General features: G+C 61.0%; 51 protein-coding genes (1 of these 51 cut by a window edge). 40 read left to right on the forward strand and 11 right to left on the reverse strand.

The features are described 5' to 3' along the window. The 4 genes from CF70_RS26765 to CF70_RS26780 all read left to right on the forward strand — a co-directional run. Positions 1-1,803: acyclic terpene utilization AtuA family protein (locus tag CF70_RS26765; protein WP_414629479.1), on the forward strand; the 1,803-nt coding region annotated here is incomplete at its 5' end. Continuing rightward, positions 1,800-2,627 carry a GntR family transcriptional regulator gene (locus CF70_RS26770; protein ID WP_035872097.1) on the forward strand — a complete coding sequence of 276 codons (828 nt, stop codon included), beginning with the start codon at positions 1,800-1,802 and terminating at the stop codon, positions 2,625-2,627. The genes CF70_RS26765 and CF70_RS26770, both read left to right, overlap by 4 nt. Positions 2,628-2,736: 109 nt before the next feature. Beyond that, positions 2,737-3,729 carry a Bug family tripartite tricarboxylate transporter substrate binding protein gene (locus CF70_RS26775; RefSeq protein WP_035872098.1) on the forward strand — a complete coding sequence of 331 codons (993 nt, stop codon included), beginning with the start codon at positions 2,737-2,739 and terminating at the stop codon, positions 3,727-3,729. Positions 3,730-3,967: 238 nt separating this feature from the next. Continuing rightward, positions 3,968-4,654, forward strand: a complete 687-nt coding sequence (locus CF70_RS26780) for a hydrolase (RefSeq protein WP_035872100.1) — start codon at positions 3,968-3,970, stop codon at positions 4,652-4,654. Between the two features lie 251 nt (positions 4,655-4,905). Here the strand turns inward: CF70_RS26780 and CF70_RS26785 are convergent, their stop codons facing one another. From CF70_RS26785 to CF70_RS26795, 3 genes are all read right to left on the reverse strand, one after another. Continuing rightward, on the reverse strand, positions 4,906-5,196 hold the full coding sequence (locus tag CF70_RS26785; protein ID WP_035872102.1) for a hypothetical protein: 291 nt from the start codon (positions 5,194-5,196) through the stop codon (positions 4,906-4,908). Between the two features lie 238 nt (positions 5,197-5,434). After that, positions 5,435-5,896 carry a GNAT family N-acetyltransferase gene (locus CF70_RS26790; RefSeq protein ID WP_035872106.1) on the reverse strand — a complete coding sequence of 154 codons (462 nt, stop codon included), beginning with the start codon at positions 5,894-5,896 and terminating at the stop codon, positions 5,435-5,437. A 168-nt stretch (positions 5,897-6,064) separates the two neighbouring features. Further along, a complete protein-coding gene (locus CF70_RS26795; protein WP_035872110.1) occupies positions 6,065-8,047 on the reverse strand; it encodes a sensor domain-containing diguanylate cyclase in 1,983 nt (660 codons plus the stop codon). Positions 8,048-8,311: 264 nt separating this feature from the next. Here CF70_RS26795 and CF70_RS26800 point away from each other — a divergent pair, with 264 nt between their 5' ends. Further along, a complete protein-coding gene (locus CF70_RS26800) occupies positions 8,312-8,773 on the forward strand; it encodes a CopD family protein (RefSeq protein ID WP_035872121.1) in 462 nt (153 codons plus the stop codon). Positions 8,774-8,813: 40 nt separating this feature from the next. Here the strand turns inward: CF70_RS26800 and CF70_RS26805 are convergent, their stop codons facing one another. The 5 genes from CF70_RS26805 to CF70_RS26825 all read right to left on the reverse strand — a co-directional run bounded on the left by CF70_RS26805 (position 8,814) and on the right by CF70_RS26825 (position 13,295). Further along, the gene (locus CF70_RS26805) at positions 8,814-9,974 is read right to left on the reverse strand and encodes a GGDEF domain-containing protein (RefSeq protein WP_035872126.1); all 1,161 of its coding nucleotides are present in this window, start codon (positions 9,972-9,974) and stop codon (positions 8,814-8,816) included. Between the two features lie 128 nt (positions 9,975-10,102). Further along, positions 10,103-10,585, reverse strand: a complete 483-nt coding sequence (locus tag CF70_RS26810) for a DUF2269 family protein (RefSeq protein ID WP_035872129.1) — start codon at positions 10,583-10,585, stop codon at positions 10,103-10,105. Continuing rightward, entirely contained in the window at positions 10,582-11,856 is a 1,275-nt protein-coding gene (locus CF70_RS26815; protein WP_035872132.1) for an SDR family oxidoreductase, read from the reverse strand. The genes CF70_RS26810 and CF70_RS26815 overlap by 4 nt, the downstream gene beginning before the upstream one ends. 201 nt (positions 11,857-12,057) lie before the next feature. Next, complete coding sequence (locus CF70_RS26820) at positions 12,058-12,528, reverse strand: hypothetical protein (protein ID WP_035872135.1); 471 nt, start codon at positions 12,526-12,528, stop codon at positions 12,058-12,060. A 425-nt stretch (positions 12,529-12,953) separates the two neighbouring features. Next, the gene (locus CF70_RS26825) at positions 12,954-13,295 is read right to left on the reverse strand and encodes a hypothetical protein (protein ID WP_051649067.1); all 342 of its coding nucleotides are present in this window, start codon (positions 13,293-13,295) and stop codon (positions 12,954-12,956) included. 1,015 nt (positions 13,296-14,310) lie between these two features. On the opposite strand from CF70_RS26825, the gene CF70_RS26830 reads away from it, so the two are divergent. The 20 genes from CF70_RS26830 (at position 14,311) to CF70_RS26905 (ending at position 37,025) form a co-directional block, all read left to right on the forward strand. After that, on the forward strand, positions 14,311-15,450 hold the full coding sequence (locus CF70_RS26830; RefSeq protein WP_035872143.1) for a polysaccharide biosynthesis/export family protein: 1,140 nt from the start codon (positions 14,311-14,313) through the stop codon (positions 15,448-15,450). After that, positions 15,447-15,884, forward strand: a complete 438-nt coding sequence (locus CF70_RS26835; RefSeq protein ID WP_035872148.1) for a low molecular weight protein-tyrosine-phosphatase — start codon at positions 15,447-15,449, stop codon at positions 15,882-15,884. Before CF70_RS26830 ends, CF70_RS26835 begins: the two co-directional genes overlap by 4 nt. A 20-nt stretch (positions 15,885-15,904) precedes the next feature. Continuing rightward, positions 15,905-18,148 carry a polysaccharide biosynthesis tyrosine autokinase gene (locus CF70_RS26840; RefSeq protein WP_035872150.1) on the forward strand — a complete coding sequence of 748 codons (2,244 nt, stop codon included), beginning with the start codon at positions 15,905-15,907 and terminating at the stop codon, positions 18,146-18,148. Between the two features lie 458 nt (positions 18,149-18,606). Beyond that, positions 18,607-19,884 carry a Vi polysaccharide biosynthesis UDP-N-acetylglucosamine C-6 dehydrogenase TviB gene (gene tviB / locus CF70_RS26845; RefSeq protein WP_035872152.1) on the forward strand — a complete coding sequence of 426 codons (1,278 nt, stop codon included), beginning with the start codon at positions 18,607-18,609 and terminating at the stop codon, positions 19,882-19,884. A gap of 27 nt (positions 19,885-19,911) precedes the next feature. Then, positions 19,912-20,961: an NAD-dependent epimerase/dehydratase family protein gene (locus CF70_RS26850; protein ID WP_035872154.1), complete on the forward strand. Its 1,050-nt coding sequence runs from the start codon at positions 19,912-19,914 to the stop codon at positions 20,959-20,961. 19 nt (positions 20,962-20,980) lie between these two features. Continuing rightward, positions 20,981-22,327: an oligosaccharide flippase family protein gene (locus CF70_RS35340; protein WP_152561928.1), complete on the forward strand. Its 1,347-nt coding sequence runs from the start codon at positions 20,981-20,983 to the stop codon at positions 22,325-22,327. After that, positions 22,324-23,493 carry a glycosyltransferase gene (locus CF70_RS35345; RefSeq protein ID WP_152561929.1) on the forward strand — a complete coding sequence of 390 codons (1,170 nt, stop codon included), beginning with the start codon at positions 22,324-22,326 and terminating at the stop codon, positions 23,491-23,493. Before CF70_RS35340 ends, CF70_RS35345 begins: the two co-directional genes overlap by 4 nt. A 31-nt stretch (positions 23,494-23,524) precedes the next feature. After that, on the forward strand, positions 23,525-24,808 hold the full coding sequence (locus CF70_RS34060; RefSeq protein WP_152561930.1) for a hypothetical protein: 1,284 nt from the start codon (positions 23,525-23,527) through the stop codon (positions 24,806-24,808). Continuing rightward, on the forward strand, positions 24,805-25,890 hold the full coding sequence (locus CF70_RS26855) for a glycosyltransferase family 4 protein (RefSeq protein ID WP_051649071.1): 1,086 nt from the start codon (positions 24,805-24,807) through the stop codon (positions 25,888-25,890). The genes CF70_RS34060 and CF70_RS26855 overlap by 4 nt, the downstream gene beginning before the upstream one ends. A 112-nt stretch (positions 25,891-26,002) precedes the next feature. Continuing rightward, the gene (locus CF70_RS35350) at positions 26,003-27,094 is read left to right on the forward strand and encodes a glycosyltransferase (protein WP_160172302.1); all 1,092 of its coding nucleotides are present in this window, start codon (positions 26,003-26,005) and stop codon (positions 27,092-27,094) included. 23 nt (positions 27,095-27,117) lie between these two features. Next, a complete protein-coding gene (locus CF70_RS26860) occupies positions 27,118-28,161 on the forward strand; it encodes a polysaccharide biosynthesis protein (protein WP_035872160.1) in 1,044 nt (347 codons plus the stop codon). Between the two features lie 4 nt (positions 28,162-28,165). After that, the gene (gene wbjC / locus CF70_RS26865; RefSeq protein ID WP_035872162.1) at positions 28,166-29,293 is read left to right on the forward strand and encodes a UDP-2-acetamido-2,6-beta-L-arabino-hexul-4-ose reductase; all 1,128 of its coding nucleotides are present in this window, start codon (positions 28,166-28,168) and stop codon (positions 29,291-29,293) included. Positions 29,294-29,302: 9 nt separating this feature from the next. Beyond that, positions 29,303-30,433, forward strand: a complete 1,131-nt coding sequence (gene wecB, locus CF70_RS26870; RefSeq protein WP_035872164.1) for a non-hydrolyzing UDP-N-acetylglucosamine 2-epimerase — start codon at positions 29,303-29,305, stop codon at positions 30,431-30,433. Positions 30,434-30,436: 3 nt separating this feature from the next. Continuing rightward, positions 30,437-31,669: a glycosyltransferase family 4 protein gene (locus tag CF70_RS26875; RefSeq protein WP_035872169.1), complete on the forward strand. Its 1,233-nt coding sequence runs from the start codon at positions 30,437-30,439 to the stop codon at positions 31,667-31,669. 2 nt (positions 31,670-31,671) lie between these two features. Then, positions 31,672-32,280, forward strand: a complete 609-nt coding sequence (locus CF70_RS26880; RefSeq protein ID WP_035872171.1) for a sugar transferase — start codon at positions 31,672-31,674, stop codon at positions 32,278-32,280. 3 nt (positions 32,281-32,283) lie between these two features. Continuing rightward, entirely contained in the window at positions 32,284-32,934 is a 651-nt protein-coding gene (locus tag CF70_RS26885) for an acetyltransferase (RefSeq protein WP_035872174.1), read from the forward strand. 13 nt (positions 32,935-32,947) lie between these two features. Next, positions 32,948-34,126: a DegT/DnrJ/EryC1/StrS family aminotransferase gene (locus CF70_RS26890; protein WP_035872176.1), complete on the forward strand. Its 1,179-nt coding sequence runs from the start codon at positions 32,948-32,950 to the stop codon at positions 34,124-34,126. Between the two features lie 81 nt (positions 34,127-34,207). Beyond that, entirely contained in the window at positions 34,208-34,864 is a 657-nt protein-coding gene (locus CF70_RS26895) for a phosphatase PAP2 family protein (RefSeq protein ID WP_035872178.1), read from the forward strand. A gap of 516 nt (positions 34,865-35,380) precedes the next feature. After that, the gene (locus tag CF70_RS26900; protein WP_045240704.1) at positions 35,381-35,668 is read left to right on the forward strand and encodes a hypothetical protein; all 288 of its coding nucleotides are present in this window, start codon (positions 35,381-35,383) and stop codon (positions 35,666-35,668) included. Between the two features lie 463 nt (positions 35,669-36,131). Further along, a complete protein-coding gene (locus CF70_RS26905; RefSeq protein ID WP_063830506.1) occupies positions 36,132-37,025 on the forward strand; it encodes a hypothetical protein in 894 nt (297 codons plus the stop codon). On the opposite strand, the gene CF70_RS26910 is transcribed toward CF70_RS26905, so the two are convergent. Both CF70_RS26910 and CF70_RS26915 read right to left on the reverse strand, forming a co-directional pair. After that, positions 36,963-38,099 carry a helix-turn-helix domain-containing protein gene (locus CF70_RS26910; protein WP_235185227.1) on the reverse strand — a complete coding sequence of 379 codons (1,137 nt, stop codon included), beginning with the start codon at positions 38,097-38,099 and terminating at the stop codon, positions 36,963-36,965. The genes CF70_RS26905 and CF70_RS26910 overlap by 63 nt on opposite strands. Positions 38,100-38,189: 90 nt before the next feature. Continuing rightward, positions 38,190-40,193, reverse strand: a complete 2,004-nt coding sequence (locus tag CF70_RS26915) for a polysaccharide biosynthesis protein (protein WP_081862379.1) — start codon at positions 40,191-40,193, stop codon at positions 38,190-38,192. A 1,168-nt stretch (positions 40,194-41,361) separates the two neighbouring features. Here CF70_RS26915 and CF70_RS26920 point away from each other — a divergent pair. From CF70_RS26920 to CF70_RS26945, 6 genes are all read left to right on the forward strand, one after another. Further along, positions 41,362-41,931, forward strand: coding sequence for an XpsR family transcriptional regulator (locus tag CF70_RS26920; protein ID WP_414629480.1), 570 nt, complete (start codon positions 41,362-41,364; stop codon positions 41,929-41,931). A gap of 385 nt (positions 41,932-42,316) precedes the next feature. Continuing rightward, positions 42,317-44,026 (forward strand): hypothetical protein, encoded by a 1,710-nt coding sequence (locus tag CF70_RS26925; protein ID WP_035872183.1) that lies wholly within the window; start codon positions 42,317-42,319, stop codon positions 44,024-44,026. 181 nt (positions 44,027-44,207) lie between these two features. Then, a complete protein-coding gene (locus CF70_RS26930) occupies positions 44,208-45,320 on the forward strand; it encodes a hypothetical protein (RefSeq protein WP_035872185.1) in 1,113 nt (370 codons plus the stop codon). Positions 45,321-45,821: 501 nt separating this feature from the next. Beyond that, positions 45,822-46,745 (forward strand): EAL domain-containing protein, encoded by a 924-nt coding sequence (locus CF70_RS26935; RefSeq protein ID WP_235185228.1) that lies wholly within the window; start codon positions 45,822-45,824, stop codon positions 46,743-46,745. Between the two features lie 193 nt (positions 46,746-46,938). Beyond that, the gene (locus CF70_RS26940) at positions 46,939-47,511 is read left to right on the forward strand and encodes a nitrogen fixation protein NifQ (RefSeq protein ID WP_035872187.1); all 573 of its coding nucleotides are present in this window, start codon (positions 46,939-46,941) and stop codon (positions 47,509-47,511) included. Between the two features lie 254 nt (positions 47,512-47,765). Then, a complete protein-coding gene (locus tag CF70_RS26945) occupies positions 47,766-48,599 on the forward strand; it encodes an AraC family transcriptional regulator (protein ID WP_035872189.1) in 834 nt (277 codons plus the stop codon). 101 nt (positions 48,600-48,700) lie between these two features. On the opposite strand, the gene CF70_RS26950 is transcribed toward CF70_RS26945, so the two are convergent. Then, positions 48,701-50,092: a PLP-dependent aminotransferase family protein gene (locus CF70_RS26950; RefSeq protein WP_035872255.1), complete on the reverse strand. Its 1,392-nt coding sequence runs from the start codon at positions 50,090-50,092 to the stop codon at positions 48,701-48,703. A gap of 422 nt (positions 50,093-50,514) precedes the next feature. On the opposite strand from CF70_RS26950, the gene CF70_RS26955 reads away from it, so the two are divergent. The 9 genes in view from CF70_RS26955 to scpA are tightly spaced (at most 54 nt apart) and all read left to right on the forward strand, a layout consistent with a single transcriptional unit that may run on beyond the window. Then, positions 50,515-50,997, forward strand: a complete 483-nt coding sequence (locus CF70_RS26955; protein WP_035811662.1) for an MSMEG_0572/Sll0783 family nitrogen starvation response protein — start codon at positions 50,515-50,517, stop codon at positions 50,995-50,997. 54 nt (positions 50,998-51,051) lie between these two features. After that, entirely contained in the window at positions 51,052-52,068 is a 1,017-nt protein-coding gene (locus CF70_RS26960; RefSeq protein ID WP_035872195.1) for a Nit6803 family nitrilase, read from the forward strand. Next, entirely contained in the window at positions 52,019-53,152 is a 1,134-nt protein-coding gene (locus CF70_RS26965) for an MSMEG_0568 family radical SAM protein (RefSeq protein WP_035872197.1), read from the forward strand. Before CF70_RS26960 ends, CF70_RS26965 begins: the two co-directional genes overlap by 50 nt. Beyond that, positions 53,149-53,712 (forward strand): MSMEG_0567/Sll0786 family nitrogen starvation N-acetyltransferase, encoded by a 564-nt coding sequence (locus CF70_RS26970; RefSeq protein ID WP_051649074.1) that lies wholly within the window; start codon positions 53,149-53,151, stop codon positions 53,710-53,712. Before CF70_RS26965 ends, CF70_RS26970 begins: the two co-directional genes overlap by 4 nt. Further along, positions 53,709-54,719 (forward strand): sll0787 family AIR synthase-like protein, encoded by a 1,011-nt coding sequence (locus CF70_RS26975; RefSeq protein WP_035872199.1) that lies wholly within the window; start codon positions 53,709-53,711, stop codon positions 54,717-54,719. Before CF70_RS26970 ends, CF70_RS26975 begins: the two co-directional genes overlap by 4 nt. A gap of 9 nt (positions 54,720-54,728) precedes the next feature. Then, entirely contained in the window at positions 54,729-55,016 is a 288-nt protein-coding gene (locus tag CF70_RS26980; protein ID WP_035872201.1) for an MSMEG_0570 family nitrogen starvation response protein, read from the forward strand. Positions 55,017-55,068: 52 nt separating this feature from the next. Beyond that, positions 55,069-56,349: an MSMEG_0569 family flavin-dependent oxidoreductase gene (locus tag CF70_RS26985; RefSeq protein WP_035872205.1), complete on the forward strand. Its 1,281-nt coding sequence runs from the start codon at positions 55,069-55,071 to the stop codon at positions 56,347-56,349. A 1-nt stretch (position 56,350) separates the two neighbouring features. After that, positions 56,351-57,190: a Pnap_2097 family protein gene (locus tag CF70_RS26990; RefSeq protein ID WP_035872208.1), complete on the forward strand. Its 840-nt coding sequence runs from the start codon at positions 56,351-56,353 to the stop codon at positions 57,188-57,190. Then, on the forward strand, positions 57,187-57,671 hold the 5' end (the start) of the coding sequence (scpA, locus tag CF70_RS26995; RefSeq protein ID WP_051649075.1) for a methylmalonyl-CoA mutase. The gene runs 1,621 nt beyond the window's last position; only the first 485 of its 2,106 coding nucleotides appear in the window; the start codon lies at positions 57,187-57,189; its stop codon lies off the right edge, out of view. Before CF70_RS26990 ends, scpA begins: the two co-directional genes overlap by 4 nt.

Consider the following 57,671-nt stretch of genomic DNA (forward strand, 5'->3'; position numbering starts at 1 on the left):
AACAGCGCCAGGACTGTGCGCATCGGCGGCGCCTCCGGTTTCTGGGGTGACAGCAGCGTGGGCGCACCGCAACTGGTGCGCCACGGCGAGATCGATTACCTGGTGTTCGACTATCTCGCCGAGCTCACCATGTCGGTCCTCGCGGCAGCGCGCCTGCGCAAGCCGGAACTCGGCTACGCCACCGATTTCGTGACGGTGACGATGAAAAGCCTGCTCAGGGAAATCGTCGAGCGCAATATCCGCGTGGTCAGCAACGCCGGCGGCATCAACCCGCAAGGCTGTGCGCAGGCGCTGGCCGCCATCGCCGCCGAGCAAGGCATCGCCGTGCGCATAGCGGTGGTGGAGGGGGACGATGTCATGCCGCTGCTGCCCGCCTTGCGCGAAGCCGGCGTGAAGAGCATGGATGCGCAACATGGCGGGCCCTTGCCGCAAACACTGCTGAGCGCCAACGCCTATCTCGGCGCGCTGCCGATCCGGCAGGCACTGGATCAGGGCGCGCAGATCGTCATTACCGGCCGCTGCGTCGACAGCGCGGTCACGCTCGGCGTGCTGATGCACGAGTTCGGATGGCGGGCGGACGACTACGGCCATCTCGCGCAGGGCAGCCTGGCCGGCCATATCATCGAATGCGGCTGCCAGGCCACCGGCGGGCTGCATACCGATTGGGAGAGCGTGCCGGACTGGCCCAACATCGGCTATCCGATCGTGGAATGCCGCGCCGACGGCAGTTTCCTCGTTGGCAAGCCGCCCGGCACCGGCGGGCTGGTCAGCACCGCCACGGTCGGTGAGCAGATCCTCTATGAAATCGGCGACCCCGCCGCTTACCTGTTGCCCGACGTGACCTGCGATTTCACGCAGGTCACGCTGGCGCAGGCCGGTCCCGGCCTGGTGGAAGTGCGCGGCGCGCGTGGCCGCGCCCCCACCGGTACCTACAAAGTGTCGGCAACCTATGCCGACGGGTTTCGCTGCAATGCGCAGCTCACCATCGTCGGGTTCGACGCGGTGGCCAAGGCCGAACGTACCGCGCAGGCCATCCTCGCGCGCACGCGCCGGCTGTTTGCCGAACACGGCTGGGCCGACTACACCCGCACGCATATCGACGTGCTGGGCGCGGAGTCCTGTTTCGGCCCGCACGCGCAGACGCGCCACACCCGCGAGGCGATCATGCGGCTGGCGGTCATGCATCCCGAGAAGGCCGCCCTGGAACTGTTCGCCCGCGAGATCTCGGCGGCGGGGACGAGCTGGTCCGCGGGCACCACCGGGTCCGGCAGCGGCCGGCCCAGCCCGTCGCCGTCGGTCCGGCAGTACGCCTTCCTGCTCGACAAGGATGCGCTGGCGCCCAAGGTGCTGATGGACGGGGAGCGCACGCCAGTGGCGATGCCGCCGGCGGGAGCGTGCGCGGCAGGGGACGCCGCGCCGCCACCGCCCTCCACGGCGTCCGGATCCGCGCCCGTTCCTCCCGGCGGCGACCTCGTCGAAGTCCCGCTGATCCGCCTTGCCTATGGGCGCAGCGGCGACAAGGGCGATATCTCCAACATCGGCCTGATCGCCCGCCGGCCGGAGTACCTGCCGCTGCTGCGCGCCGAGGTGACCACGGCGCGCGTGGCGCAGTGGCTCGGCCACCTGGTGAAGGGCCCGGTCACGCGCTACGACCTGCCGGGCATCGACGCGATCAACCTGGTCTGCGAAGCGGCGCTCGACGGCGGTGGCATGGCATCCCTGCGCAACGACCCGCTGGGCAAGGGTATGGCGCAGATCCTGCTCGCAATGCCCGTGCGGGTGCCGAGAGGCCTGCTGCCATGAGCGAGGCGAAGCATACCGCTGCCACTTCGCTCACGGATGCCGGGCCGCAAGCGCTGCCCGAAGACGGCACCGGCGGGGTGGCGCGTTATCGGCAACTGGCCAGCGTGCTGCGCCACCGGATCGCGTCCGGCGAATGGCCGGTCGGGCACCAGTTGCCAACGGTCGAGCGACTGGCGCAGACCTACGGCATCGCCCGCGTCACGGTCAGGCAAGCCTTTGCCGTGCTGGCGGAGGAAGGCCTGGCCAGCAGCCAGCGGGGGCGCGGCACGCATGTGACCGCCTTGCCGCCGGGCCCGAGCGAAGGCATGCGGTCGGTGATCAACGACGAACTCGTCGGCGGCAGCGAGCTGGAAATCCGCATCCTGGACAAGCGCAAGGATGTCAGCCTGCCGCCCGGATTGGCCACGCGCGGCGAACCGCTGGACCGCTATGTTCGCCTGCGCAAGCTGCACCTGCACGATGGCGAGCCGTTCTGCCTGATCGAGCTATACGTGGCGGCATCTGTCTTCAGCCAGTTTCCGCGCGGCAGCGAGAAGCATCGCAAGATCGCCAGCCTGCTGCGCGAGGCGGTGGGAGAGCGGCTGGGCATGATGCACCAGACCATGACGGTGGAGCCCGCCGACTACGCGCTGGCGCGCGACCTTGCGTATGGATTCGCCGCGCCCATCGCCAAGATTGTCCGCACCACGCTCGATGTCGACGGCAAGGTGCTCACGGCGGGATGCTTCTGGTATCGCGGCGATCGCTTTATCCTCGACGTGGAATTGCCGGCCCACCTGACCGCGCGCTACCCGGCGCTGGCGGTGCCGGATAGCCGTAGTTGAAGCGCATTTTGCCGCGGGCCGGCGCCCCATGATTCGTACCGTCCGACAGATGCCGAAGGCACAAGAGACAAGAAGAAACAAGAAGAGACAAGAGACAAGAGGAGACAACATGGTTCACCCTTTCAAACGGCGGGCGATCGCCCGGCTGCTGCCGGTACTGGTGCTGGCAGCCGGTCCGGCAATCCCGGCGCGTGCGGCGGACGCCGGCGATTATCCTGTCAAGCCCGTGCGCGTGGTCGTCCCGTTCCCGGCGGGCAGCGGCACCGACAGCAGCGCGCGCTTCGTGGCCGAAGCCGTTACGGGCCAGACCAGCAAATCTGTCGTGGTGGATAACCGGCCCGGCGCCAACGGCTTTATCGCGGCCCAGGCCGTCGCTACGGCGCCCGCCGATGGCTACACCATGCTCGTGACCACCAACACCACGCACGCCGCGAACGCTTCCCTGTTCAAGAAGCTGCCCTACGATCCGATCAGGGACTTCGCGCCGGTCTCGCTGATCGCCCGCAGCGGACTGGTGCTGGTGGTGCCGCCCGACAGCCCTGTGCACACGGTGGCGGACCTGACCGCGCTGGCCAGGGCAAAGCCGGGCAAGCTCACCTTCGCCAGCGGCAGTTCCTCCACCCGCATCGCCAGCGAGCTATACAAGATGATGGCCGGCGTACAGGCGCTGCACGTGCCGTACAAGGGCGTGCCCGTGGCGCTGACCGACCTGATGGGGCATCAGGTCGATTTCATGATCTCCGACATATCGCCCGCGATGACGCTGATCCAGAGCGGAAAACTGCGTGCCGTCGCCGTGACCACAACGCAGCGCCATCCCGTGCTGAAGGACGTGCCGACCATGGCTGAGAGCGGCTTGCCCGGATATGAAATGGTGGCGTGGTCGGCGGCATTCTTTCCTGCCGCGACCCCGAAACCGGTGGTGGAGCGCATGAATCAGATGGTGCGCAAGGGGCTTACCGATTCCAGGGCCGCCGAGTATTTCGGCCGCACAGGTGGCGAGCCTGCGCCCACCACGCCGGATGAACTTGCAGCCTTCGTCCGCAGTGAGACGCAGAAGTGGGCGAAGGTGATCAAGGCAGCCGGCATTGAGCCGGAGTGAAGCGTGATTTGCAACTGCGCGGCCGCCACTGCGTGGCCGCCACTTCGACTGCAAAGGAACAGCCCGCGCTGGACCGGCGGTGCACGCCGATTATTCATCAATAAAATTGAATAACTTGTCCTGCTAATTCAGCACATCGACCCACTTCGCTCGCTTAAAGTTCAACCCATGGACGGCGCAACTAGCAAACACGACGTTCTAAATAATTCAACCAAATGGACTAGCAAGAGAAGAGATCATGACCAACGCCAAGCTCGAAGTGCTGACCCCCCAAAACAGCCAGCTGATCTTTATCGACCACCAGCCGCAGATGGCCTTCGGCGTGCAGTCGATGGACCGGCAGGCGATGAAGAACAACGTGGTGGGCCTGGCCAAGGCCGCCCGGATCTTCAACATTCCCACGGTGATTACCACGGTGGAGAGCGAGTCCTTCTCCGGCTACACCTACCCTGAACTGCTTGACGTATTCCCCGGCCAGCCGACACTGGAACGCACCTCGATGAACTCGTGGGACGACCAGAAGGTGCGCGACGCACTGGCTGCCAACGGCCGCAAGAAAGTCATTGTGGCGGGCCTGTGGACGGAGGTCTGCAACACCACCTTCGCCTTGTCCGCGATGCACGACAGCGACTACGAGATCTACATGGTGGCCGACGCTTCGGGCGGCACCAGCAAGGAAGCGCACGACTACGCCATGCAGCGCATGGTGCAGGCCGGCGTGGTACCGGTGACCTGGCAGCAGGTGCTGCTCGAATGGCAGCGCGACTGGGCCCACCGCGACAGCTATGACGCCGTGATGGAGCTGGTCAAGGAACACTCGGGCGCCTACGGCATGGGCGTGGACTACGCCTACACCATGGTGCACAAGGCAGCGCAGCGCGCCGCCACGACGCACGAATCCCTCGCGCCGGTGCCGGCGCGCTGACAGGGCGATCTGGACTCGTGTGTGTACTGCATGCGGGTGCGGGTGGCCGCAAGCAAAGCGCTGGTTCGCGCCCCTCTCCCATGAAATGGGAGAGGGGTGGAGAGGGCGGGTGCTCGCGCAAGGCGATGCACCTCGCTCTTGCTGCAGGAGAGGGGTGCTACGGCTGCGCTGAAATCAGCGCAGCGATGAACCGGCCCCGCATGAAAGCCGGCTGAACCAATGTTCTCAACAATGTTCTCAATAATCGCCGGTCAGGTACCACGCCGCCAGCCGCTCTCCGTGCAGGCGCCATCGGTGAATACGTCGCGGCGATCCGTCACCCGGGCACCGTCCCCGTAGGGATCCCGAGGTCCCATGATACTTGCGCCATCGGTGAATACGTCACGGCGATCCATCACCCGGGCACCGTCCCCATAGGGATCCCGTGGTCCCATGATATTTGCGCCATCGGTGTACTTGTCTCGCGGACCCACGCCTCCATAAGCCAGGGTCGCGCCAAAAGCCGCGCTGGTCAGCGCGAGCAGGATGACTGTCTTTAGCATGCTGCACCTCCTATTGGTGGTTGTTCCTGTGCGAGCGAGCCGCCCTCAAAGGATAGTCCCGCATGCGTGGTGCAAGCGGGGTGCAAGCGTGTTGCGGTAGACAGTTTTATTGGCCGGCTTATGACGAACGGCTATATGCGCCGATCATCGCGGGTCTGGGTGCCGCTCGAGACGCAGGTGGCGCTTTGCGTGTGGCGACAACCTGACCCACTGGGGAAATCCGATAACCTTAGCCGGCTCAGGCAGGCTTGCGATACACGACGAACCCGGATTTCTCCGCAACCTTGTCGTAGAGCTTCATCGCCGTCGCATTGGTTTCATGCGTCTGCCAGTAGACTCGCTTGGCGCCGCCGGCCTCCGCGCGCTGGTAGACCGCTTCGATCAGCGCGCGGCCCACGCCAGTGCCGCGCGCGGCCTCGGTGGTGAACAGGTCCTGCAGATAGCAACTCGGACCGATCTGGATGGTGCTGCGATGAAAGAGGTAATGCACCAGCCCGAGCAACTGCCCGGAGCGCTCCGCCACCAGGGCGTGCATGGGCTCGTAGGCGTCGAAGAAACGCGACCAGGTCATGCGGGTGATCTCGGCTGGCAGGGCGGTCTCGTCCTTGCGGCCATAGAAGGCGTTGTAGCCATCCCATAGCACCTTCCATGCTTCGAAATCGTCTGGCTCGGCGGGGCGGATCTGGATCGGGTCGGTCACGGTGTCATCCTCGGGGTCGATGTGCTGGCTTGATATATGGCTGATGTATGGCTGATGTATGGACTTGAAGCACCGGCTTGATCGCAAACAAGTGCGCGCACCGGCACTCCGTATTGTGGCCGGTGATAACTGCCCGGCGCAAGCCAAATCAAGCCATATCAAGCCATATCAAGCGGCACTAAGCCCGCTGCTCGAGGTGGGTGGCGTATACCGCGCCTTGCCGCCACGCTTGGCTTCGTAGAGCGCCATGTCGGCGCGCATGAAGAGCTCGTTCGTGGTCTGGCCGTCATCGGGGTAATGAATGGCAATGCCCACGCTGGCCGTCGCCACGATGGTATGGCCATCGATGAAATGCGCGCGCGTTGCCGCTTGCACGATGGCCTGGGCGATGCGTTCCAGCGTCGCCGTACTGAACGCGTCGTCCAGCACGATGCCGAATTCGTCGCCGCCGATCCGGGCCACCGCATCGCCCGTGCGCACGCACGCGGTCAGGCGCTCGCCGAACGCAGCCAGCAACCGGTCGCCAACGGCATGGCCATAGGTGTCGTTGATGGCCTTGAAATCGTCGACATCCACCAGCAGGAGCGCTGCGTTGACGTGGTTGGCGCTGGCGCGGGTCATGGCCTCGGCCATGCGGCGGTCGAAACCCTTGCGGTTGAGCAGGCCAGTGAGGTGATCCGTCAGCGTCTGCGCTTCCAGGCTGCGCAATTTCTGGCGCTCGATGGTCACGTTCCGCGCGAACATATACAGTCCCTGGACCGTGTCCTGGCCGTCATTCCATGCAGGCTGGTACGTGATTTCCACATACTCGGCGCCGTCCTTGCCTTCCAGGCTGAAGGTGACCGACGTGCCCTGGTAGGCCTGCTCCAGGTAAGGTTTCGATGCCATATAGGCCGGGGTGCCCCACAGTTCGCGCACCGTCAGGCCGACGATCTGCCGCACCGGCAGGCCAAACCGCTGCGCATACGCCTCGTTGACGAAGATGTAGCGCTCGTTCATGTCGATGAACGAGATGAAGTCGGGCACGTGGTTGGCAATGGCCTCGATGCGCTTCTCGCTCTCGGCGGCGCGATCCTTGGCGGCGGAGAGCGCGGCCTCCCGTTCGGATAGCTGCCGCATGACCGCGCCGAACGTGGTGGCCAGTTCGCCGATCTCGTCATTGCGGCCGGTGGGCAGCGAGGCCAGTGCGGCCGGATCCTTGGGCACCTCGCTCACCACGCGGTGCAGCAGCTCCAGGGGCGCCAGCATGCGCCGTATTGCGAGCCACATCATCAGGGCTGCCATCACGAGGGAGAGTCCCGCGGCCATGATCGTCTTGCGGCGGGCGTCGATGATGGGCGCGTAGGCTTCGCTGGCCGGCAGGACGGACACCACCTCCCAGCCATTGGATTCGAGCAGGTAACGCGCCACGACTGGTTGGGTCGGGCTGACGACTTCCCAGTCGGAACGCGGCACTTCAAGGCCGCAGGCCTCGCCGAGCGCCTTGGCCGGGGTCATCACCTTCGACGGGTCCGGGTGCATCGCGTAACGCGGGTTGGCGCCGGAGGAAACCAGGCAGTAGCTCCCGGTCAAGCCAACCCGGCTGTGCGCCAGCTGGCCAAGGAAGTTGCTTTCCGTGAAATTCAACACCCCGCCAACCACCGCGAGCAACTTCCCGTCCGGGCCGTGCAAGGGGACAGCCAGCACCACGCCGGGCGAATCGCTCATCCGCCCGCGCAGCAGGTCGGACACGGCAAACTCCGAGCCACGGATGACTTCCCGGAAATAGTCGCGGTCAGAAAGGTGGATGCGTTGCCCGGCGGGAACGGCGGTGCTGAACGCCATGTTCCCGTCGGGCCACGCCAGGAACACGGCATTGAGGGTTTCCGGGATGGAGACGGCCTGGGCCGCGAAGTGCTTCATCTCCGCGGGCGAGCGCCCCAGCATGGGCGCCAGCTGGCGAGCCAGGCGGCGCAAGGCGTTAGCCCGCGACTCGAACTTTTCATCGAGCTGTTCGGCGACGAGCTTGACCAACGTTTCTTGCTGCGCCTGCCGCAATGCCTTGAGGCTCTGGAACGCGTAATACTGGGCGAACAGCGCGCGCGCCAGGATGATGAACGTCACCACGACTGCGGTAGCCAAGGCCACCCGGTACTTTAGGGAGTGCCGCATGAGTATCTTATTCTTGGAGTTTTCGGATTATCCCGATTGCCGGCTCTTTCCGTTCCGGCTGCCCGTCCTCCACCGCGGGCGACTGACCCGGCTCGTAGGTTAGCAGAAGCGGGGTGTTAATCCCGCGTGGCCGACAGGGATACTCGGACTTGCGTGCCTTATCGGTGGCTTTCGCGAACGTAAGTGGCTTTCGGGAGCTAGAATGCGGCATTCCCCCAACAGTCAGCAGTCAGGCCGCGGCCTGCCAGCAGGAAATCCTCACCCATGACCCTCGATCCCGCACTCCGTTTCCTGCACATCGCCGGCGTCACGCTGTGGGTGGGCGGCATGTTCTTCGCCTATGTCTGCCTGCGCCCGGCCGCGGGCGCCTTGCTTGAGCCGCCGCAGCGGTTGCGCCTGTGGCGTGCGGTATTCGCACGCTTCCTGGCCTGGGTCTGGGTGGCGGTCGCGCTGATCGCCATCAGCGGCATATCCATGCTTGCCGGGGTTGGGTTCGCCGCGGCGCCCAGGCACTGGCATGCCATGTTCGGCATCGGGCTGGTCATGATCGCGATCTTTGCCTATGTGTACTTCGGCCCGTATGGCGCACTGCGCCGCGCCGTCGACGCGCAGGACTGGAAAGCCGGCGGCGCCGCGCTGGGCCGCATCCGGCAGGCCGTGGGCCTGAACCTGCTGCTCGGCGCGCTAACCATCGCGGTGGCAACGCTGGGCCGGCTGCTCGCCTGATTTCGCGCGGGACCGGCGGACCTGCCCCGGAGGCAACGGCTCAAGCGGCTTCCATCACCGCCTCGACCCGGTTCCTGCCCGCGCTCTTGGCGCGGTAGAGTGCGCGGTCGGCACGGCCAATGGCGCCATCGAGGCGCGTTTCCGTCTTGTCCAGGCAGGCCACGCCGATGCTGATGGTGAGTTCCGCAATACGCCTGCCGAAAAACCGGGCGGACACCGACCTCAGGCGCTCGGCCAGGGCCAGCGCGCCGTCCATGCCGGTACGCGGCAGCAACACCAGGAACTCCTCGCCGCCGAAGCGGCCGGGGTAGGCATGGGCCGGCAACTCGCGCTTGAGCATGGCCGAAAACTCCTTCAGCACCCGGTCACCTTCGGCATGCCCCAGGCTGTCGTTGACGCGCTTGAAGTGGTCCAGATCGATCAGCAGCAAGGCCATCTCTTCGCCATCCACCTGCATCCGCTCCAGCTCGCGCTGGCCGGCATCGTACAGCGCGCGGCGATTGAGCAACTGCGTCAGTGGATCGGTCCTGGAGAGGATGTCGAGTTCCACATGCAGGCGCCGCGTGATCACCAGCATGAAGGCGACCGACAACGCCAGGACCATGAATGTGTTGGCGCTGAGATAGAGAGTCTGGATGAGGTCGTCGGGGGCGAAGAGCGTCTGCTCGGCCAGGCCGGCGAACAGGCTGGTCCCGAATCGCGCCATCACCACCAGCGTCTGGGCGGCCATCAGGCCGCCAAAGAAGTAGGTACTGAAATGCCGCTCGCCATGGCGCAGCATCAGGACACACTGCATCGTGTAGAAGATCGACACGAAGAAAGTCGCGATGATCACCCGGGCCACATAATTCGGGGCCGCAAGCGCGAACCAGGCCAGCAGCAGGGTCGCCACCGCCGTGAGCCCGGCGGCGAGGCCGCGCGTTTGCGGCCGGCCGTAGAACGCCTGTATCGCCAGCGTCCACAGGCCAATGGCGCCGAGCAACAGCGCGTTGCCCACCACGATCGAGAGCCAGTCCGGGACGATACCCCGCAACCAGAACAGCACCGGTGTGACGACCAGGATCAGCAAGCCTGTCACCCAGTACCCGATCCCCTTGATGGTCCGCGGAAAACTGTAATAGGCCGACAGCAGGACAACCGACATCAGGGCCGACATGACCGATGAAAGGAAGACCGTCGTTCTCAGATCGATCTGGGGCATTGGCAGCGCGCGTTGTCTATCAGTGACGATCGGTAATCCTACCAAAGACTGACAGCCGGAGGTTGGGGGTCAACCCTGCCCATGTTCATGTTCATGTCCATGCCAAATGCCGCCATGGCCCCCGATGCTCAGGCCGGCTTGCTTACCATCAGCCAGTACACCACCAGCAGGCCGCCGAAGGCCGGAAAACCCAGTGCTACCCAGATCCGCTCATATAACCAGTAGCGCGCCGGAAGCGCGCGGGTGTCCGCCGCGCCGTGCGATGCCAGCGCGGCCTGCCCGGCCATATCGCGCATCCGCCATTGCAGCCACAGCACCGGCAGCCAGCAAGCACCCGCGAGCGCATAGAGCGACAGGGAAATCCACAACCAGGAGGCCGATGGCGCGTATCCCGCCGCGTGCATCATGTAAAGCCCGCTCAACGGCTGGAAGACCACCGCGGGCGCGGTGATCCAGGTGTCGGCGCGCACCACCCAGCGAGTCACCACGGCCATGGCCTGCACATTGCGGCTGCGATTGACAAAAAACATATAGAAGGCGGTGCCAAAGCCCGTGCCAAACATAAAGGTGGCGGACAAGATGTGCAGCCACTTGACGATCAGGTAAGTCATGCTTGCTCCTCGGCCCGCGCATCGGGGTCTATCTGGGGAAAGAAGACGAACCACGCCAGCATCGGCAGGTTCTTCAGGACCGGCCCGAAGGGATGCGCCCACCACGCCGGCACCAGCCAGGTGATCAGCGCGGTATAGCCAAGCACCAACGCCAGTTGCGCCGCCCACACGGCGCGCGTGGGCCGCCACAGCACCAGCAAACCTAGCGCCAGGTCCAGGCTGGCGCCGGACCAGACAAGCGGCAAGCGCCAGCCAGGCGGCAGCCCCGCATCGCGCAGCAAGGCCGCGCCGGCCGCCGGATCCGCGAAGCAGGCACAGGCGGTGCCCAGCCAGACAGCGGCAATGGCGAGCCGGGCGAGGCGCAAGTACCAGTACAGCAACGCGGGCAGCCGCTCGGCGGGTGAGGCAAAGGTGGCCGGCGCGCGCAAGGGCCGCCCGGCCAGCGCGGCGGCAGCGCGCGGGCTGCCGCTGTTGTCGGTGCGCAGCATGAGCAGGCTGTCGCCGTCGACAAGGCCGCCCGGAAGTCTCGCCAGGCCCGCCGCGCACAGGCTGGCGAGCCAGCCCGGCACGCGCAGCCACCGCGCCGGGCGCAGGCCCATGCCGGCCCTGAGGGCGCCAAGCCAGCCGGCAACCCCGAGCCGGACGGGGCCGACCGCTGGCACGGTGCGCCGGCCCGCGCAGTTCCCGCTGAGCGCATTGGCCAGCAGCGCCGCCAGGTCGTCGAGATGGATGGGCTGTACATGCCCGGCGCCTGCCGGCACCGGCAGCACGGGCAGTGCCGCCAGCCGCCGGAACAAAGTGGCGCTGCGGCCCGATGGCGCATACACCAGCGACGGCTGCACGATCAACCAGTCCAGCTTGCTGGCCCGCAAGGCATGGTCGGCCATGCCCTTGCTGCGCCAGTAAGCGGTAGCGGCATCGCGAGCCGCGCCAAGCGCGGAAAGCTGGACCACGCGGCGCACGCCAGCCTGCTCGCAAGCCAGCATCAGGGCGTGCGGCATATCCACGTGCAATGCCTGGAAGCGTTGCCGCCCGGTTTCCCGGAAGATCCCTGCCGCATTGAGGACGGCATCAACGCCGAGCAAGGCAGCGTGCCAGTGCGCCGGCGTGGTCCAGGCAGTCAGGTCGCCCGCGATGCAGTGCAGCTGGGGATGGCGCGCCAGCGCACCGGGCCGCCGCGCCAGCGCCACCACGTGATGCCCTTGGGCCAGCAAACGGATCACCAAAGCCGACCCCACCAGCCCGCTGGCCCCCGCCACCAAAATCCTCATCGCGTCACCTGTTGATTCTGTAATTTCTGTGAAAACAGAAATTACAGAACGAGTGACCGGAAGTCAAGGGATGCCGCGTGGTGGGCAGCATCCAGGCAGTATGAACGGGAGGGGTGACTCGAAGGGCGGGCGGCCTTGCCGCTCCGCGCGCGTAAGGCGAAAGGTGAAAGGCGAAAAGGCGACTCAGCCCGTCCGCGATTCCTAGGTGGGGGCGCGCCGCGCATTGCGGCGCTTGAGCGTATCGCTTGCCACGGACTCCGACAAGAACTGCCACAAAGTGCGAACCCGGATAATCCCGTCCCCCGGGCCATCATGGGTCAGGCGCTTTGCGACTTCCTCCAGCTTGCCAAACATCTCCGGGCGAAGCTGCGTGCGCAGCGCATCGACTTGCGCCGCCGGCACCACCACCTCGTCGCGGTTGCCAAACCAGCGGCGCTCGGCGAGGAACAGCAGCGCGGCCAGTATCGCCGCACCGATCCCCACGTTCTCAAAGCCGGCCAGCTGGAAGCTATTGGCGGCGAAACACAGCACGGCCACGACGGCCATCAGTGCAAAGGCAGTCCGCAGCAGGACGAAGGAGCGAGGGTGCGAAATCATGCGCGCCAGATCGCGCACCGCAGCGATTTCGTCTTGCTCCAGGATGTTGAGGACGTTGGTAGTCGAAACTTTCATTTATCTATTTGCTACTGTCTCATTGCCTTCGGCCGTTCGGGCGCGGGCCTTGGCGGCTTTGCCGAGCCCGCATCCAGCGAAAAAACCGGCAGTGTATACGTATGCCGGTTAAGGCGCTTGAATTGCGGATTTCGGCAGGATCGGGCTGCAGCAAGGAAATTGAGTGGGAATAAGCTCATGTTAGGCGCCGCCCGTGCACCGTCAATGCGCCGTTTGCCCTAGGCCGTCATACTTCCGGGCTAGGCTTGGCGCGCTGTCTTGGGGCCGTCTGCTGTGGAATAGCCGCCAGGCTGCCGTCCCGGCGCTGTGCGGAAAAAGGCGGAAAAAGGGCGGATAGAAGGAAAGATCCGTGTTCGCCGGATGTAGCTCAAGCGGCACTCCAGCCGTGGCCGGTATCTGCGCACGGCGCAGGAGTCAAGATCGTGTCACACCGCAACGTTGGGTACCCTCGGCACCTGCTGCGTCCTGATATTGAAATGCGGCTCACCGAAGGCTTCCAGCAAGCGGATGATTTGACGCGCGGAATCCGCACGCGTTGTGCGGACCTCGCTGAGCCTGCGAGGCGCGGTGGCGCCGCCAACAATATAGTGCCGCCTGACGGTCAGCACCGCCGAGCTGGGCGCCGCGACCAGGACCGGGGGCGCATCCTCGTCCTTATAGCTGCCATATATCCAGCCCGACGGCGTCAGGTGCGCCTCGACCCAGGCCTCCCGCGCCCCGAATGCCGCCGCCTCGGCCTCCACATTCCTCTCGGTTGAATCCAGCATCTGCCTCTGCCCTTCGCGTTTGAGTCAGTCATTTCCAAGGCGCGCCCACGCAACAAGTCATGCCTTGGCCAGCGCGGATGGCACAGATGCCGACCGGTGGTGAATCCCCGGCGAATTCTGATTTCGGCAGCGCAGCAACGGTACCCTGCATTAGTAGGAATCATTCCCAAACAGGGGGTGCATGTCTGCACGCAGCCCCGCCGGATCAGCCGGCGGCGGGAATCCCGGGCGGCCTCTACACGCTCCATTCCCTCCCTAAGCGTGGGGCCTACCTAAGCGGGGTAACAGCGATTGCCGCACGCCTCAATAATCCGCATCAGCAAGCGTGACCCCTTGCTAATTCCCGATAGGGTGTAGGCACTCCCCGCGCCTACACCCTTTTTTTTATCGGTAATTGCCCGCTTTACGCGATCACCTTCACGCACGGAATTAAGTCAGCATGGCAGTCCTCCCGGCTACGCGCTTTCCCTCCCTTGTGGGGGTACCGGAAATTTCGTATCGCCGGGATTTCCGAACATGCAAAGGGAGGGCGGAAGAATTAGCCGCAACGCAAGAAATCACTTCGCGCCCGCAAAGAAGATTCCGGACAACGCAGCGAATATGCAATGAAAAGCCGAAGCAAAGAAAGCGAACAAAAACCCCGGAAAACGGCGGAATTTTTCACTATGAAGACAAGCCGAATTCTTTCGCATTACAGCTTCTGATGGCATCCCTCCCTTTGTCGGGTCCACTCTTAAGTAGGGATAGAAAACACGGCAAAAACGGCCCCGCAGCCTTGAAGACAGACCCCCATGAGCCATACACTTCGCCGGGCTCAACGTAGTGATGCAGTGCAAGGAAAAAAGCGCACGCACCACGAAGTCATCGCCGTGAAGTTCATCTCCGCCCGGCATACCCAAGTAGCGGAAAGGCACCGACGTGTGTCATGTTGGACAAACGGCTTCGTCGCAGCAATCCCCGGCCAGGAGACGGGCGGGAGTGCGGACCTTTCGGGTATCAAGGGAATTATCAAGACGTGTTCAAGCTTTCAAGCATTCTGTCTTTCCGTAAAGCGGTACTGTTGCTGGGGATGGTTCCGTTGCTGGCATCCTGCGCATTGGCGCCGGGGATGCGCTTCGATCCACAGCGCCCGCTCGATCCGGAAGATCCGAATACCGTACCCAAAGTCACCCCCATCACGCCCGCCCTGGTGCGCGCGATGAAGGCCGCCGCCACGCCGGCCAACGCGGCGGTAAGCGAACTGTTTGGCACCCCGGAGCCCTATACGGTAGGCATCGGTGACATCCTCTCCATCGTTGTGTGGGATCACCCCGAACTCGTGTTCCCCACCCAGACCTACTCCATTGGATCCGCGTACGAGATTCCCAACTACAGTGGCGCAGCCAACGTACCGGGATACGTCGTCAGCCCCGCCGGCACCATCCAGTTTCCGTACGCAGGCGTGCTCACCGTTCTCGGCAGAACGCCGGACCAGATCCGTGGCGAGCTCAGCAAGCAATTGAAGGGCGTCGTCAACATGCCCCAGGTGACCGTGCGCGTGCTCGCCTTCCGTAGCAAGCGCGTGTACCTGGATGGCGAAGTGAAGACCCCGGGCCCGCAAAATATCGACGACGTGCCGATGACGCTGGTTGAAGCACTCAATCGCGCCGGCGGCGTCAATGTGACCACTGGCGACAACAGCCGCATTCGCATTGCCCGTAGCGGCAAGAACTACTATGTCGACCTGCCCGCGCTCCTGCAACAGGGCATCGACCCCGCCCGCGTCATGCTGCGCAACGGCGACATCGTGCGAGTGGAACAGCGCGAAGACAGCAAGGTGTTTGTCACCGGCGAAGTGCTGCGGCCATCCACGATTCTGCCGCGCAATGGCCGCCTCACGCTGAATGAAGCGATTGGCGAAGCCGGCGGCGTCAATCCCACCTCCGCCGATGCGAAAGAACTCTACGTGATTCGCAAGAACGTGGACGGCGAAGCTGAAGTCTTCCACCTCGACGGAAAGTCGCCCGTGTCACTGGCGCTGGCCGAATCGTTCGAACTGAAACCCAAGGACGTCGTGTATGTCGACGCAGCCGGTGTAGTCCGCTGGAGCCGCGTGATCAACCAGTTGCTCCCGAGCGGCAACTTCTTCAACTCCACTGCGAACACGATCAAATGATCAAGACCGTGCTCGTAGTGTGCATAGGCAACATTTGCCGCAGCCCGATGGCGGAAGCGCTGCTTAAGCAAGCGCTGCCCGAGGCGAATGTCGTGTCGGCCGGGTTGGGCGCGCTGGTTGGCCAACCAGCCGATCCGCACGCGGTTGCATTGGTGAGTGGCCTGGGCCTGGACATTAGCGGCCACCGCGCGCGCCAGCTCAACCGCGCAATCGCCACGCAAGCCGATTTGATCCTGGTGATGGACAACCCGCAAAAGCAGGAGATCCAGCGACAGTATCCGGCAACGACGGGGCGGGTATTCCGGCTTGGCGAACTCGCCAGGTTCGACGTGCCGGACCCATATCGCGAGGCGCTCCCCGCCTTTGAGAACGCGCTGCAGTTGATCCAGCGCGGCGTGGAAGTTTGGGTGCCCCGCATCCAGGCCCTCCGTTAACAGTATTTGTAGTAGAGCTTATGAATCAGAATCCTCCCCCAGTTGCTGTTGCCGGATCGCAGGACGATGAGTTTGATCTCATTCGTTATCTGGATGTGTTGATAGCCAACCGCTGGCTGATCGCGACGATTGCCGCCGTAGCATTGGCGCTTGGTGTTGCTTACGCCTTCTTGGCGCGGCCGGTTTACCAGGCAGACATCTTGGTGCAGGTGGAAGATAGCCCTAACAGCGCGAAGAGCTTGCTGGGGGATGTCTCCAGTCTGTTCGAGGTAAAGGCTGAGGCGACTGCAGAAATAGAAATCCTTCGATCGCGCATGGTGGTAGGAAAGGCGGTAGATAACCTCCAACTCTATATATATGCCAAGCCAAAGTACGTGCCATTTGTTGGTGCGTGGATTGCCAGTCGCGCGAAAGGCTTATCCGATCCGGGTTTGCTGGGCATTGGTGGCTATGCTTGGGCGAAGGAATCTATCAAGGTCGACCAGTTCGATGTGCCAGAATCGCTGGAAGGCGAGAAGTTCAGTCTGAAGGCACTCGGCGATGGTCGTTACCGGCTGGAACAGGATAGTCTCGACAGACCGCTCGAGGGCCGGGTAGGCGAACTACTGCAAGTGAATCAGAACGCAGGGAGTTTTTCCCTCTTGGTCACCGATCTCAAGGCCAAGCCAGGCATTGTTTTTAATTTGGTGCGGGCGTCGCGTCTGCGAACGCTGGAGAGGCTCCAGAGTCAACTTAAGATCGCCGAGAAAGGTAAACAGAGCGGAATTATCGGCGCCTCGCTAGAGGGCACCGATCCCAAGCTCACTGCGAGAATTCTGAATGATATTGGTGAGGAGTATGTCGCTCAGAACATCAAGCGCAAAGCAGCAGAAGCCGAGAAATCCTTAGTCTTCCTCGGCGACCTGTTGCCCCAGCTTAAGGCCGAGCTTGAGCGTGCTGAGGTGAAGTACAACGAGATGCGCAACAAGCGCAACACCTTTAACCTGAGCGAAGAAGGCAAGGCCTTCCTTCAGGAGAGCGTTACTGCTGAAACCAGCCTGCTCGAACTGAAGCAAAAGCGTACTGAATTGCTGACCCGCTTTACGGTAACGCACCCGGGCGTCCAGGCACTAGATCAACAGATTGCCACGCTAAATGCAAAAGTGGGGTCCATGGCCGCACGGATGAAGACGTTCCCCAACGTGGAACAGGACACACTACGTTTGATGCGCGACGTACAGGTCAACAACGACCTCTACGTAGGCCTACTTAACAATATGCAGCAGCTCAAGCTGGTGAAAGCAGGCAAGGTCGGAACCGTTCGTCTGCTAGACAATGCGCCAGTTCCAGAGGAGCCAATCAAGCCTAAGAAAGGCATCGCGATCATACTGGCTGTTGTCTTTGGGCTCTTTGTAGGAGTGGTCGCGGCGTTTGTACGCGCCTCACTCTATGGCGGCATTACTGACTCACAGGACATTGAGCAGCATACGGGCCTGAACGTGTACGCGACGGTGCCATTATCGGCGGAGCAAGCCGCCCTTACCGAAACCATGCGGCAGCGCAAGCGCGGTAATTTCGTGTTGGCGGATCTTTTTCCCAATGAGCCGTCTATCGAAAGCCTTCGTAGCCTGCGCACCGCTCTGCAGTTCGCCATGCTGGACGCAGACAATAACCGAGTTTTGCTGACGGGCCCCACACCTGGTGTGGGCAAATCATTCATTTCAGCAAACCTTTCGGTGGTCATGGCCTCGGGCGGTAAGCGTGTACTGCTGTTGGACGCGGATATGCGAAAGGGCCACCTAAATCAGTACTTTGGCAAAGATCGAGCTCACGGTCTGTCCGATGTCCTCGTGGGCAAAACCACATTCGATCAAGCAGTGCATCGCAATGTCGTTGAGAATTTGGACTTCCTGAGCACAGGGGGCCTGCCGCCGAATCCTGCGGAATTGTTGCTCAACGAGCGTATGGTCAAGTTGTTGCAAGACGTGGGCGAACAATACGATCTGGTACTGATCGATACACCACCGGTACTCGCAGTATCAGACACGGCGATCCTGGCCGCCCGTTGTGGCACCGTCTTCCTTGTAACGCGTTTCGAGAAAACGACGATCGGCGAGGTAGAGGAGTCGGCCAAACAATTGCGTCAGGCTAATGCCGATGTGAATGGCGTTGTATTTAACGGCTTGGATCCCAATGCATATCGCTACGGGTACGGCTCGAAGTATGGGCGATATCGGTACGCTTACTATGGCTATTCGAACGAGTCGAGCCAAGTGCAAGGTTAGAGCTGCATTTACGTGGCGCCCGCTCGGCGGCGTGCTCCAGTCGGCGAAGGGAGTGGAAATTGGTGCGAAAGCTAGCGAGTGCGGCATAGACCTCCAGGTAAAACGCGATTAGGGCGTAGTGTCAACTCCTTGTTGTGCTCTCTCGAATTCAAATTCGGACGTGTGTACCTGCAATATCGGAACAAGCTGCCACAGTGAAGCCCATTCACTGTGGAGGGAGCCACTTGCACAGGCTGCGGCATGGAAGTGTGGGCCGAGCTAGGGCCGCTCTGATTCACTCAATTTTGGCTTGTCTTGATCTCTGCGGAAGGTCAAGAGCGTATTTGAGCCGCGCTCTATAGCGAAAGCTTGCTGAATACGAGTCTTGGGGTAGCGATTTGAACTTTGTGACTCGAAATGGCGGTTTTTTAAGCCGAAAGACCGCAAAAAAAATGATCTCAAAGAGGAAGTAACTAAAAATGGATCTCAGCCAAAAAAACATCGCCATCATCGGCTTGGGTTACGTCGGCCTGCCATTGGCCATCGAATTTGGCAAGCGACGCTCGGTCACCGGCTTCGACGTCAATCCAACACGTATTGCAGAGTTGCAACACGGGCGGGACAATACCTTGGAATGCAGTGCTGAAGACTTGCGCGCCGCCACGAATTTGAGTTTCAGCAGTCAAGCGAGCGACCTCAAGGCGTGTCAAATCTTCATCGTCACGGTTCCGACGCCGGTGGATCAAGCCAATCGCCCCGACATGACTCCTCTCGTGAAGGCAAGCGAAACCGTTGGCAAGTTTATGCCCCAGGGCGCCATTGTCATTTACGAATCGACGGTCTACCCGGGTGCCACCGAATCAGTGTGCGTGCCTGTGCTCGAAAAATTCAGTGGCAAGAAATTTAATGTGGATTTCTTCTGCGGATACAGCCCCGAGCGCATTAATCCCGGCGATAAGGAGCACCGCTTGCCCTCCATCAAGAAAGTCACCAGCGGTAGCACGCCGGAGGTGGCCGACGCCGTGGACCATCTCTATGGGGAAATCATAGTTGCCGGCACCCACAAGGCAAGTAGCATCAAGGTAGCAGAGGCTGCCAAGGTGATTGAAAACACCCAGCGCGACGTCAACATCGCACTGATGAATGAACTCAGTCTGATCTTTCATAGACTGGAGATCGATACAGTAGAAGTGCTGCAAGCTGCCGGGACCAAGTGGAACTTTCTACCCTTCCGTCCTGGCCTAGTGGGCGGTCACTGTATTGGCGTGGACCCCTATTACCTGACCCATAAAGCCCAGGAGGTGGGGTATCACCCCGAGGTCATCCTGGCTGGCCGGCGCATCAACGACAATATGGCCAGCCACGTGGCAGCCGAAACCATCAAGCTCATGCTACGCAAGGGCTTGCCTGTGCTCGGTAGCAAGGTACTAGTCCTAGGCCTTGCCTTCAAAGAAAACTGCCCGGACGTGCGCAATACCAAGGTGGTAGATATCGTACGGACCCTGCAGGGCTACAACACCCAAGTGGATGTGTACGACCCGTGGATCAACGTAGAAGAAGCCGAACATGAATACGGTTTGAAATGCTTGGTCGACATGCCCACTTTTGGCCAGTACGCCGCCATTGTGCTGGCCGTGGGCCATCAGCAGTTCCTGGCGCTCGGTGAGCAGAGCATCAAGGCCTTCGGTCAGCCCGGCGCCGTGCTGTATGACGTGAAAAGCGTCCTGCCGCTTGGTGCCGCCGATGGCCGCCTTTAAATACGTGGAGCGTTTGGGACCTGCAGCATGACCGGAATTATTACTAAGCCTAGCACGTATCACTTGCTCAAAGAGCGCCTAGCCAACGAGCGCTATACCTGGCTGATAACAGGCGTGGCCGGCTTTATCGGCAGCAACCTATTGGAAACGCTGCTTAAGTTGAACCAGTGTGTTGTCGGCCTTGATAACTTTACCACTGGCTTTCAGCACAATTTGGACGAGGTGAAAGGCCTGACTACGCCACAGCAATGGACTCGATTCACATTTATGGAGGGTGACATCCGTAAGCTGGAGGATTGCCAGCGTGCTTGCTCTGGGGTTGACTTCGTTTTGCACCAAGCTGCCTTGGGCAGCGTGCCTCGTAGCCTGGCAGATCCCATCACCACCAATAGCGCGAATATCACTGGCTTTTTGAACATGCTGGCCGCCGCGCGCGAGGCACAGGTGAATAGCTTTACGTACGCCGCCAGCAGCAGCACCTATGGTGATCACCGGGCCTTACCTAAAGTGGAAGAAAATATTGGAAAGCCTCTCAGCCCCTACGCTGTAACGAAATATGTAAACGAGCTCTACGCAGAGGTATTCGCTCGTTGCTACGGCTTCAATACCATCGGGCTTCGCTATTTTAATGTATTTGGCAAGCGCCAAAACCCAAACGGAGCTTACGCAGCGGTCATACCTAAGTGGATAGCATCACTGCTTAACAGTGAAACGGTCTACATAAATGGCGATGGCGAAACCAGCCGTGACTTTACATATGTAGAAAATGCAGTTCAGGCTAACTTACTGGCGGCCACGTCAAGAGAAGATGCCCGTAACCACGTCTACAACATGGCTGTTGGTGAACGTACCACGCTCAATACTCTATTCAGCCTGCTTCGAGACAATCTAGTGCGACACGGTGTTCCCCTTTATACGGAGCCGGTTTACCGGGATTTCAGGGCCGGCGATATACGGCACAGCCTGGCCGATGTCCGGAAAGGGCAAGAACTGCTGGGCTATGCCCCCACACATCGACTGGCCGAGGGGATCGCCGAGGCGATGCCTTGGTATGTCGACTTCGTGCGAGCACAGTAATTGAGTGAGGCGGCACCAATTGACAAAATCTAGAGATAGGGGAATTTTCACGGGAATTCTTGGCGGTCTGGTAGGGCGGAGTTTTTCGTTGTTAGCGCCATTTATTGTCATGCCGGCAATGCTGAATTATTTGGGTAATACCGGTTTCGGTATATGGATGACGGCAGTATCCCTCACCAGCATGGCAATGTTTGTCGATTTCGGTATTGGAAATGGATTACTAACAAGACTCTCCCAGTCATTTGGAGTCTCGGATCACGCTAGCATGCGAAGCTATATTGCCAGCGCCTACGCTGCTCTTTCAGTCATTTCGATTATTTTATTGGGCCTCCTAGTCATAGCATTCGGAGTGGCACAGTATGGTTATCCTAAAATAATTGGTGCTGGGAATAATAGCGATTCACTTGGCATTTTTGGAATCTGTATTTTTAGTTTCATTGTTGGAGTGCCGGTCGCGGTTATTCAAAGGGTTATGTATGCGTGCCAAAAGGCTTGGCTGAGCAATGTCTGGCAAATGATTGGCGCGGCCTTTTCAATCTTTCTTTGCTTTATAGCAATTGAAATGTCTTTGAAGCCTTGGCAGGTTGTTGGTATCTACTCTGTTGTCCCCGTATTCACAATGCTGTTGTCGGGGATATGGTTTTTTGTAATGAATCCAAAATTGGCGCCGAAAATATCAGATTTTTCAAGGCGCCATGCCATGGATTTGATGCGAATAGGGATTCGATTCTTTGCTCTTTCAGTTGTTACTTCAGTGGCATTGAATGCGGATAACCTGATTTTGGCCAATAAAATCGGAGCGCAGGCCGTGGCCGAATACGCTGTTCCTGCAAAAATAGCCTCATTGCTAAGTTTGGTTGTGACAACCATATTTACTCCACTATGGGCGGCAAATGGTGAAGCATTGGCAAAAAATGACTATATTTGGGTGAAAAAAATAACTCTAAAAATGAGCTTATTGGGCGGATTGACCGTGCTGCTTGCAGGTGCGTGTTTGGTTTCGTTTGGTGGCGAAATTATAAAGATTTGGCTGAAGAGGGATTTTGGGGATCAGAGTGTGATTCTGGTCTTTTTATCTCTGCTGCCGCTTCTTATGGCGATTACTTCGCCGTTTAATATGGTCCTGAATAGTTTAGGAATTGTTCGGGTTCAGTTGGTTGGTTGGTCCATATTTCTTGCGTTGTCTCTGCCGGCAAAGTGGCTGGCATTGAGCGAGGGAAAGCTTTGGGTGATGCCCGCAATCTCTTCATTTCTCTATTTATCGACCGTCAGTCTATTTGTTTTGTTCTATGTTTTTAAAAATGTTCCTGGTTTCTCATCTTATCCGTTGAGCTCAGTGAAAAATAAGCTGAAGAGGTCGCAGTGAATATTGCATATGTAGGCCCTTTTCCATTTCCGTCGTCAAATGCCAACTCCCTGAGAGTGAAGGGCATGGCAGAGGCGCTAGCTATGGCGGGCCACGGAGTTGATATTTGCTCCAGCGTGCCATCGCAGGATATGGGTCGAGGTATGCCAGTGGAGGGTGTTCGCGTCCATAGTTTAAATGAATATGACGAAGGATTGCTCTCCGGTGTGAATCGAGGGTTACGTGGGCTATTTATCGGCGACATTACGTTGCGCTGGTTGCACTCGCTAAGCACTAAGCCGGATGCGATTGTGCTTTATGGTACACACCTCGGCTATCTATTACGCCTGCTTCCTTTTTGCGAGAAATTCAGGATTCCCCTGTTTTTGGATGTAGTGGAATGGTATGACCCTCGGCACCTTCCTGGCGGTGTTTTTGGGCCGTTTGCAGCATCGAATGAATTGAGTATGCGTTATTTTGCAACCAAGGCTAATGGCATTTTTGTAATTAGCAAATATTTGCAGCTCCATTTTGAGCGGCACGGATGCAAGACCCTCAGAATTCCGCCGCTCTTCTCTTTTGAATCGGAGAAATCCAGTCAATTTAGCAAAGTAAGTGGGGTGGTCAATCTATGCTATGTCGGATCTCCGGGAAAGAAAGAGGATATGGAGTCCATATTCAAGGGTCTACAGTCGGCGTACGAAAAGGGTGCGAACTTCCGAATGCACGTGGTTGGTCTAACTGCCGATGAGTTCGCAAAAGATTTCGGAATGCAGCGTTTGCCGATTCTGGAAAATGAAGTGCATGTGAAATTTTACGGTCGCCTTGACAACGTGAGTGCCAAAAATATTATTTCGGCATCTGATTTTCTCGTTGTAGTTAGAAAAGATTTTCGTTTTACCAAAGCTGGATTTCCTTCTAAGGTTGCAGAGAGTCTTTGTTTGGGTGTTCCAATAATAGGTAATCTGAGTAGCGATCTAAAGGACTATCTTCTGGACGGTCAGAACGCGATTGTTGTTGGCGGACCGAACGCTGATTCGTTTAGTGATGCTGTCATGCGAGCAGCCGCGCTTAACGAGAATGAGCTTTCTCGCATGCGACAGCTGGCAAGTAGTTCTGCGGATTCGAACTTTAGAGTCCGTGTTTTCTCGGAAAGAATTGCGAACTTTATTGCGACGGTCCGCTGAAATGGTTTCCGTAATTTCTAAGAGAGTCCAGATGGCGCCGATGCGCTATTCGCAGGCATATCTTTTGGGCACCTTCTTCTTGTTTTTGACCAGCAATCTTGCTGAGAAGGTCGAAAATATTTTTATGCTGACAGTGTTCGTGCTTTTGGCGTATTCATTGCTATATGCCGGATACAAGGTCGGAATTCTCACGAAAAAAAATAAATTACTATTGCCGCACGCATTGAGTGCGAATCAAACGAAGCGGGTGCGCGTAATAGTACTGGTGGGTTCGATCTATTTTTTGGTGTGGGGTGTCAATCAACTTATCGATTTTGGTGCGACCAGTCCCATCGACGTGTTTTCTAATATCACTAATCCGGGTTCGGCGTACAGCTCAAAATTTAGCGTCTATGAGGAAAGGCTGGCGACGAATACTGTGAATAGGGTGACACAGATCTTGATTCTGTTGAGCCTTGTTTATGCAATTTATATTCCAATGCTGGTTTTTTATTGGAAAAAGCTAGGTCTGGTGTTGAGGGTGTTTTCGCTGGTATCTGTTGCCATATATGTAATTTCCTTTTTGTTCATAGGAACACAAAAAGGTCTTGGTGATGTGATTCTATTTGCGGTTTCTGGATTTGCTATTTTGCTGGCATCTGGATCAATTGTCGTTGATCGTGCGTTAAAAAGAAAGATATACGCATTAACAGTTGTTCTTTTGTGCTTGGCGTTCACATATATGGCGATTAATCAAGCGTCTCGTTTTAAGGAGTTCGGGTTGCTTGACTCATTGATGTTTGGTGATGTGTCAAATACCTGGATCTCTCAGGTTTTGGGGAAAAATCTTGCTCTGGGAGTTTACTCGATTCTAGGGTACCCGAGTCATGGTTATCTGGGGCTGTCTTATAATTTAGATCAAGACTTCGTATTTTCTTATGGTGCGGGATTTTCTCAGGCTTTCGAGTCCTATCGTTATCAGTTTTTTGGGGGTTCCCAAAATTTCTTTCTTACTTATCCGGCGAGAACTGAGGTCATAACGGGTTGGCCCGCGGGGATGTATTGGTCCACTGCATTTCCGTGGTTTGCCTCAGACATTACATTCTTTGGGTGTCTATTGCTAATGTTCGTGGTGGGATTCTTTTTTTCTCGAACATGGTTGCGGTGTATTGGTAGGCACGATCCGGTTTCATTTGCCTCGCTAGGGCAGTTTTTTATATTCATAGCGTTCTTACCTGCCAATAATCAGGTCTTAATGCAGCGACAAGGGCTGTGGACTGTGGTGACAATTGTTTTTATTCGTTTCTTCCAAAAGCTAATCAAGGGAAGCGTATGAAAATGGAAATAATGCAGCACTGCTTTGGAAAACCAGGGTCCGGTGGTCCAGTCGTAGCATTTGAACGACTGATCTCGAATTCTGCGTGGCGCTATTCTCAAATTCGACAGACTGAACCAGCTGGAGGCTTGAGTGTTGTGCTCCTTAGAAGGTTTATCTCGGAAATTAGCGCGCGTCGTCCCAGCCTTATTCATGTTCGCGGATTGGGTAACGAAGGTTTTCACGCCGCCTTAGCAGCGAAAATTTCTCGCGTTCCAAAAATATTGGTATCGATCCACGGTACTCATCGCGACTTGACGATGCATGCTCGTGGCCCACGCCATAATATCGTCAGAAACGTTCTGGAACCGTTAACTTTAATAATGGCAACTCATATCGCGACGGTTTGCGAGTTTGCCGCCAAACGAGATTTTCTTGCTAATTACAGAAATAAGATAATCGGAGTGGTGCCGAATGGGGTGGTTATCCCTGATGCTGCATCGCGCCGTGATATTTCCCTGAGATCTCGCTGGGGTGTTCCTGAGGGTTGGCCAGTTGGGATCTGTGTATCTCGTATTACCGAAGAAAAAGGGTATGCGGTGCTCGCGAGCGCGCTGAGTCTCTTAGATAGAGGGAATCAGAAATTCTCCCTGATGATTGTTGGCGGTGGTGATGAGGATGGGCGCTTGCGTTCGCTTTTTGCGGGGTTAAGGAATATCAAGATAGTTTTCGTTGGTCATCAGAAGGACGTTAGCTCCTTTCTGAGTGCAAGCGATTTTTTTCTGTTCCCTTCGCTTCACGAGAATCTCTCGAATGCCTTAATTGAAGCTATGGCGCATGGATTACCGGTTATAGCGACGGATGTCGGTGGCAATACTGAGGTGGTGAGTAAGGGGGGCGGCATCTTGATTCCGGTCAAGAATCCCGACGCGATCGCGGATGCAGTCAGCCGCTTCTTGTGTGATTCAACGGCGATGAGAAGCATGGGGAATGACGCTCGTGAAAACGTCCGGCGCAACTATTCCGTGCAGCAGATGGTTGCTGGCTGGGAGGCAATATATGCGCAGATTCTGGAGGGGGGACGCTGCAATGGCTCAGTCTAGGGTTTTGCTCCTCGGCTTCACCGTACCCGATTCTCTGGCTCGGCGACTTTTCTCGATTGACGCTGGACCCGCAATTCAGACCCATAAATTTGCCTGGAGCTTGGTTAGAGCATTGCAGACTAGCTTCGATAAGATCGTATTGGCTTCGGCCAGCCCGATACAGAACTTTCCACTTGGTCGACAGCTTCTGTTCCGCGGTAGCAAATTTGAAGAGAAGGGAATCGAGGGCGTGTTGTTGGGTTTTATTAATCTCTTGGTATTCAAGCATGTGACAAGATTCGTATCTTGCTTGTTGGTCGTGCCGCGGCTGATGGTTCTAAATCGTGTGGAATTTCTTTTCATCCATGGAGTCCACACGCCATTCTTGGTGTTCGGGATGCTAGCGCGGCTTTTTGGACGAAGAGTGGTAGTCGTGTTGACGGATCCGCCAGGCGTGCCGCTCGCGACGGATAGTCCGCTGGCACGCGTTCTCAAACGGGTGGATGTTTGGTTGGTAAGTAGAGTTTTGGAACGTGCTGATGGCGTTATTGCGCTTGCACCAGAACTTATTAATCGATTTGCTATCCGTAGACCGACGTTGGTATTTCCTGGGATTATCGATTCATCCATTAATTCGAAGATATCGGAAGTAAGCCGCCAATCCGTTTCCACAGAACCATTCACTATCGTGTATGCGGGAGGGCTGAGTAAAGCCTATGGCATCGATCGACTGCTCGACGCTGTCGCAGGTTTGGATGGGATGCCCGTGCGCGTAAAGCTCTTTGGGCGAGGCGACCAAGAGTCGAGGATTCGTGAGTTGGCGGCGCATGACGAGAGAATTCAGTATGGGGGGTTCATCGCCAACGATCTGTTGGTTCCTGAACTAATTGGAGCTGATTTGCTAATCAATCCAAGACCAACACAAGAAGAATTTGCAATTATGTCATTCCCATCAAAACTGATTGAGTACCTAGCTATGGGTCGGCCAGTACTTACCACTCGAATCCCTAGTATTCCTGATAGCTACAGATCGCATTTTTTCTTTATAAACGATGAGTCTGCAGAGGGGATAAGGAGTGCCATATTGAGTTTAATGGCTATGGACTCTAAAGATCGAGAGGATCACGCTTTGCGTGCCAAGACGTTCATTGGAGACGAGGCTTCAGAGAAGGCTGTCGGCAAGAGAGTCGCCGATTTCATTCGTTCGATAAACAAAATTTGTTGAAACCAGACTAAAGAGAATTCGTCATGTTCAATGGAAAGAGACTACTAATTACCGGCGGAACCGGCTCATTTGGTAACGCCGTGCTCAAGCGATTTCTCGATACTGAAATCGCCGAGATCTGCATCTTCAGCCGCGACGAGAAGAAGCAAGACGATATGCGAAAGCGTTACAACAACGCTAAGCTGAAGTTTTACATCGGAGACGTGCGGGATCGGCACGGCGTTGCTGTGGCGATGCGGGGAGTGGATTACGTGTTCCATGCGGCTGCGCTGAAGCAGGTGCCATCCTGTGAGTTTCACCCGATGCAGGCCGTGCGCACAAACGTGCTTGGGACGGAGAATGTGCTTGCGGCGGCAATTGATGCCGGCGTTAGGCGAGTGGTCTGTCTTAGCACTGACAAGGCAGTTTATCCCATCAATGCCATGGGTATCAGCAAGGCGATGATGGAGAAGGTGATGGTGGCTGCCAGCCGCAATCTGGAAGGAACGAATACGGTGATTTGTGGGACCCGCTATGGCAACGTGATGGCATCGCGAGGATCGGTGATTCCCCTATTCGTGGACCAAGTTTTCGCCGGCAAGCCAATCACTGTGACGGACCCGGCAATGACGCGCTTCATGATGACGCTAGCTGACGCGGTCGATCTTGTTCTTTACGCGTTTGAGCACGGGAACAATGGTGACATATTTGTGCAAAAGGCGCCCGCCGCGACGGTGGAGGTGCTGGCAAGAGCAATCCTGGAGCTGATGCGCAAGGCGGACTACCCTGTGCAGGTGATGGGCACCCGGCACGGCGAGAAGCTATACGAAGCCTTGCTCAGCCGTGAGGAAATGGCGTGCGCGGAAGACCAAGGTGAGTATTATCGCGTTCCACCCGATGGGCGCGACTTGAACTACGCAAAATTCGTGGATCAGGGTGAGCAACGCTTAACGCAATCCAGCCACGGGGATGATTACAACTCACATAACACCCGGCGGCTGGACGTGGAGGGCATGAAACGCTTGCTGCTGAAGCTGGATTTCATGCGGCAAATCGCCCGTGGCGAGAAAGCAGTTGCCGAGGAGTGACGCGATGCGAGTTCTAATCACCGGGGCGAATGGCTTCATTGGAAAAAACCTGCAGCTGTTTCTGCGCGAGCGGAAGGATGTGGAGGTTGTGTGCTTCACTCGCGCGGATGACATAGCCGAACTTCCCGTTTTGCTGACGGGAGTAGATTTCGTATTTCACCTTGCAGGTGTCAATCGCCCTCATGATTCACGGGAATTCAAGACGGGCAATGTGGATTTGACATTGGCGTTGTGTCGGGCTCTAGGCGACGTTGCTCTCGCGACGGGCAAGAAGGTACCTGTTGTCTACACGTCGTCTATTCAGGCTGGGCGCGAGAGCCCCTATGGTCAGACCAAACGCGATGCGGAAGAGGTACTTCACGCTTTGGGACGGATTCACTACGTACCAGTACACATTTTTCGGTTGCCAAACGTGTTCGGCAAGTGGTGTAAGCCGAACTACAACTCGGCAGTGGCAACGTTTTGCCACAACATCGCGCGCGATCTTCCGATCGAAGTCAATGACCCGGCGGCTCACGTATCGTTGGTATACGTTGATGATGTCGTGGAGCGTTTCATTCAGTTGATGGACGGTGCTGATGCGGTGCTGGATTCGGAGGGGTTTGCTACGGTGACGCCCCAATACACCGTGACTGTGGGTGATCTAGCGCGTCAGATCATGGCCTTCAAAGAAAGCACAGGGAACTTAATGACGGAGCGAGTAGGAACCGGGTTGGTGCGCGCGTTGTACGCCACGTACGTGAGTTATCTGCCCGTGGAATCTTTCGCCTACACGGTGCCACAGCATGGCGATTCTCGCGGCATCTTCGTGGAGATGCTAAAGACGCCAGACTGTGGGCAGTTCTCATTTTTTACCGCTCATCCTGGCATCACCCGTGGCGGCCATTATCACCATACAAAGACGGAAAAATTTCTAGTTATCAAGGGGCAGGCACGCTTCAAATTTCGGCACATGCAGACTGGACAGGCTTACGAATTCGTCACCAGCGGGGAAAAGTCCCAAATCGTAGAAACCGTGCCGGGCTGGACGCATGACATTACCAATATCGGCGCCGACGAGTTGATTGTCATGCTTTGGGCCAATGAGGTGTTCGACCGCGCACGACCGGATACATTTGCCTGCTCACTCTGAGATATCGCTATGAAGAAACTCAAAGTCATGACCGTTGTTGGAACGAGGCCGGAGATCATTCGCCTCTCACGCGTGCTGGCACGTTTGGATGAATATTGTGACCACGTGTTGGTGCACACAGGTCAGAATTACGATTATGAACTCAACCAGATCTTTTTTGATGATCTGGGCCTTCGCAAACCTGACCATTTTCTGGGTACAGCAGGCGGCAGTGCAGCGGAAACCATCGGGAAGATTATTGCGACAGTGGATGGCGTATTGGTGGCCGAGCAACCCGATGCCCTGCTGGTTCTTGGGGACACCAATAGTTGTTTGTCCGTAATTCCTGCCAAACGGCGCAGAGTGCCAATCTTTCACATGGAAGCGGGAAACCGATGCTTTGACCTGCGTGTGCCGGAAGAAACCAATCGCCGGATCGTTGATCATACAGCGGACATCAACCTCACCTACAGCTCAATTGCGCGCGAGTATCTGCTTCGAGAGGGCCTGCCACCAGATATGGTGATCAAGACTGGCAGCCCGATGGCGGAGGTGCTCGGTCATTACCGGCCAAGTATTGACGCGTCAAGTGTTCTAGGACGCTTGGGGCTGACCGAAGGCCGATTCTTTGTGGTGAGCGCTCACCGTGAGGAGAACATCGACTCCGACGTCAATTTTGGCAAGCTAGTGAGGATATTGAATGCCCTGGCTGAGCACTACAACTTGCCCGTGATCGTGTCCACCCACCCCCGCACACAAAAGCGAGTGGATGCCATGGCGACGCGCTTCCATAGCAACGTGCAACTGCTTAAGCCGCTTGGCTTTTCCGATTACAACAAGCTGCAACTCTCGGCGAAGGCGGTGTTGTCCGACAGCGGCACCATCAACGAGGAGTCTTCCATCTTGAACTTCCCGGCGCTGAACCTGCGCGAGGCGCATGAGCGTCCGGAGGGCATGGAGGAGGCGGCCGTGATGATGGTCGGTCTTGAGGTCGGCCGTGTCATGCAGGGCATTGCCATCCTGGCGGACCAGCCTCGCGGCGATAGCCGGCTTCTGCGCCAGGTTGCGGACTACAGCATGCCGAATGTTTCAGACAAAGTACTTCGCATCCTGCACAGCTATACCGACTACGTGAACCGCGTCGTGTGGAAAAAGTACTGACGCATGGCAGGTACTCGGATCTTATTGCTCACGCAGTGGTTTGACCCTGAGCCGACTTTCAAAGGCATGGTGTTTGCCCGTGAACTGCTCCGACTGGGTTTTGAAGTGGAGGTGCTGACGGGCTTTCCGAACTACCCCAGCGGGAAGGTGTATCCAGGCTATCGAATCAGGCTACTGCAGCGTGAGGTGATTGACGGCGTGCAGGTGACGCGCGTCCCCCTGTATCCTAACCATGACCAGTCCGCCATAAAGCGGGTATTGAACTACGTGAGCTTTGCTGCGTCGTCTCTCATGTATGGCCTGTTCATGGCGAGGAAGGCGGATGTCATTTATGCCTATCACCCGCCCTTAACGGTGGGGATCTCCGCCAGCCTGATCCGCTTGTTTCGCCGCATTCCGGTGGTATATGACGTTCAGGACATGTGGCCGGATACCCTGCGGGCTACGGGCATGGTCAGCAATACGAGGGTGCTGAACGTTGTGTCTCGCGTTTGCGACTGGGTGTATCGGCGAGTGGATCATATCGTCGTGTTGTCGCCTGGCTTCAAGGAGCTTCTCGTGCAGCGCGGCGTGCCTGCTGCAAAGATCGACGTGATCTACAACTGGGCCGATGAGGCCGCATTGGCGGCACCAACCGGCCGACTGCCGAATGATTTTCCGGGCGAGGAGAGGTTCCGCATCCTCTTTGCCGGCAATATGGGGAAGGCTCAGGCACTTGACTCGGTGCTGGATGCCGCAGTGTTGCTGCAGGCAAGGGACTCGCGCGTGTGTTTCGTCATGCTCGGTGGCGGGATTGAGGTCGAGCGGCTGAAGGCACGGGCTGCCGAGTTGCAGTTAGGGAATGTCGTTTTCCTGCCAGCGGTGCCGATGGCCGAGGTGGGAACCGTGCTGAATGCGGCGGACGCTCTGCTCGTACATCTCCGCAAGGATCCGCTGTTCCGCATAACCATTCCATCGAAGACACAGGCGTACATGACTGTGGGGAAACCGCTTTTGATGGCGGTGGATGGAGACGCGGGCGATCTGGTCGCACGATCGGGGGGCGGCACGGCTACCGAATCCGAGAACCCGGAGACGCTGTCGAACGCGGCTGAATCTCTGGCCGCGCTGTCGGCCGAGGAGTTGCGGAGGATGGGGGATGGGGCGAAACGCTTTTACCAGGATCACCTTGCACTGGCCGTTGGCGCTGCCAGCTTCGGGGCCATTTTCCGGCGATTGACGTCAAATATTCCTTGAAGATGAAACGACTTTTCGACATCGTGTTAGCCGCGGCGGCATTGCTGGTGCTCGGGGTTCCGCTTTTATTCCTGATATGGCAGGTGAGCCGGAAGCTCGGCAGTCCTGTGTTTTTTCGACAGGTGCGGCCTGGCTTGCACGGTAAGCTATTCCAGATGGTCAAGTTTCGCACCATGACCGACGCGCGCGGGCCGGGGGGGCAGTTGCTCTCGGATGCGGAGCGTCTGACGCCTTTTGGTCGTTTCCTTCGTGCTACTAGTCTGGACGAGCTCCCCGAACTATGGAACGTACTCAAGGGTGATATGAGTCTGGTAGGCCCGCGCCCGCTACTCATGGACTACTTGCCTCTGTACACGCCAGAGCAAGCGCGCCGCCACGAGGTTCGTCCCGGTATTACGGGTTGGGCGCAGATCAATGGCCGGAACGCGCTGTCCTGGGAGCAGAAATTCGTCTTGGATACCTGGTATGTAGACCATCGTACGTTTTGGCTGGACCTGAAGATCCTGGCCTTGACAGTAAAGAAGGTGCTGGTGCGAGACGGGATCAGCGCCACCGGCGAAGCCACCATGACGCGGTTCACCGGTGTTCCGGCCAACGAACAAAAGGAGTAAGCGATGAGGTTGATTGGAATCTATGGCGCGAGCGGATTCGGGCGGGAAGTCATGCCCGTGGCGCGCGCGCAATTGACGGCTGCCGGAGCCGGACCGTTTGAGCTGGTGTTCGTGGACGATGGGAAGAACGAGCCGCTAAGCAATGGGCATCGGGTCCTGTCGTATGCGCAGTTTCTGGAGGCACCCGCGGCCAGAAAGCAGCTTGGCTTCGCGATCGCAGACAGCCAGGTACGCGAACGGCTGGCATTGCGCGCGGAGCAGGACGGCGTTGGTCACATCGACATACTTGCATCCAACGCTGTGATGCTGGATGACGTCAGCATCGGCGCTGGTGCGGTGATCTGTCCGTTCGTCACCCTGACAAGCAACATCCGGATCGGCAAGCAATTTCACGCCAATCTCTATGCGTATGTGGCCCACGATTGCGTCATCGGTGATTACGTGACCTTCGCGCCCGGAGTCAAGTGCAATGGCAACGTGCTGATTGAAGATCACGCCTATATCGGAACCGGTGCGGTACTCAAGCAGGGCAAGCCGGGCAAGCCGCTGGTAATTGGCCGTGGCGCGGTGGTTGGCATGGGCGCCGTAGTAACGCGCGATGTGCCCGCTGGCGCGACGGTAGTGGGAAATCCTGCGCGTCCGATGGTCAAGTGAGAGAGGAACCGAAATGCTGAATACCGGATTTTCACCTTGGCCGAGTTTCTCGGCCGAAGAGATGGCGAGCGTGCAAGACGTGCTGGCGTCCAACAAAGTCAACTACTGGACCGGCACCGAATGCCGTGAATTCGAACGCGAATTCGCTGCCTGGGTGGGCGTGGAACATGCCGTCGCATTAGCCAACGGCACCCTGGCCCTAGACGTGGCCCTGAAGGCGCTGGATATCGGCCCTGGTCACGAAGTGGTGGTCACCTCCCGTACCTTCCTGGCATCCGTGTCCAGTATCGTTCTGGCCGGTGCCACCCCAGTCTTCGCCGACGTGGACCGCGACGACCAGAACATCACCGCCGAGACCGTGCGGGCGGTCCTGAGCCCGCGCACCAAAGCCATCATCTGCGTGCACCTTGCGGGCTGGCCCTGCGATATGGATCCCATCATGGCGCTGGCCAAGGAGCATGGTCTTGCGGTGATCGAAGATTGTGCCCAGGCGCATGGGGCGTTCTACAAAGGGCGCGCTGTCGGCTCAATCGGCCATGTCAGCGCCTGGTCCTTCTGCCAGGACAAGATCATGACGACTGGCGGCGAAGGCGGCATGGTGACGACGAACGACCGTGATCTGTGGGCGCGCATGTGGGCTTACAAGGATCATGGCAAGAGCTACGAGGCAGTCTACGAGCGGGAGCATCCGCCGGGCTTCCGCTGGTTGCATGAGTCCTTTGGCACCAATTGGCGCATGCTGGAGATCCAGGCGGCTATTGGCCGTATTCAACTGAAGCGCATGGCGGACTGGACCGCACGGCGTACGGCGAACGCCATGACGCTGGCTGAGGCACTGAAGCCGTGCAAGGCGCTAAGGGTTCCGTTGCCGCCGGCAGGCGTGGAACATGGCTGGTACAAGTTCTATGCGTTCGTGCAACCCGAGTCATTGGCCGAGGGCTGGGATCGGGACCGGATCATGGCAGAGATCAACGCAGCGGGGGTGCCTTGCTATTCGGGTTCCTGCTCCGAGGTGTATCTGGAGAAGGCGTTCGATGGTACGGGATGGCGTCCGGCGGAGCGTTTGCCGGTGGCGAAGGAACTGGGCGAGACCAGCTTGCTGTTCCTGGTGCATCCGACTTTGACCGAGGCAGAGATTGCGCGGACGGCGCAGGTGGCGCGCGCGGTGGTGGAGCGGGCTACGCGTGGTTGAGAGGTTCGGGCGTGTGAAGGCGGGAAGGGCGTGTGTGGCTTGCCCGAACGGGCGGGCGCCTGGTGATGCGGGCGCCCGGTCATGACGCTGTGGGCACATGTCATTCCGTTCGGCGATAGCACGTGGACTTTGCCACTTGCCGTGTCTATCGCTGTTGCCTTGCTGCTCGGTGGGGATCGGGCACGCGCCATCCGTTGGCTGGCATGTTTTGGCGCCGGCATCGCTTTGATTGTTGCCGGCAAGCTGGCGTTCGATCTGGGCGGCTGGTGTTTGCCATCAATCGGCTTCTACAGCATCAGCGGCCATGCGATGCAGACCACGGCAATCTATCCGCTGCTGTTCATGATGCTCTTTTCCGCCGTCGGGCCTCAAGCCGCGCGATGGGGATTCCTGCTGGGGTTGGCGGCGTCGATGTTCATGGCGGTAACGCTGCTGGCCGGCAACTATCACACGCTGTCGGAAACACTGGCTGGCATGGCGGTCGGCGCGATGGTCGTTTGCACGTATCTGCGCTGGCAGCCGAGCTTGCGCCCGGCGCACCTGTCCTTGCTCGTCGCGTTGCCGGTTGCCGTGGTGCTGCTGGTCGATATGCATGGCACAGTCAACCCGACCAAGGCGGCGCTCTGGCAGCGCGCGGCGGTCTGGCTCGGTGCTACCGAGCAATATACGCGGCAGATCTATACGGATCCGGTCAGCGGCACGCGGCGGGTATCTGTGCGGCTGCGCAGGCTTTCTTAAACTCCGGGCGCGTTACTGCTGACCCGCGCGGGCGGCGTCCCTTTGCATCGACGTGTCCGCGATCCCAGTTTTGCGCAACGGTGGGGCCATTCGCGCTATACTCCACCGGTCGTCGAAACAGCGATGACCGGGATTGGCGTCCCGAAGTACAGGCGGACAAGCCGCCAAGTTGCGGCTTTTTTCACGTCCGTTGAGCACGGCATTGCCTCCTATGGGCGGGCCGTGTGGGGGGCCGAAAGGCCCGCCAGATCCTGTACCTGGTACGCCAACCCGCACGGTTCCGCCCCCCCGATTGGCGTCGGGGAGCGGTTCAATAACCGTTGTACAGGAGGTCTCTCATGGCGAATCTCGCCCCTAGTGCTCGTTCGTGCATTTTCCGCATTTCCCTTCGCGCAAGTCCACCCATCACCTTGCCTCACCGCACGCCCGAATGTAGTCGTGGCGATGTGCCGCGCGTTGTTGTCGTGCATTCATGGTTCGCAAGCCAGGTTCATCAGCAAGCACAAGGCCGCGGCCATGCATGAAGTCACACGATATGGTGTTACCGCATGCCGGTCGGGGCGTAACACGTCTCTTACAACCTGCGCCAAACTCGAATCCCCCGCCGAACTCGCCGCCGCCAAAGCCGCGCACCTCCACGCCTTGTTGCTCATGACACATGGCAACTGCCTTGAGCGATTCGTCAGCATGGATGCGAACATTCAGGAGAGCCTGCTCTCCCTGGCGGCGGATCTTGCATTGCAGATTTCGGCACTGAGTGAACTGGCGCTTGTGGACGTGCAGGATCAATCCGCTTCTGTTTGACAGCCACCACCTATTTGGGTGAATAGCGTATGCGGATCGGCCTCGCGGGGTTCCCGGACCTTCCTCGAGGCCGTACGCTGCATTTTGTTGCGCATCCACAGCGCATCGCCAGATCCGGGCGGTGCATCTTGACCTGGCTTGCTCCACCTCGGTGCGAAGGAGATCGGGCCGCGCCATGCCGCTGTTCGTGCGGACGCCTGTGCCGGATTTGTCTTTAATGTATCCGGGCCGATACCCAGGATTAGAGCGTCAGGCCGCCAAAAAGTGAGACGCACGGTCAAGTCCCTCCGGCCGGGGGGATTATCCTGCGTGCGGATTTTGCTTCGCGCGCCTGGTGCCGCAGCCGCCGAAGGCCGTGACTGGTTCTGCCTCTGGTTGAGTTGTGTCGGGCTTCCGTGCGGGGAACGGGCGAAGGAGCAAAGCCGTTTAGCCCCTGCCACAACCGCCAGCCCCTGCCGGACCTATGGAAATTCATCAAAGTGCATTTACCCGCGAGCAGTTCGATGCCTATTTCGCGTCGTATGCGGGCATGGAAGGGGGGAACCCCGCGGCCGCCGTATGGTTTTGCGAGTTCTCGCCCGGGGGCGTCGGAACGCCGCTGAGCGATTCGCTGCGGCCTTTGGCGCAGCCTCATGCATGGGACGAGGCATTTCGCCGCCGGCACCGGGAGGATATGGCGCGCTGGCAGACGCATCAGCGCATTGCCCGCATCATGGCGGCGGCACGCGAGAAGATTCGCTACGGGCGCTCCGAAGGGGGCGACTGGCGGCATTACCTGGAGGAAATGCTCTACCGGCCATGCGGCTGGGAGTTCAAGCTGAACCTCTTTCCCCTTGCCATCCGGCCGGAAGGCAGGCTCCCCTGGTCCAAGCTTTATCAGGGCCAGCCGGAGCTGAATCCCAAGCAGCGTTATTTCGATCTGTGCCGGGACGGAGGGCGGTTCCGGTTCATCGGCGGCTTGTGCCGCCGGATGCGTCCCAAGGTGGTGGTGTGCCTGGGCGAGCGCCATGCCGACGATTATCTGAAGGCCTTCGGCATGCAGGGGATTCCGGCAGTCGAGCACGTGCTCAAGCCGGCCGACCAGGCCAGGACCCTGCAAGTTTATATGCGGCAGGGCACCACGCTGATCGTCTGCCCGGCCGTTGCCGGTAGCGCGGGGCTAAGCTCCGATGTTTTGCTCAACGCCCTGGGGTGCTTTATCAGCCACTGGCTGACGCACGAGGACTTTGCGGAGCGTGCCGATATGGATGGGCTGGACGCGCGCGGCGACATGACGCCAGCGCCTGCGCCTGCGTCATGGTCCGCGGTACGCGCTGTCGTTGGCGCTCCGCTCATGGCTTGTCAGATGTCGGCGTAGCCAGCGTTCGTAGTCCTGGCCCTGTACCTTGAGGGCGGCGCGCATCAGCGCTTCGCGGCGCGGGCTGGCGGCCTCGATACGCAGGTCGCTCGGCGACATGCCATAGGCGCGCCGAAACGCGCGCGTGAAATCCGATGCGCTGGAGAAGCCCAGCCCGTAAGCAATCTCGATCACCGGCAGATTGGGAAACCGCACCAGTTCCGACGCCGCCGCGCGCAGCTTGCGCTTGCGGATGTACGCGTGTACGCCGCCTTCGTGCTCGAACAGCCGATACAGCGAGGGCCGGGAAATGTTCATCGCCGCCAGCAAGCCGGTGGGCGATATATCCGGCTGGTGGGCGCTGTGGTCAATCAGGCGGCGCGCTCGCGCGAGCATGGCGTTGCGGGTGGCGGAACGCGCGTCGCCTTCCAGCCGCGCGGCTTGGCGGAAGGCGGCCACGAGCAGATGGATGGCTTCGCGCAAGGCCGGTGCGGCCTGCTCCGGTGTCATGTGCGGGAGTTCGCCGGCCAGCACGGTCACGTGCTCGACCGCGAGCATCGTCATTGGCGTGTTGGTCTCCACAATGCTGCCGTGCGCCGACTCGGCATCGGGAAAGATGGCGTCCATCAGCGGGCGCGGCACAAAGAACGAGAGGGCGTGCGAGGGGTCGCGCACCATGCGCGCGGGCTGGCCCAGATCCGTCAGCAGGATGCCGCCGTGGCGCGGCGTGGGATTGCGCCGCCGGCCTTCGACCAGGCCCGCATTGCCGCCGATAAACACCTGGAATACATAGTGCCGCATGGCGTCGGTGGAGATCCGCGCCACGGTACGGTTCAGGTTGACGCCGTCGCAGCGGCAGTCGGTGAAGACCATGTCCTCGACCAGGTACCTGTCGATCGCCGCCGCGAAGGGGCGGGCGACTTGTTCTTTCGTCAGGTCCAGGTCGATGACATGGCCCACGCGATCGCGCCAGGCCAGGATCTGGCCGGCGGATGACCGGGTCCCGGTTGCGGTGCCGGCTTCAAAGCGGGTATGTGATATACCGGCGGCGGGCTCTGGCGGCGGTTGCGGCTGGGCAAGTCTGTACGCAGTCATGGCATTGGAGTTGCAGCCTGGTCATCAGGCTGCGGGGCGATCCAATGTACAGGAAACCGCCGAACTCCGTACAAACTCGCTTGCGCGAGGTCAGCCCGCCTTGGCCTGCTTGGCGTTCAGTTCCGCGAAATCCGCCAGCACCTCCTCCGGCCCGCGCACACGGGCGCCGAAGGGGAAGGGCAGCAGTACGCGCGGACGCGGCGCCTTGCTTCTCTTGCCATCCAGGGAGCTGTAGGGCGCGTACTCCGGCACGATCGCTTGTACCAGGCTCTGGATCTTGAGCGGATCGCGCGTGTCGCAGGCGGCGAACAGGGCGGCCAGCAGATCGTGCAGCGTCGCCTCTTCGGTGGAGTGCTCTTTTGCACACATGATGCGTTCGTGCGAACTGGGGATGACGCCCTCGCCAATCAGCAGTTCTTCATAGAGTTTCTCGCCGGGGCGCAGGCCCACCACCTTGATCTCGATATCGCCTTCGGGGTTGTCCCTGCTCTTCTCCTGCAGTCCGGACATATCGATCATGGTGCGTGCCAGGTCCACGATGCGTACGGGGTCTCCCATGTCCAGCACGAACACCTCGCCGCCCTTGGCCATTGCGCCTGCCTGGATCACCAGTTGCGCCGCCTCGGGGATCAGCATGAAGTAGCGGACCACGTCGGCGTGGGTGATCGTGATCGGCCCGCCGGATTCGATTTGCCGGCGGAACAGTGGCACGACCGAGCCGGATGAACCCAGCACGTTGCCAAAGCGCACCATCGAGAAGGTGGTGCGGGTGCGCGGACGCGCGGCGGCGGCCTGGAAGACCAGTTCAGCCATGCGCTTGCTCGCGCCCATGACGTTGGTCGGGCGTACCGCCTTGTCGGTCGAGACCAGGACGCAAGTCTCCACGCCGTACATGTGGGCGATATCGGCGACGGTCAGCGAACCCAGCACATTGTTGCGGATGCCTTCCGGCATGTTCGACTCGACCAGCGGCACGTGCTTGTACGCGGCGGCGTGGTAGATGGTATCGACACGGGTCTGGCGTACCGCGGCCGTGACGGCCTCGGGATCGCACACCGAGCCGATGCGCGCCGATATGTCCAGCCCCGGAAAGAGTTGCCGCAATTCCTGTTCGATCGTGTACAGCGCGTACTCGGAGTGTTCGAACAGGACCAGCTTGCGCGGTTCCTGCGTGGCGATCTGCCTGCACAGTTCGCTGCCGATCGAGCCGCCGGCTCCCGTCACCATCACCACCTTGTTGCGCGTGCACTTGGCAAACAGGCTTTTGTTGGGAGGCACCGGCTCGCGGCCAAGCAGATCCTCGATACGGATTTCGCGGATGGATTGCGTGGTGATCTTGCCATCCACCAGCTCCAGCAGCGTGGGCAGGGTGCGCACTTCCACTGCCTGGGTGCGCAGGCTTTCCACCACTTCACGGCGGCGCTCGGGCGAAGCCGACGGAATGGCCAGCACGACTTCGTCGATATTCAGCCGGCCCAGCTGTTCGGTCAGCCGCTTGGCGTCATAGACGGGCAGGCCGGCCACGATCTTGTTGTTCAGCGTGATGTCGTGATCGAAGAAGCAAAGCACCTGGTGATCGGGGCTGGCACGCATTGCAAGGGCAAGCTGGAAGCCAGCCTCGCCGGCGCCGAAGATCGCAAGGCGCGCCACCTTGCTGCGGTTCTTGCGGTAATGCGAGGTGCGCAGCAGCGCGCGTGCCAGGAAGCGTGAGATGACGACATAGGCAAACGCGATAAACCAGTAAATCAGCAAACCGGTGCGCGGCAAGTAGTCGTCCTGAAGCAGCAGGGACACAAGATAAGTCAGTCCGATCAGCGCGGCCAGGCTGATGCCGGACATCCACAAGACCTTGAGATCGATGAATCGCAGCACGGTGCGGTAGAGCCCACTCAGGTAGAACACCGGGATGGTGAGCAGCGCGATCGCCAGCGGTGGCAACGCGCCGTATTGATTCAGCAGGTCGGCGTCTCCCTTGCGCAGGAGCAGCGCAAGCGAGAAGCACAGCGGCAGCATCATGATATCTGCCGTCACCATTAGAACGACTTTGCCACGGCGCGGTAGAGCGAGTAGCCATTGAGTAAGCGCGGATGTCATTTGCGTATCCACTTTGCGAATCCGGCACCGGTGATCCAGGTGCGGTAAATGATGACTGCCTGGCCTGCAGCAGGACGAGAAAAAAAGGGAATGCCATGTGAGACGAGCCGATGCTGGCTGGCTTCCCGGCAGGCTTCCTTCATCTTGCGAGTGGTGCGAATAGTGCGGTGCAGCGGTAGCTACCGGTACCCTGCGGGAGAAGGGAAACCGAGGGATGGGGGTGGCCTGCGTTGCGACGGCCGCGCGCAAGCGAACTACGGATTGCCGGCGCGCACTGATCCATTTGGAAAAGATATCGCAATTCCGATTGCCGGCTTTAAACGAGTTTTAGCTAATCTGGTGCGCGATTTGTATTCTAAAAAGGCGCGGAGGCGTGCGGTCTCGCATGAATTTGCTTGCAGACCGCATTTTGTCATCGGCGATTCACATTCCATGCCACGGGTACGGAAAGCCGTCATGAAGACGGCAGGGCATCGGATAGCGCATCGTCTCGCGCGATGGGTACCCTTCGTAAGAAGGGAAAGAAGACTACCGAGAATCCCTCCAAAGGGGGGAGCGGACAGGTCAAATCTCGCGCAAAATCTCGCTCCGCCTAGTAAGTGTTTCGCGCAAACGAGATCAGGCTCCTTGGAACGGCATCGGGAACATCGCGGGTTTCACAATATGTGTTCCCGAAAGCCATATCCAAAAGCAATGCACTGATCCGGACTGGTTGTGGGCAGGTCAAATCCGTCGAAGCCTGGCGTTGGCATTGTGCCGGCCGGCATCCGAGACGAAGGGGGAAGGTGCGCGAAAGCGCCAGCGGTCATTGCGTTCCCCCTTCAGTGGAGTGGGTTGTCTCCATCGTTCTATTAGAGAGTTGCCGATGCATCCGAGGCGTCTCACGCCCGTCACGTCGTACAGGTAAGTTTGCCTCGGTGCGTGGGCATCTTTAATTCCACCAAGCGGTAGGGGCATGGAAATAGAACAAAAAGCAGTATTCACGCGTGAGCAACTGGATGCGTATTTCGCGTCTTACGTTGGAATGGAAGGGGGGAATCCGGCGGGGGCCGTCTGGTTTTGCGACAGTACGCCGCATCCCTGGACCGAATCGCTGGTGGCGCCGCTGGAGCCGCGCACGCAACCGGGCGCCTGGGATCACGCATACCGCGACCGGCACCGGGACAGCATGGAGCGCTGGCAGTCGCATCAGAAGATCGCAAGGATCATGGCGGCGGCGCGGGCGCAGACGTTCTCCTGCTCCCAGGATGAATGCGACTGGAAACTTTACTTCGATCAACATCTCTATGCACCGAAAGGCGCGGAATTCAAGCTCAGCCTGTTCCCCCTGCCGGCGCACCTGATTGGCCAGACGCCGTGGTCAAAGGCATTTCGCGGGCAACCGGCGCTTGTGCCCAAGCAGCGTTATGTCGATCTTTGTCGCGATGGCAATCGCTTCCGCTTTATCGAAGGCATTCGCCGGCAATGGAAGCCCAAAGTGGTGGTGTGCCTGGGCGAGCGGCACTTCGGCGATTTCGTGCACGCGTTCGGCCTGGAGAGTGCGCGGACTGGCAGTTATGTCCTGCAACCCGCCGACCTGGCGAAGACGCTGCGTGTGCTGGATCACGACGGTACCACCTGGATCGTGTGTCCCGCACTGGCGGGCGCGACCGGACTGACTTCCGATGTCCTGCTGGAGGCAATGGGCCGGTATATCGCACGCTGGCTTGTACGGGAGGACTTTTCCATTCTCCATTAGCGGCATCGGCCTCATCGGGCATTACGGACATTCCGGGCATTCCGGCGCGTTCGTCGTACTCGTCGAAACAACACCGGGACATGCGCGGCAGCGTTGTCAACGGCCGCGCGGGGTTGCCGGCCTTGCGTTCCCACACGCAAGTCCGCCCTTTCCCCCGCCAAGTAGGGGTGACACGGTAGTGGCGATTGTTTATCTAGTTGGGCTGGCAAAGGTAATGGCGAAGTAGTCATGCCGATTGCAGTTGCAAGAGCCAGCAAGGGTATCCATGAGAGGCGACGAGCCGGGGCGGCGAAGGGCACCACAGGCGGTGCGCTGCCCTGGCGCGGTTCGGGATCCATAGACGACGTATTGAAGTAATGACGTAGTGATTTCAGGAGCGAGAAGAGTGCAAACCAATATCAGGAATATCTTTACCCTCGGCCTTACGGCTTCCGCGGTAGCGACGCTGGTGGCCTGCGGCGGGGGCTCGGATTCACCGGCGCCCACGCCAACGCCCACGCCGGCCGCTGTGCAAGGCAAGGCGGTCGACTTCTACCTGGCGCAGGCCACGGTGACTTTTCTTGATTGCAGCAACAAGACGGTGACAACCAAGGCGAACGGGGATTTCACGTTCCCGGATGGTTGCACAACCAGCGCTCTCAAGGTTACGGGCGGTACCGACATCGGCACCAATCAGCCTTTCACCGGCGTGCTGCAGGCGCCGGCCGTGGCCTACAAGGCGGGTGTGACGCCCGTGGTCACGCCGCTGACGACCCTGGTCGCGCAACTGGGCTCCGCCCAGGCAGCGGCACTCGCAACCAAGCTTGGCCTGCAAGGCAAGGACCTGGCCACGCTGGACCCGATGCAGGACGCTGCCGTTCTCAAGGCGGCTGTGGTGGTACAGCAACTGGTGGATCAGGTCAGCAAGGCGCTCGCCGGCTTGTCCAAGAGCACGGGCGGCACGTTGACGGCGGAAGCTGCCGCGGCGGCAGCCGCCAGCGCCGTGGCCAGCGCGGTGAATGCCGGCTCCGGTACCGCCGACCTGACCAGCGGCACACTGGTCTCCACGGTCATCACGTCGGCCGTGCAGAATGCCAAGGCAGGCTTCCCGGCCAGCGTGCAGTCCAATATCGCCGCAGTGGCGGCAAACGTGGCCGCGCTGACCGGCCCGGTCGTGACCAGCCAGGTCGCCAACGTGAGCGCGGCCCTTGGCACCATCGTGCTGGGCGCTGATCCGGCAGCCACGCTGGCTGCCTTGCAGCAAGGCGGTTCGGTCAACGCGGTGGTGGACAGCGCCAAGTCGACGACGAGCAATGCGCTGGTGGCGGCGGTGACGCCGGCCGCGCTGGCCGACTCGACGCTGACGACCAAGCTGGGCGCGCTCGGCGGTGCCGTGGCAACCGGCAACGCGGGTGCGATCCAGACCGCTGCCGGCAACCTCGGTGGCAGTGTCGATTCGGGCGCCATCAATACTGTGGCAGATAGCGTCAAGCCGACCAACTTTATCCAGTTGGCTAGCCTGAACATCAACAGCCAGCTGTTCCCGATCGGCGATACGGTGACGGTGACGGGCGGCACGCTGAATGCCATCAAGGTGGCGGTCTCGCAGAGCGGCAACGCGTTCGCCGGTGGCGCTGCGGAAGTGCGTGCGGGCTTGAGCTACACGTACAACGGCAACCAGGTCGACGTGATCATCGAGAAGGTGGCGCTGACCTTCAACGGTTCGACGCTGACGGCGGCCCAGGTGCCTGCCGGCACCAACTACTCGTTCCGCATTGCCGGCACGGTTGCGGCCAGCGCGAACCTGAGCAACGGTGCTGCCGATAATCTGTTCGACAACGCCAACGGCGGCTCGTTGAACCTGCCGTTCAACGTCTTCCTTGCCAAGCTGAGGACCGCGGGGGCACTGAGCGCAACGCAGGTCGACGCGCTCACGCCGAAGTCGACCGCTACCTTCCCCGTGACGTTCGCGGTGTCGGGCCAGGGCGGCAAGGCAATCAGCGTCGGCGCGCTGGTCAACGGCAGCGCGCAGAAGACGTCGGCGCAGACGGTGGAAACTGCCTCGGCAAAGGTCAGCGGCAACGGCATCAAGACCACGGTGACGCTGAATCCCTGATTGGTTGGCAGTCAGGCCCTCCCTGTACTCCCTGTAGTACGGGGAGGGCTGCCCGGTCATTCGTCACGCGCGCCAGCAGGCGCGATGGCGGGTGACCGGCTTCTTTTTTGTGTGTAGTTTGCCGGACCACGACCCGGCCAACGCCGTGGATGAGGTCCGCCCCTGGCCTCGGAGTCTCCCTATGCTGTTGTATCGCACGCGCCGGCTCGGCAATGCCGGCGCATTGATGCTGGGCTTGTCATGCGCTGGCGTTGCCAATGCGGCACCCGACGATGTGTTCTTGCTGGCCGAACCCACCACGGGCGAGTTCACCGCATTTCGCGCGGAGGCCAGTTATGACATGGTCAACAATGCCATGGACATCTTCAACAGCCATGGCGGCGCGCCGGACAATGCCGGCAATTACCGCGGCGGCAAGCTGATGCTGGGCTACAAGTTCTCGCCGAAATGGTCGGGCTCCGCCACGTACTGGCGCCGCGGCATCGACTACGGGCCGGACAACAACCAGATCGACAGCTGGATGCTGGCCTTGCACTACGACCCGCTGGCCGAGCCCGGCGCGCGCGACCGCCTGCTGGTGCGCTTCTCGCTATGGGGCGACCGCGCGGGTAGCCTGACCCGTTCTTCCGCCCTGAAGGTCAGGAATGCCACGTTCAACAGCGTCACGGTCAACGATGCCAATGACATCCAGGGCCAGGCGGATGTGATCTTCTCCGGTGACCTGACCGAGCGCAACAAACTGACGGGGTTTATCGGCCTGGGCGTCAGCCGTGTGACCATCGGCGGGCTCAATACGCGGTTGCAGCAGGGTGGGTGCAATTTCAACGTGGGCATCAACTCCGACAATGTCGCCACCGGCAGCCTGGCCGCGCCTTGCCGCGTTGGCAACGTCAACCTGCAGTCCGCGAGTTTCTCGACCGACGCCGGGCAATACGGGCTCAATATCAATGACGATTTCAACTACACCGCCGGCTACCTGAACCTGGGCGGCTCGTGGCGCTGGAAGTACGAGAATTTCACTGCCAGGCTGGGCTACCAGTTCCAGTACCTGCTGCGCAGCAACGTCGATAGCCGTGCCAGCGCGTACGGCAATTCCCCGATCAAGTCGAATCACACGCTGGGGCTGGAGTTGTCGTATGCGGTGGTGAAGAACGTCGAAGTATTCCTGCGCGGGCAGGGCTCGCTGCACAACTTCGTGGGCACCATTCCGTTTCTCTACAATGCTGCCACGGCAGGCAAGATGGACCGCTATTACGGCTACGGCTCGATTGGCATCCGCTTCTCGGGTTTTTAGGGCAAGGCTCGCGGAATTCGGAATTCGGAATTCGGGTTTTGGGGCGCGGCCGGGATTGAAGGTGCGGGATGACCGGCGTGCGCGCCATGCGCGGCCGATGAGGTGAATGGCAACGGGACTGGAGGAATACGGCCTGACCCGGAAAAAGAAGGGTGTAGGTGCAGGGCGCCCCTACACCCCTTGAGTGGTTCAGCAAGGGGTCAGTCTTGCTGGAATGAATTGTCTTATGGGTTGTATTAGGTAAGTACCCTGCCTTGGTAGGTGGTCCTACTTCGGAGGGGAACCGGAGTCTGCCATAGCCGGCCGGGCACTGAAAGAATAGGGCCGGCTGTGCATAAGGGACGGCCTTCAGGTTTGCTGTAGATTAAAATCGCCGTTGGCGGAGCCGATAGCGTTGCCGGGCGGTATGACGTTGTCGCGATGCGGCGTGTTCGCTTGCGTTTCCCAGGTGACGAGTGTGCAGTCGTGCCCGACTGTCAAAGGGCCTTCCAGGAGATTAGATTGCATTACGCGTTTATCAGGGGCAAGGTGTCTGCCCGCCAGGCGGCCTCGCATCCGGACGTGGCCAGCGCCGGGCCGGAGGGCGAGGGCCATGCCGCGGCCGCGCGTATGGCGCGGCTGCGGCGGTTGATGGCGCGGCCATGGGGCGCCACGGATCGCAGCCTGGATAGCGAGGAATTGCTTGTGCTCACCAGGGCAGACCTGATCGGCGCCATTGAGCTGGGGCATATCTACCCGGTGTTCCAGCCGCAGATCAGTGCGCAGCATGGCGGCATCGTCGCGCTGGAAGTGCTGGCGCGCTGGTCCGACAAAGGCCGGCATCATGCGCCGGAGACGTTTATCGGCAGTATCACCAGCCATGGCATGGAAACCCTGCTGCTGGATCATTTCCTGGGTGCTTGCGGGCGCGTGCAGACGCGTTTTCCCCGCTACGCGGGCCGCTTCGCCCTTAACGTCAACCCGAGGACAGCGGCCGCGGCGGGGTTCGTCCAGGGCTTTGTGCACGCCTGCATCTCGCATGGACTGGATGTTTCGCGGGTGGTGCTCGAACTGACCGAACAGACCCGGATCTCCCGCGAGGGCGAGGCTCGCCTGCTGGAGAACCTCAACGCGCTCTCGGCGCGCGGCATGGTGATCTCGCAGGACGATTTCGGTTCCGGCTACGCGTCGCTGCAAGCCCTTGGCCTGCTGCCTTTCGCGCAGGTCAAGGTCGACAAGACCTTGTTGCACCGGGCGCGGCATGCCGAACGCGCCAGGCGGCTGTTCTCTTCGTCGATGGACCTGGCACGCTCGCTGGAGCTGCAGACCGTGGCCGAAGGCGTGGAGAGTCCGGACGATGTGGTGCTGGCAAGATCGCTCGGAGCGGACTTGCTGCAGGGATATGCCATTTCGCCGCCGGTGCCTTTCGAGAGGCTGGTGCTTTGAGCGTGCCGCCGGGCGACGGGGTGCCCCTGCGCCCCGTAGAGCCTTGCATGGCCTTGCGTTGACTACCGTTATATACATCGCTATATTTCGGTAATTGGGCAATGGCCGGCCACCGCCCGGCTACCGCATGGCTACTGCATGGCCACCGCCAGAGCCAGCATGGCTGGCGTGTCCAACTCCACAAGGCATTGCCGTGAACCAGTCGTTGCTGATCCTTGATGCGTTTTCGCTGACCCCTGGCGAGCCGGCATGCCGCGCGCTGGCCGGCGTGCTGGAAAGCGCCAACGCCGGCAGGCTGCCCCGGTTCGCGCAGTGGCTCGGCCTGGCTGAACCCGAGTTCTGGCAAATGCTCGATCATTGCTTCCCCGGCGCCAGGGCGGCGGGGTGGGCGCCCGAGTCGGCGCCTGTCGATGCCGCCGCGCTGCCTTGCGAGTTTGCCGACCTGGTGGAGATGCTGGTCTCCTCGGGCGATCCGGCACGCACGGAAACGCGCTGGGCCGCCCATGCGCTGGCCAGCGGCTGCTTTGGCGGGTCCCATCTCTGGCACGACATGGGCCTGGCCGGCAGGCAAGACGTTTCGCGCTTGCTGCAGGACTACTTTCCCTCGCTCCATGCAGCCAACACCACGGACATGAAGTGGAAGAAATTCTTCTACCACGAGCTATGTCTGCGGCTGGACCTGCATCCCTGTCCTGAACCGGCTTGCGCCGGCTGCGACAATTACGCCGCCTGCCACGGCGCCGAGACGGTGATCGGCTGGCATTAGGCAGGCACGCGCCCACGGCGGTGCTTTCATGCTGGTACTACATGCGGGTACTACATGCGGGTGCGGGTGGCCGCAAGCAAAATGCTGGTTTGCTCCCCTCTCCCATGAAATGGGAGAGCAACCGGGGACAGGGGAGCTACGGCAGTGCTGCAACCAGCCCGGCGACGAATCGACCCACACGAAAGCCGGATGCACTCAAAAAACCGCAAAATCTGCAAGGCTCCCTCCGGTACATTGCGCGCCATGGAGACCACATGAAGCCCGAAACCCGAAACCAGTACGCCCAGCGCCTGGACCCCGTCCTGCGCTGGCTGGCAAGCCATCCCGACGCCGACCCGGACCTGTACCGGCTGGCGGACCTGGCCTGCCTGTCCCCGTATCACTTCCATCGCGTCTATCGCGCGATGATGGGAGAAACGGTGAACGCCACGGTGCAACGCATCCGCATGCACCGTGCGGCCGTTGCGCTGGCGGGTACGGAAGCTTCATTGCGTGATGTGGCGCTGCGTGCCGGATATGAGTCGGACGCGGCGTTCATCCGGGCATTTGGCGCGAACTTCGGCATGCCGCCGGGACGGTATCGCGCTGCCCGCTCCCGTCCCTTCGACCCTCAGGAGCTATCCATGTATCCCATCACGATCGAAACCTTCCCTGGCACCATTCTGGCCGCGCTGCCCCATCACGGCAGCTATCAGGAAATCGGCCCGGTGTTCACCCGCGCCTTCATGCTGGCGGCCAGCCGCGGCGTTGCCGGCCAGGAAACCGCCGGTTTCGGTGTGTACTTCGACGATCCCGAGCAGGTGCCGGTTGACCAATTGCGCTCCCTGGCCGGCGTGTCGGTTGCACCGGATGCGGACCTGGGAGAGGAACTGGTGCGCTTCGAAATCCCGGCGTGCCGTTGCGCGATACTGACTTACACGGGCCCCTACAACGAGATGAACAAGGCCTATAACTGGATGTTCTCGGAGTGGCTGCCGGGCAGCGGGGCGGTGCCGGCGGACTTTCCCATGTTCGAGCAATACGTGAACGATCCTCGCACCACGCCGCCCGCGCAGTTGCAGACCCGGATCTGCATGCCGGTGAAGTAAGCCGGCGCCGGCTCCACAAGGACTCGACATGGCGGGATGCCCGCCGACGCCGAACCCACAGGCTAGCCCGCATCCGCGCCTGTGGGACACCTTCCCCCGCGCTACAGCATCGCCGAATGCAGGTGATGCGGATCGTCCAGCGTATCCGCCACGATCTGCAGCGACTCTTCCATCTCATCGCGGTCGACCGGTCCGCCCAGGCAGAGGCGGATCGCGTCCGGCGGGTTTCCATCGGTAGAGAAGGCCGCGCTCGATACCGCGCCAATGCCGCGCGAGCGCAGGTGCAGCGCCAGCTCTGACGGACGCCAGCCGCCGTCCTGCGGTACCGGCAGCCAGAGATGGAAACCTTCGGGGTCGGCATCATAGGGCCGCCCGGCGAAGACCTCACGGGCCACCAGTTGCCGGGCCACGCTCTCGGCGCGAATGGCCTTGAGCATGTCTTCGGCCGTGCCATCCTTGATCCATGACGTGGCCAGCAAGGTGTTGAACGGGCTCGCCATGACGGTGGTGGCGCGCAGGGTGCCGGCCAGGCGCTGGGTCTGGCGCGCGGTGGGGCCGTTGATAAAGGCAATGCGCAATCCCGCGCCAAAGCACTTCGACAGGCCGGTGACGTAGTAGGTGAGTTCGGGCGCGAGCGTGGCCATGGCGTCGGGCGTGCGCTGCGGCAGCATGCCGTAGGCGTCGTCCTCGATGATCGGCACGCTGTAGCGCAGGGCGATATCCGCCAGGATCTCGCGCCGTCCTTGCGGCATGGTTCGGGTGCTGGGGTTCTGCAGCGTCGGGTTGCAGTACAGCGCGCTGGGCTTCTGCGTCTTGCACAGGGTTTCGAACGCCGGGCCAAGCGGCCCTTCCTCGTCGCTGGGCAGGGCCTGCAACTGCACGCCGAGTTGCGTGGCGATGGCCTTGATGCCGGGGTAGGCCAGCGTATCCAGGCAGATCGTCTGCCCGGGACGGGCCAGCAGCGATACCAGCGCCACCAGGGCGCTGTGGATGCCCGGGCAGATCAGCACGGTATCCGCGCGGCAGGCCGGCACATAGCGCTTGAGCCATTCCGTGGCCACGGCGCGGTCGGCCGGCGTGCCGCCGAAATCCTGGTAGCGCAGCAGGCTGTATGGATCGGTGGCACCCATCAGGCGCCCGGCCGACTCGCGCAGCCGCGCCGTCAGCACCGGCGGCTCGGGCGGCATGTTCATGGTCATCTCGGCACCGGTGCCCGCGCGCAGCGGCAACGCCGGGGCGCGCCCCCGCACAAACGTGCCGCTGCCGGCCTTGGCATCGATCAGCCCGCGCTTGCGCGCTTCCGCGTAGGCGCGCGCCACGGTGGTGTAGTTGAGCCGCAGCGCCTCGGCCAGGTCGCGCAGCGCCGGCAGCCGGTCGCGGGCCTGCAGGCGGCCGCTCGCCAGGTCTTCCTCGATCAGGTCGGGGATCATCAGGTAGGCGGGTTTGGCGCTCTCGGCGAGGCGTTTCAGCCAGTGGCTGGCAAGACCGGACAAGGTGGGCTCCAGGCGATTCATGCGGACAAGGTACCGAGGCATCAGGCTATCACATTGATCGCTTGATATGCCTGAAGTGATCGCATTTTTTAGTGCGCAATGATGGTGCGCGATTGCAGGATTGCACCGCTTCCGGGCGGCCGCGCGGCACTGGCGCGTTCCGCCTGAGTGCATGCCCCATATTGGCCTGTATCCGCCAATGCACAGCCGATCGCCCCCCGGTTCCGCGATCCGGAAAATCATCCATGCGATCAATGAGCGATTCCCTGCTTGATCGCTAATTGATCGCATGGATCGGCAGGGTAGATGGCATAGCCCGTGCTCATGGAGTGGTGTCGGCCCCCCGGCCGATCGATCGACTGAATACGCGAACGAAATGCGCGAACGATCGACAGACCCACCCACACCCTATGGAGCACAGCATGCCCGCAGTCAACAAACCGGCCCACAAGAAAGGCGATTTCCTGGTCGACTACGAAGAGAAGGTCTTCGAGGACGTGAAGGCGGAGCCGGGCGAGAAGGCGCTGGTCACCTTCCACACCGTCGCCTTCGAGGGCTCGATCGGCTTCGTCAACCTGCTGCAGGCCACGCGCCTGCAACGCAAGGGCTTCGAGACTTCCATCCTGCTGTACGGCCCGGGCGTCACGCTTGGCCTGCAACGCGGCTTTCCCACGCTGGGCGACGAGGCCTTTGCCGGCCATCTCAACTTCAACAAGCAGATCACCAAGTTCATGGAAGAGGGCGGCAAGGTCTACGCCTGCCGCTTCGCGCTGCAAGCGCTCTATGGCCACGGCGAAGCGTCGCTGATCGAAGGCATCCGCCCGATCAGCCCGCTCGACGTGCTGGACCTGAAGCTCATCCACCGCAAAGAGAACGCGCTGATCCTGGATACCTGGACGGTTTGAGAGACGGATAGAGACAGATAGAAACAGATATAGCTAGAAAAGGCGGGCACCACCATGTCACAGAAACGCATTGTGCGCGCGGCCGCGGTCCAGATTTCCCCGGACCTCGAGCACGGCGAAGGCACCCTCGGCAAAGTCTGCGAGGCCATCGACCGCGCCGCGCGGGAAGGCGTGCAGCTGATCGTCTTTCCGGAAACCTTCCTGCCGTACTACCCGTACTTTTCCTTCGTGCGGCCGCCCGTGCAATCCGGCAGCGACCATATGCGCCTGTACGAGCAGGCGGTGGTGGTGCCCGGCCCCGTCACCCATGCCGTGTCCGAGCGCGCGCGCCGGCACGGCATGGTGGTGGTGCTCGGCGTCAACGAGCGCGACCACGGCAGTCTTTACAACACGCAGCTCATCTTCGATACCGATGGCCGCCTGGTGCTCAAGCGCCGCAAGATCACGCCGACCTTCCATGAACGGATGATCTGGGGCCAGGGCGACGCTGCCGGCCTGAAAGTGGCCGATACCGCGATCGGCCGCGTGGGCGCGCTGGCCTGCTGGGAGCACTACAACCCGCTGGCCCGCTACGCGCTGATGACCCAGCACGAGGAAATCCACTGCAGCCAGTTCCCCGGCTCGCTGGTGGGTCCCATTTTTGCCGAGCAGATCGAAGTCACCATCCGCCATCACGCGCTGGAATCCGGCTGCTTCGTGGTGAATGCCACCGGCTGGCTGACCGACGAGCAGATCGCCTCCGTGACCACCGACCCCGGCCTGCAAAAGGCGCTGCGCGGGGGCTGCAACACCGCCATCGTGTCCCCGGAGGGCCAGCACCTGGCGCCGCCGCTGCGCGAGGGCGAGGGCATGGTGATCGCCGACCTGGATATGTCGCTTATCACCAAGCGCAAGCGAATGATGGATTCGGTGGGGCACTACGCCCGGCCGGAACTGCTCAGCCTCGCGATCAACGACCGGCCGGCGGCGACTGCCTCGCCCATGGCCGCCGCCTTCTCCAACTTCCACGGGAGCACCCAACATGAACTCCAGCGAGATGACGCCGGCCTCGAACCGGCTGTCGGTAACTGAACTTCGGACCGAGCTGCAATCGGTAGGGCTGCGCCTGCTGGACCCGGCGGCCGGTGCCGCCAGCCGGCGCGGCGGCGCGGGGCCGTCGGACCACAAGGCCGTGACCATCGACGGCGTGACCATCATGGTGCCGGTGCATACCAATACCGCGTGGCACTCGCCCTTCGTGGCGTCGTCGCCCGATGGCAAGGGCACCAGCGCGCTGATGCGCGGCACGATTCCGATTGCCAATATCAGCTTTCCGAAGGCGCCGCGCTTCTACGGCCTGCAGACGCTGGATGGCGTGCCTTACTCCCATATCGCCACGCTGCACAGCGCGGATGTACTGGCCACCACGGTGCTGCAGACCTGCATCCGCTACGAGAGCCGCCGCAAGACCTGCAAGTTCTGCGCGATCGGGCAATCGCTCGCGGCGGGGCGCACCATCGCGCGCAAGACACCGGAACAACTGGCCGAAGTGGCGCGCGCCGCGGTGCTGCTGGATGGCGTCAGGCATATGGTGCTGACCACCGGCACGCCGCCCACGCCGGACCGGGGCGCCGCCATTCTTTGTGAAAGCGCGTTTGCGATCAAGGCGGCCGTCGACCTGCCCATCCAGGCGCAATGCGAGCCGCCGGACGACGACCGCTGGTTCGACCGCATGAGGGCGTCCGGCATCGATACGCTAGGCATGCACCTGGAAGTGGTGACGCCGGCCCTGCGCGAACGCATCATGCCCGGCAAGGCCGCGGTGCCCGTCAGCCGCTATATGGAGGCGTTCAAGGCCGCGGTGGCCGTGTTCGGCCGGGGGCAGGTGAGCACATATATCCTCGCGGGGCTTGGCGACAGCGCGCAGACCATCCTGTCGATCTCGCGGGAACTGGTCGAGCTTGGCGTCTATCCCTTCGTGGTGCCCTTCGTGCCGATCACGGGCACGCCGCTGGAAGACCATCCGGCGCCGCCGCCTGAATTCATGAAGTCCATCCTGAAGCCGCTCGGCGCCATGATCGGCGCGGCGGGCATGCGCTCGGCGGATATCAAGGCGGGCTGCGGCAAGTGCGGCGCGTGTTCCTCGCTGTCTTCCTATGAAGAGGTGGCGGCATGAGCGACGACCTGTGCGTGGAGGTGCCTGCCGCGGCCACGTTCCGCATCCGCTGGGCCGGGGCGCAGTGGGAGGCGGAGCAGGCCATGGCGCTGCGCCGGGCGGTGTTCTGCCACGAGCAGGGCATCTTTGCCGGCGACGACCGCGACGAGACCGACGCGCGTGCGCAACTGCTGGTGGCGGTGAAGTGCGTGAAAGGCGTGAAGTGCGAGGGGGATGCGCCGGGGATGGTGGTCGGCACCGTGCGTATTCACGAGGATGAGCCTGGTGTCTGGTTTGGTTCCCGCCTTGCCGTGCACGCGGCGTATCGCAGCCACGGCAAGATCGGCGCCACGCTGATCAGGCTGGCGGTGAGCAGCGCGCACGGGCTTGGCTGCACGAAGTTTCTCGCGCATGTGCAGAGCCAGAACGTGCCGCTGTTCCGCCGTCTGCATTGGAACGTGCTGGCGGAGGAAACGTTGCTTGGCCGCCCGCACCACCTGATGCAGGCCGACCTGGACTACTACCCGGCTTGCCTGACGCCGCGCGTCGGCATGCAGGCAATGGGAAGGAGCGGGACATGAACGTCGCGCAGATCGTGGAAAGCCTGCGCGCCAGCCGCGGCTTCGGGCACAAGACCGATATCGCCGGGGTGCTGGCGTCGCTCGGCAGCGCGCTGCCGGGCGGGGTGCGCGATCTCGGCCAGGCCGTTGCCGTGGGTGACGACTGCGCCGCCATTGCGGACCATGACGGCTACCTGCTGTTCGCCATCGAGGGCATGGTCAGCGACTTCATCCATGCCAGGCCGTGGCTCGCGGGCTACAGCGCGGTGATGGTCAACGTCAGCGATATCTATGCGATGGGCGGCCGCCCGCTGGCGGTGGTGGACGCCATCTGGAGCGCGGGCGTGGCCGAAGCCGCCGAAGTGCTCAAGGGCATGGCGGCGGCTTCGGCCGCGTATGGCGTGCCCATCGTGGGTGGCCACAGCAACGCCCGCAGCGATCACGGCCAGCTTGCGGTGGCCATCGTCGGCCGGGCGCGCAGCCTGCTCTCCAGCTTCGCGGCGCGTCCAGGCGACCGGCTGCTGATGGCGGTCGACCTGCGCGGCGCCTTTGCCGAGCCGTATCCCTACTGGAATGCCTCCACCGGGGCGCCGGCCGGGCGGCTGAGGGCGGATTTGGAACTGCTGCCCGCGCTGGCCGAGGACGGCCTGTGCGCCGCGGCGAAAGACATCAGCATGGCCGGCACGCTGGGCACGGCGCTGATGCTGCTGGAGTGCTCCGGCGTTGGCGCCCGGATCGACCTGCACCGCATTCCGGCGCCGGCGGACGTGCCGCTGCCGCGCTGGCTGACGGCGTTCCCGAGCTATGGCTTCCTGCTGGCCGTGCGCGAGCAGGACGCGGAGCGCGTGAGCGAGCGATTCCGGGCGCGGGACATTGCCTGCGCGGAGATCGGCGTCATCGACGATTCGCGGCAGGTCTCGGTCAGCGGCGCTGACGAAACCGCGCTGTTGTGGGACTTCGCGCGCGATGCATTTATCGTCCCGCGGGCCGGTTGCCCGGCGCGGGACGCCACCCCCATCGATGCCTGAGGAGAGGCCATGCCAGTGACACATTTCCGGGTACGTTGGCCCGATCAGAGCGAGGTCACGTGTTATTCCCCGTCGTCGGTGGTCAGCGAATTCCTTGTCGCAGGGCAGGACTACGCGCTGGAGGAATTCATGCGGCTTGCCAGGCAGGCGCTGACGAGCGCTTCGGAGCGCGTCAGGGCGAAGTATGGCTATGCCTGCTCGTCCGCGATGGATCAGCTTGAACAGATCGAGAACACTGCAGCGCGTTTCGGCGCGCAGCCGGACGCCACGGTGCGCGTGCTTGGCTTCGGCCGCTAGCCCGCATCCGAAAGCCTTAACGCATCTCACAGCAATCAACGAAGGACGCATCATGTCTAACACCCGCAGCGAATCCCTGGCCACTTCCCCCAAACACTACAGCGTCATCGTGGTCGGCGGCGGCCAGGCCGGCCTGTCCATGAGCTACTACCTCAAGCAGGCCGGCATCGACCATCTCGTGATCGAGAAGCACACCGTCACCCACACCTGGCGCAGCCAGCGCTGGGATGCCTTTTGCCTGGTCACGCCGAACTGGCAGTGTGCCTTGCCGGGCTATCCCTACCAGGGCGATGACCCGCACGGCTTCATGAAGAAGGACGAGATCACCGCCTATCTCGATGGCTTTATCGGCATGGTGAACGCACCGGTGCTGGAGCATACCGAGGTCCGCCGCGTGAAGCCGCTGGAGCAGGGTGGCTACCTTGTCTCCACTTCGCAGGGTGACTTCACCGCCGGGCAGGTGGTGGTGGCCTCGGGCGGCTATCACACGCCGATCGTGCCGCGTATGGCGGAGCGCCTGCCCGCCGGCATCCGGCAGCTCCAGTCCTCGGAGTACCGCAGCCCGCAGGTCTTGCCGGAAGGCGGCGTGCTGGTGGTGGGCTCCGGCCAGTCCGGCGCGCAGATCGCGGAGGACCTGCACCTGGCGGGCCGCAAGGTGTTCCTGGCTGTCGGCGAGGCCCCGCGCTGCGCGCGCTTCTACCGTGGCCGCGACGTGGTGGACTGGCTGGCCGACATGCAGTACTACGACATGCCGGTGCAGGAGCATCCGCTGCGCGAAGGCGTGCGCGACAACACCAATCACTACGTGACCGGCCGCGATGGCGGGCGCGATATCGACCTGCGCAAGTTCGCCACCGAAGGCATGGAACTGTTCGGCGCGCTGGAAGACTTCCACGACGGCAAGCTGCGCTTCACGCCGAACCTGAAAGCCAACCTTGACGATGCGGACGACACCTACAACCGCATCAACGCCAGCATCGACAAGTTCATCGACAAGCACGGCATTGCCGCGCCGGCCGCCAGCGCGTATGTGCCGGTATGGACGCCGGGCGAGGAACGCTGGGCACTTGACCTGGCCGAGGCCGGCATCGGCGCCGTCGTCTGGTGCATCGGCTTCCGCCCGGATTTCAGCTGGCTGGAGGCGCCTGTCTTCAACGGACGCGGCTATCCGGGCCACGTGCGCGGCGTGACGGCGCAGGATGGCCTGTATTTCCTTGGCCTGCCGTGGCTGCATACCTGGGGCTCCGGCCGCTTCTCCGGCATCGCCCGGGATGCCGAGTACCTGGCGGCGATCGTCAGCGAAAAGCTCGGCGTGCAAGCACTGGCGGCCTGACATGTTCGACGCGCACACAAGCCATGTCGCTGGCATGCCGAACCTGTCCTATACCGGCCTGTCGGAGAACTGGCTGCTCAAGGCGTGCGGCGACCTGCACTGGCAGGGGCTGGCGAACCTGTCCGGCCAGGCGCTGCCGGAGTTCCGGGACGCGGAAGGCAACAAGGCTTACGCAGCCTTCACCGCGATCCGGTTGCGGGAGGCATCGCTCGAAGCGCTTGGCGAGAACGCGGCATTCTCCGTGAACACGCGGTTGATGCGGGTGGCCGGCGCACGGCATTTCAGCTCGCACGAACTGATGCAGGAAGGCGATGGCTCTGGCGCCAGGCGCGCGCAGGTATCGATGGTATCCACCTTTATCCGGCGCCAGCGCGAGCGGGACAACCGCTCGGTGGTCAGGGCCGCGTTCAACATGCCTGTGGATGGGCCGCCGCCGGCAGCGGCGGTGGAAATGGCCGCGCTGGCCAAGCAATTTCGCGCGGGAGACTGGGGCGGACATCTTGGGCTGGAGCAGGCCCGGCACCGCGGCAGCCACACTGCCGGGTACCTGCCTTGCCCCTACAGCGACTTCAACGGCGCGGACCTGCTTTACTTCGCCAACTTCCAGGCCATTGTCGATCGTGCCGAGTGGCAATGGCAGCGTTTCGAGGAGCCGCCGACGGTAGCGGCGCGAGACCTGTTCTTCCACGGCAACGTCAACCTTGGCGAAGTGCTGGAGTTGTCGTTCTCCGCCGTGGATATCCGGCCGGACGGTCTTGCGCACTGGTGCGAGATCCGGCGCGGCAGCGATGGCGAGAAGATTGCCGACGTGGTGACGCGCAAGCGATGGAGAATGCGATGAGCAGTGGCGCAGAGCCGCCGGACACGGCGCGCGCGGTGCCGCGCAAGCCCGTCTGCAAGCCCGTCTATACCGCCGCCGACCTGGAGGGGCTGGCGCACCTCGGCAGCCTGCCGGGTGAGGCGCCGTTCGTGCGCGGGCCCCATCGCTCCATGTACGCGGGCAAGCCGTGGACCATCCGGCAGTACGCGGGCTTTGCCGATGCCACCGCCTCCAACCTGGCGTTTCGCAAGGCGCTGGAGCAGGGCGCGCAGGGTTTGTCGGTCGCCTTCGACCTGCCTACCCATCGCGGCTACGACTCGGACCATGCGCTGGCACAGGCGGACGTCGGCATGGCCGGCGTGGCGATCGATTCCGTGGAGGACATGAAGCGCCTGTTCGACGGCATCGCGCTGGACCGTGTCTCGGTGTCGATGACGATGAGCGGGGCCGTGCTGCCGGTGCTGGCGGCTTTCCTGGTGACGGCGGAAGAGGCAGGCATCCC

The sequence above is a fragment of the Cupriavidus sp. SK-3 genome (assembly GCF_000611145.1).
Lineage (GTDB): Bacteria > Pseudomonadota > Gammaproteobacteria > Burkholderiales > Burkholderiaceae > Cupriavidus.

Excerpts from the sequence above, each read along its gene's own strand:
- CF70_RS26770 (WP_035872097.1), top strand. The coding sequence starts at position 1,800 with ATGAGCGAGGCGAAGCATACCGCTGCCACTTCGCTCACGGATGCCGGG.
- CF70_RS26775 (WP_035872098.1), top strand. The coding sequence starts at position 2,737 with ATGGTTCACCCTTTCAAACGGCGGGCGATCGCCCGGCTGCTGCCGGTA.
- CF70_RS26780 (WP_035872100.1), top strand. The coding sequence starts at position 3,968 with ATGACCAACGCCAAGCTCGAAGTGCTGACCCCCCAAAACAGCCAGCTG.
- CF70_RS26785 (WP_035872102.1), bottom strand. The coding sequence starts at position 5,196 with ATGCTAAAGACAGTCATCCTGCTCGCGCTGACCAGCGCGGCTTTTGGC.
- CF70_RS26795 (WP_035872110.1), bottom strand. The coding sequence starts at position 8,047 with ATGCGGCACTCCCTAAAGTACCGGGTGGCCTTGGCTACCGCAGTCGTG.
- CF70_RS26800 (WP_035872121.1), top strand. The coding sequence starts at position 8,312 with ATGACCCTCGATCCCGCACTCCGTTTCCTGCACATCGCCGGCGTCACG.
- CF70_RS26805 (WP_035872126.1), bottom strand. The coding sequence starts at position 9,974 with ATGCCCCAGATCGATCTGAGAACGACGGTCTTCCTTTCATCGGTCATG.
- CF70_RS26810 (WP_035872129.1), bottom strand. The coding sequence starts at position 10,585 with ATGACTTACCTGATCGTCAAGTGGCTGCACATCTTGTCCGCCACCTTT.
- CF70_RS26815 (WP_035872132.1), bottom strand. The coding sequence starts at position 11,856 with ATGAGGATTTTGGTGGCGGGGGCCAGCGGGCTGGTGGGGTCGGCTTTG.
- CF70_RS26820 (WP_035872135.1), bottom strand. The coding sequence starts at position 12,528 with ATGAAAGTTTCGACTACCAACGTCCTCAACATCCTGGAGCAAGACGAA.
- CF70_RS26825 (WP_051649067.1), bottom strand. The coding sequence starts at position 13,295 with ATGCTGGATTCAACCGAGAGGAATGTGGAGGCCGAGGCGGCGGCATTC.
- CF70_RS26835 (WP_035872148.1), top strand. The coding sequence starts at position 15,447 with ATGATCAAGACCGTGCTCGTAGTGTGCATAGGCAACATTTGCCGCAGC.
- CF70_RS26840 (WP_035872150.1), top strand. The coding sequence starts at position 15,905 with ATGAATCAGAATCCTCCCCCAGTTGCTGTTGCCGGATCGCAGGACGAT.
- tviB (WP_035872152.1), top strand. The coding sequence starts at position 18,607 with ATGGATCTCAGCCAAAAAAACATCGCCATCATCGGCTTGGGTTACGTC.
- CF70_RS26850 (WP_035872154.1), top strand. The coding sequence starts at position 19,912 with ATGACCGGAATTATTACTAAGCCTAGCACGTATCACTTGCTCAAAGAG.
- CF70_RS34060 (WP_152561930.1), top strand. The coding sequence starts at position 23,525 with ATGGCGCCGATGCGCTATTCGCAGGCATATCTTTTGGGCACCTTCTTC.
- CF70_RS26855 (WP_051649071.1), top strand. The coding sequence starts at position 24,805 with ATGAAAATGGAAATAATGCAGCACTGCTTTGGAAAACCAGGGTCCGGT.
- CF70_RS26860 (WP_035872160.1), top strand. The coding sequence starts at position 27,118 with ATGTTCAATGGAAAGAGACTACTAATTACCGGCGGAACCGGCTCATTT.
- wbjC (WP_035872162.1), top strand. The coding sequence starts at position 28,166 with ATGCGAGTTCTAATCACCGGGGCGAATGGCTTCATTGGAAAAAACCTG.
- wecB (WP_035872164.1), top strand. The coding sequence starts at position 29,303 with ATGAAGAAACTCAAAGTCATGACCGTTGTTGGAACGAGGCCGGAGATC.
- CF70_RS26875 (WP_035872169.1), top strand. The coding sequence starts at position 30,437 with ATGGCAGGTACTCGGATCTTATTGCTCACGCAGTGGTTTGACCCTGAG.
- CF70_RS26880 (WP_035872171.1), top strand. The coding sequence starts at position 31,672 with ATGAAACGACTTTTCGACATCGTGTTAGCCGCGGCGGCATTGCTGGTG.
- CF70_RS26885 (WP_035872174.1), top strand. The coding sequence starts at position 32,284 with ATGAGGTTGATTGGAATCTATGGCGCGAGCGGATTCGGGCGGGAAGTC.
- CF70_RS26890 (WP_035872176.1), top strand. The coding sequence starts at position 32,948 with ATGCTGAATACCGGATTTTCACCTTGGCCGAGTTTCTCGGCCGAAGAG.
- CF70_RS26895 (WP_035872178.1), top strand. The coding sequence starts at position 34,208 with ATGACGCTGTGGGCACATGTCATTCCGTTCGGCGATAGCACGTGGACT.
- CF70_RS26900 (WP_045240704.1), top strand. The coding sequence starts at position 35,381 with ATGCATGAAGTCACACGATATGGTGTTACCGCATGCCGGTCGGGGCGT.
- CF70_RS26905 (WP_063830506.1), top strand. The coding sequence starts at position 36,132 with ATGGAAATTCATCAAAGTGCATTTACCCGCGAGCAGTTCGATGCCTAT.
- CF70_RS26910 (WP_235185227.1), bottom strand. The coding sequence starts at position 38,099 with ATGACTGCGTACAGACTTGCCCAGCCGCAACCGCCGCCAGAGCCCGCC.
- CF70_RS26915 (WP_081862379.1), bottom strand. The coding sequence starts at position 40,193 with ATGACATCCGCGCTTACTCAATGGCTACTCGCTCTACCGCGCCGTGGC.
- CF70_RS26920 (WP_414629480.1), top strand. The coding sequence starts at position 41,362 with ATGGAGCGCTGGCAGTCGCATCAGAAGATCGCAAGGATCATGGCGGCG.
- CF70_RS26930 (WP_035872185.1), top strand. The coding sequence starts at position 44,208 with ATGCTGTTGTATCGCACGCGCCGGCTCGGCAATGCCGGCGCATTGATG.
- CF70_RS26945 (WP_035872189.1), top strand. The coding sequence starts at position 47,766 with ATGAAGCCCGAAACCCGAAACCAGTACGCCCAGCGCCTGGACCCCGTC.
- CF70_RS26955 (WP_035811662.1), top strand. The coding sequence starts at position 50,515 with ATGCCCGCAGTCAACAAACCGGCCCACAAGAAAGGCGATTTCCTGGTC.
- CF70_RS26960 (WP_035872195.1), top strand. The coding sequence starts at position 51,052 with ATGTCACAGAAACGCATTGTGCGCGCGGCCGCGGTCCAGATTTCCCCG.
- CF70_RS26965 (WP_035872197.1), top strand. The coding sequence starts at position 52,019 with ATGAACTCCAGCGAGATGACGCCGGCCTCGAACCGGCTGTCGGTAACT.
- CF70_RS26970 (WP_051649074.1), top strand. The coding sequence starts at position 53,149 with ATGAGCGACGACCTGTGCGTGGAGGTGCCTGCCGCGGCCACGTTCCGC.
- CF70_RS26975 (WP_035872199.1), top strand. The coding sequence starts at position 53,709 with ATGAACGTCGCGCAGATCGTGGAAAGCCTGCGCGCCAGCCGCGGCTTC.
- CF70_RS26980 (WP_035872201.1), top strand. The coding sequence starts at position 54,729 with ATGCCAGTGACACATTTCCGGGTACGTTGGCCCGATCAGAGCGAGGTC.
- CF70_RS26985 (WP_035872205.1), top strand. The coding sequence starts at position 55,069 with ATGTCTAACACCCGCAGCGAATCCCTGGCCACTTCCCCCAAACACTAC.
- CF70_RS26990 (WP_035872208.1), top strand. The coding sequence starts at position 56,351 with ATGTTCGACGCGCACACAAGCCATGTCGCTGGCATGCCGAACCTGTCC.